General features: G+C 42.7%; 53 protein-coding genes and 1 other RNA gene (2 of these 54 cut by a window edge). 21 read left to right on the forward strand and 33 right to left on the reverse strand.

What is annotated here, in order from left to right:
• Positions 1–456, forward strand: the end of a protein-coding gene (locus tag L2748_RS05480; RefSeq protein WP_246616051.1) for a hypothetical protein. The gene continues 543 nt to the left of window position 1, outside the view; 456 of the gene's 999 nt are visible here — the last part of the coding sequence; the start codon falls outside the window, past its left edge; it ends in the stop codon at positions 454–456.
• A gap of 270 nt (positions 457–726) precedes the next feature.
• Here L2748_RS05480 and L2748_RS05485 read toward each other — a convergent pair whose 3' ends face one another.
• Both L2748_RS05485 and L2748_RS05490 read right to left on the reverse strand, forming a co-directional pair.
• Positions 727–1,764 carry a hypothetical protein gene (locus L2748_RS05485; RefSeq protein WP_220778416.1) on the reverse strand — a complete coding sequence of 346 codons (1,038 nt, stop codon included), beginning with the start codon at positions 1,762–1,764 and terminating at the stop codon, positions 727–729.
• A gap of 2 nt (positions 1,765–1,766) precedes the next feature.
• Positions 1,767–2,264 (reverse strand): hypothetical protein, encoded by a 498-nt coding sequence (locus tag L2748_RS05490; RefSeq protein WP_220778418.1) that lies wholly within the window; start codon positions 2,262–2,264, stop codon positions 1,767–1,769.
• A gap of 102 nt (positions 2,265–2,366) precedes the next feature.
• Between L2748_RS05490 and L2748_RS05495 the strand changes: the two genes are divergently transcribed.
• From L2748_RS05495 to L2748_RS05505, 3 genes are all read left to right on the forward strand, one after another.
• A complete protein-coding gene (locus L2748_RS05495) occupies positions 2,367–5,027 on the forward strand; it encodes a hybrid sensor histidine kinase/response regulator (protein ID WP_220778419.1) in 2,661 nt (886 codons plus the stop codon).
• A gap of 172 nt (positions 5,028–5,199) precedes the next feature.
• Positions 5,200–6,102, forward strand: coding sequence for a hypothetical protein (locus L2748_RS05500; RefSeq protein ID WP_220778421.1), 903 nt, complete (start codon positions 5,200–5,202; stop codon positions 6,100–6,102).
• A 113-nt stretch (positions 6,103–6,215) separates the two neighbouring features.
• Positions 6,216–6,782 (forward strand): lipid-binding SYLF domain-containing protein, encoded by a 567-nt coding sequence (locus L2748_RS05505; RefSeq protein WP_220778423.1) that lies wholly within the window; start codon positions 6,216–6,218, stop codon positions 6,780–6,782.
• A gap of 114 nt (positions 6,783–6,896) precedes the next feature.
• Here the strand turns inward: L2748_RS05505 and L2748_RS05510 are convergent, their stop codons facing one another.
• On the reverse strand, positions 6,897–7,478 hold the full coding sequence (locus L2748_RS05510) for a hypothetical protein (protein WP_220778425.1): 582 nt from the start codon (positions 7,476–7,478) through the stop codon (positions 6,897–6,899).
• Positions 7,479–7,667: 189 nt separating this feature from the next.
• On the opposite strand from L2748_RS05510, the gene lpxL reads away from it, so the two are divergent.
• Positions 7,668–8,597 (forward strand): LpxL/LpxP family Kdo(2)-lipid IV(A) lauroyl/palmitoleoyl acyltransferase, encoded by a 930-nt coding sequence (lpxL, locus tag L2748_RS05515; protein ID WP_220778427.1) that lies wholly within the window; start codon positions 7,668–7,670, stop codon positions 8,595–8,597.
• A 15-nt stretch (positions 8,598–8,612) separates the two neighbouring features.
• On the opposite strand, the gene L2748_RS05520 is transcribed toward lpxL, so the two are convergent.
• The 3 genes from L2748_RS05520 to L2748_RS05530 form a co-directional block, all read right to left on the reverse strand.
• Positions 8,613–8,954, reverse strand: coding sequence for a YkvA family protein (locus L2748_RS05520; RefSeq protein WP_220778428.1), 342 nt, complete (start codon positions 8,952–8,954; stop codon positions 8,613–8,615).
• A gap of 137 nt (positions 8,955–9,091) precedes the next feature.
• Positions 9,092–11,470: a YgiQ family radical SAM protein gene (locus L2748_RS05525; RefSeq protein ID WP_220778431.1), complete on the reverse strand. Its 2,379-nt coding sequence runs from the start codon at positions 11,468–11,470 to the stop codon at positions 9,092–9,094.
• A gap of 259 nt (positions 11,471–11,729) precedes the next feature.
• Positions 11,730–12,128, reverse strand: coding sequence for an MAPEG family protein (locus L2748_RS05530; RefSeq protein WP_220778433.1), 399 nt, complete (start codon positions 12,126–12,128; stop codon positions 11,730–11,732).
• A 206-nt stretch (positions 12,129–12,334) separates the two neighbouring features.
• On the opposite strand from L2748_RS05530, the gene L2748_RS05535 reads away from it, so the two are divergent.
• Positions 12,335–13,555, forward strand: a complete 1,221-nt coding sequence (locus L2748_RS05535) for a threonine/serine exporter family protein (protein WP_220778435.1) — start codon at positions 12,335–12,337, stop codon at positions 13,553–13,555.
• Positions 13,556–13,733: 178 nt separating this feature from the next.
• A complete protein-coding gene (locus L2748_RS05540; RefSeq protein ID WP_248957669.1) occupies positions 13,734–15,374 on the forward strand; it encodes a ShlB/FhaC/HecB family hemolysin secretion/activation protein in 1,641 nt (546 codons plus the stop codon).
• Positions 15,375–15,383: 9 nt separating this feature from the next.
• Here the strand turns inward: L2748_RS05540 and L2748_RS05545 are convergent, their stop codons facing one another.
• Entirely contained in the window at positions 15,384–15,803 is a 420-nt protein-coding gene (locus tag L2748_RS05545; RefSeq protein WP_220778437.1) for a DUF6491 family protein, read from the reverse strand.
• A 224-nt stretch (positions 15,804–16,027) separates the two neighbouring features.
• Between L2748_RS05545 and L2748_RS05550 the strand changes: the two genes are divergently transcribed.
• The 3 genes from L2748_RS05550 (at position 16,028) to L2748_RS05560 (ending at position 18,023) form a co-directional block, all read left to right on the forward strand.
• Positions 16,028–16,486: a hypothetical protein gene (locus L2748_RS05550; RefSeq protein WP_220778438.1), complete on the forward strand. Its 459-nt coding sequence runs from the start codon at positions 16,028–16,030 to the stop codon at positions 16,484–16,486.
• A 137-nt stretch (positions 16,487–16,623) separates the two neighbouring features.
• The gene (locus L2748_RS05555) at positions 16,624–17,319 is read left to right on the forward strand and encodes a HupE/UreJ family protein (RefSeq protein WP_220778439.1); all 696 of its coding nucleotides are present in this window, start codon (positions 16,624–16,626) and stop codon (positions 17,317–17,319) included.
• A gap of 59 nt (positions 17,320–17,378) precedes the next feature.
• Positions 17,379–18,023: a hypothetical protein gene (locus L2748_RS05560; protein ID WP_220778441.1), complete on the forward strand. Its 645-nt coding sequence runs from the start codon at positions 17,379–17,381 to the stop codon at positions 18,021–18,023.
• 158 nt (positions 18,024–18,181) lie between these two features.
• Here the strand turns inward: L2748_RS05560 and L2748_RS05565 are convergent, their stop codons facing one another.
• From L2748_RS05565 to gfa, 5 genes are all read right to left on the reverse strand, one after another.
• Complete coding sequence (locus L2748_RS05565) at positions 18,182–18,508, reverse strand: DMT family transporter (RefSeq protein ID WP_220778443.1); 327 nt, start codon at positions 18,506–18,508, stop codon at positions 18,182–18,184.
• A 361-nt stretch (positions 18,509–18,869) separates the two neighbouring features.
• Positions 18,870–19,709: an S-formylglutathione hydrolase gene (gene fghA, locus L2748_RS05570; RefSeq protein ID WP_220778444.1), complete on the reverse strand. Its 840-nt coding sequence runs from the start codon at positions 19,707–19,709 to the stop codon at positions 18,870–18,872.
• A 94-nt stretch (positions 19,710–19,803) separates the two neighbouring features.
• Positions 19,804–20,934: an S-(hydroxymethyl)glutathione dehydrogenase/class III alcohol dehydrogenase gene (locus L2748_RS05575; protein ID WP_246616052.1), complete on the reverse strand. Its 1,131-nt coding sequence runs from the start codon at positions 20,932–20,934 to the stop codon at positions 19,804–19,806.
• A gap of 234 nt (positions 20,935–21,168) precedes the next feature.
• Positions 21,169–21,435: a DksA/TraR family C4-type zinc finger protein gene (locus tag L2748_RS05580; RefSeq protein ID WP_220778445.1), complete on the reverse strand. Its 267-nt coding sequence runs from the start codon at positions 21,433–21,435 to the stop codon at positions 21,169–21,171.
• Positions 21,436–21,813: 378 nt separating this feature from the next.
• The gene (gfa, locus tag L2748_RS05585) at positions 21,814–22,371 is read right to left on the reverse strand and encodes an S-(hydroxymethyl)glutathione synthase (protein ID WP_220778447.1); all 558 of its coding nucleotides are present in this window, start codon (positions 22,369–22,371) and stop codon (positions 21,814–21,816) included.
• 257 nt (positions 22,372–22,628) lie between these two features.
• Between gfa and L2748_RS05590 the strand changes: the two genes are divergently transcribed.
• A complete protein-coding gene (locus L2748_RS05590) occupies positions 22,629–23,498 on the forward strand; it encodes a LysR family transcriptional regulator (RefSeq protein WP_220778448.1) in 870 nt (289 codons plus the stop codon).
• Positions 23,499–23,658: 160 nt separating this feature from the next.
• On the opposite strand, the gene L2748_RS05595 is transcribed toward L2748_RS05590, so the two are convergent.
• Positions 23,659–26,154, reverse strand: a complete 2,496-nt coding sequence (locus L2748_RS05595) for an Ig-like domain-containing protein (protein WP_220778459.1) — start codon at positions 26,152–26,154, stop codon at positions 23,659–23,661.
• Positions 26,155–26,594: 440 nt separating this feature from the next.
• On the opposite strand from L2748_RS05595, the gene L2748_RS05600 reads away from it, so the two are divergent.
• Both L2748_RS05600 and L2748_RS05605 read left to right on the forward strand, forming a co-directional pair.
• Entirely contained in the window at positions 26,595–27,803 is a 1,209-nt protein-coding gene (locus L2748_RS05600; RefSeq protein WP_220778460.1) for an NAD(P)/FAD-dependent oxidoreductase, read from the forward strand.
• Positions 27,804–28,571: 768 nt separating this feature from the next.
• The gene (locus L2748_RS05605) at positions 28,572–29,828 is read left to right on the forward strand and encodes a cell envelope integrity TolA family protein (RefSeq protein WP_220778464.1); all 1,257 of its coding nucleotides are present in this window, start codon (positions 28,572–28,574) and stop codon (positions 29,826–29,828) included.
• Positions 29,829–29,949: 121 nt separating this feature from the next.
• Here the strand turns inward: L2748_RS05605 and rnpB are convergent.
• Both rnpB and rsmI read right to left on the reverse strand, forming a co-directional pair.
• An RNA gene (gene rnpB, locus L2748_RS05610) (RNase P RNA component class A) lies at positions 29,950–30,295 on the reverse strand.
• 165 nt (positions 30,296–30,460) lie between these two features.
• Positions 30,461–31,303: a 16S rRNA (cytidine(1402)-2'-O)-methyltransferase gene (gene rsmI, locus L2748_RS05615; protein ID WP_220778465.1), complete on the reverse strand. Its 843-nt coding sequence runs from the start codon at positions 31,301–31,303 to the stop codon at positions 30,461–30,463.
• A 102-nt stretch (positions 31,304–31,405) separates the two neighbouring features.
• Between rsmI and L2748_RS05620 the strand changes: the two genes are divergently transcribed.
• From L2748_RS05620 to L2748_RS05635, 4 genes are all read left to right on the forward strand, one after another.
• A complete protein-coding gene (locus tag L2748_RS05620) occupies positions 31,406–33,280 on the forward strand; it encodes a penicillin-binding protein activator (RefSeq protein ID WP_220778466.1) in 1,875 nt (624 codons plus the stop codon).
• A gap of 112 nt (positions 33,281–33,392) precedes the next feature.
• Positions 33,393–33,731 (forward strand): YraN family protein, encoded by a 339-nt coding sequence (locus L2748_RS05625; RefSeq protein WP_220778467.1) that lies wholly within the window; start codon positions 33,393–33,395, stop codon positions 33,729–33,731.
• 64 nt (positions 33,732–33,795) lie between these two features.
• On the forward strand, positions 33,796–34,389 hold the full coding sequence (locus L2748_RS05630) for a phosphoheptose isomerase (protein WP_202723307.1): 594 nt from the start codon (positions 33,796–33,798) through the stop codon (positions 34,387–34,389).
• Complete coding sequence (locus L2748_RS05635) at positions 34,386–34,955, forward strand: BON domain-containing protein (RefSeq protein ID WP_220778468.1); 570 nt, start codon at positions 34,386–34,388, stop codon at positions 34,953–34,955. Before L2748_RS05630 ends, L2748_RS05635 begins: the two co-directional genes overlap by 4 nt.
• Positions 34,956–34,981: 26 nt before the next feature.
• Here L2748_RS05635 and L2748_RS05640 read toward each other — a convergent pair whose 3' ends face one another.
• Complete coding sequence (locus tag L2748_RS05640) at positions 34,982–35,866, reverse strand: DMT family transporter (protein WP_220778469.1); 885 nt, start codon at positions 35,864–35,866, stop codon at positions 34,982–34,984.
• Positions 35,867–36,009: 143 nt separating this feature from the next.
• Between L2748_RS05640 and L2748_RS05645 the strand changes: the two genes are divergently transcribed.
• A complete protein-coding gene (locus L2748_RS05645) occupies positions 36,010–36,879 on the forward strand; it encodes a LysR substrate-binding domain-containing protein (RefSeq protein ID WP_220778470.1) in 870 nt (289 codons plus the stop codon).
• 53 nt (positions 36,880–36,932) lie between these two features.
• Here the strand turns inward: L2748_RS05645 and trpS are convergent, their stop codons facing one another.
• Genes trpS through rpe form a run of 3 tightly spaced genes read right to left on the reverse strand, consistent with a single transcriptional unit; the run spans position 36,933 to position 39,325 of the window.
• A complete protein-coding gene (trpS, locus tag L2748_RS05650; protein WP_220778471.1) occupies positions 36,933–37,943 on the reverse strand; it encodes a tryptophan--tRNA ligase in 1,011 nt (336 codons plus the stop codon).
• A gap of 5 nt (positions 37,944–37,948) precedes the next feature.
• On the reverse strand, positions 37,949–38,647 hold the full coding sequence (locus tag L2748_RS05655) for a phosphoglycolate phosphatase (RefSeq protein WP_220778472.1): 699 nt from the start codon (positions 38,645–38,647) through the stop codon (positions 37,949–37,951).
• Positions 38,648–38,650: 3 nt separating this feature from the next.
• On the reverse strand, positions 38,651–39,325 hold the full coding sequence (gene rpe / locus L2748_RS05660) for a ribulose-phosphate 3-epimerase (RefSeq protein ID WP_220778473.1): 675 nt from the start codon (positions 39,323–39,325) through the stop codon (positions 38,651–38,653).
• Positions 39,326–39,527: 202 nt separating this feature from the next.
• On the opposite strand from rpe, the gene L2748_RS05665 reads away from it, so the two are divergent.
• Positions 39,528–39,860: a hypothetical protein gene (locus tag L2748_RS05665; RefSeq protein ID WP_246616053.1), complete on the forward strand. Its 333-nt coding sequence runs from the start codon at positions 39,528–39,530 to the stop codon at positions 39,858–39,860.
• Positions 39,861–39,872: 12 nt separating this feature from the next.
• On the forward strand, positions 39,873–40,058 hold the full coding sequence (locus L2748_RS05670; protein ID WP_220778477.1) for a DUF2970 domain-containing protein: 186 nt from the start codon (positions 39,873–39,875) through the stop codon (positions 40,056–40,058).
• 48 nt (positions 40,059–40,106) lie between these two features.
• Here the strand turns inward: L2748_RS05670 and L2748_RS05675 are convergent, their stop codons facing one another.
• From L2748_RS05675 to L2748_RS05715, 9 genes are all read right to left on the reverse strand, one after another.
• Positions 40,107–40,946: a Dam family site-specific DNA-(adenine-N6)-methyltransferase gene (locus L2748_RS05675; protein ID WP_220778479.1), complete on the reverse strand. Its 840-nt coding sequence runs from the start codon at positions 40,944–40,946 to the stop codon at positions 40,107–40,109.
• Positions 40,947–40,999: 53 nt separating this feature from the next.
• The gene (locus L2748_RS05680; RefSeq protein WP_220778482.1) at positions 41,000–42,385 is read right to left on the reverse strand and encodes an ATP-binding protein; all 1,386 of its coding nucleotides are present in this window, start codon (positions 42,383–42,385) and stop codon (positions 41,000–41,002) included.
• Between the two features lie 148 nt (positions 42,386–42,533).
• Entirely contained in the window at positions 42,534–43,613 is a 1,080-nt protein-coding gene (gene aroB / locus L2748_RS05685; RefSeq protein WP_220778483.1) for a 3-dehydroquinate synthase, read from the reverse strand.
• A gap of 3 nt (positions 43,614–43,616) precedes the next feature.
• A complete protein-coding gene (gene aroK, locus L2748_RS05690) occupies positions 43,617–44,132 on the reverse strand; it encodes a shikimate kinase AroK (RefSeq protein ID WP_012279139.1) in 516 nt (171 codons plus the stop codon).
• Positions 44,133–44,346: 214 nt separating this feature from the next.
• Positions 44,347–46,398, reverse strand: a complete 2,052-nt coding sequence (locus L2748_RS05695; protein ID WP_220778484.1) for a type IV pilus secretin PilQ — start codon at positions 46,396–46,398, stop codon at positions 44,347–44,349.
• A 21-nt stretch (positions 46,399–46,419) separates the two neighbouring features.
• Positions 46,420–46,935 carry a pilus assembly protein PilP gene (locus tag L2748_RS05700; RefSeq protein WP_220778520.1) on the reverse strand — a complete coding sequence of 172 codons (516 nt, stop codon included), beginning with the start codon at positions 46,933–46,935 and terminating at the stop codon, positions 46,420–46,422.
• On the reverse strand, positions 46,935–47,555 hold the full coding sequence (locus tag L2748_RS05705) for a type IV pilus inner membrane component PilO (protein ID WP_220778487.1): 621 nt from the start codon (positions 47,553–47,555) through the stop codon (positions 46,935–46,937). Before L2748_RS05705 ends, L2748_RS05700 begins: the two co-directional genes overlap by 1 nt.
• Positions 47,552–48,133, reverse strand: a complete 582-nt coding sequence (locus L2748_RS05710; protein WP_220778488.1) for a PilN domain-containing protein — start codon at positions 48,131–48,133, stop codon at positions 47,552–47,554. Before L2748_RS05710 ends, L2748_RS05705 begins: the two co-directional genes overlap by 4 nt.
• Positions 48,121–49,200, reverse strand: a complete 1,080-nt coding sequence (locus L2748_RS05715; RefSeq protein ID WP_220778490.1) for a pilus assembly protein PilM — start codon at positions 49,198–49,200, stop codon at positions 48,121–48,123. Before L2748_RS05715 ends, L2748_RS05710 begins: the two co-directional genes overlap by 13 nt.
• A 434-nt stretch (positions 49,201–49,634) precedes the next feature.
• Between L2748_RS05715 and L2748_RS05720 the strand changes: the two genes are divergently transcribed.
• Complete coding sequence (locus L2748_RS05720; protein ID WP_220778492.1) at positions 49,635–52,184, forward strand: penicillin-binding protein 1A; 2,550 nt, start codon at positions 49,635–49,637, stop codon at positions 52,182–52,184.
• 92 nt (positions 52,185–52,276) lie between these two features.
• On the opposite strand, the gene argH is transcribed toward L2748_RS05720, so the two are convergent.
• The 5 genes from argH to argC all read right to left on the reverse strand — a co-directional run.
• Positions 52,277–53,644, reverse strand: coding sequence for an argininosuccinate lyase (argH, locus tag L2748_RS05725; protein WP_220778493.1), 1,368 nt, complete (start codon positions 53,642–53,644; stop codon positions 52,277–52,279).
• 110 nt (positions 53,645–53,754) lie between these two features.
• On the reverse strand, positions 53,755–54,993 hold the full coding sequence (locus L2748_RS05730; protein ID WP_220778497.1) for an argininosuccinate synthase: 1,239 nt from the start codon (positions 54,991–54,993) through the stop codon (positions 53,755–53,757).
• Between the two features lie 68 nt (positions 54,994–55,061).
• Positions 55,062–55,967 carry an ornithine carbamoyltransferase gene (locus L2748_RS05735; protein WP_220778500.1) on the reverse strand — a complete coding sequence of 302 codons (906 nt, stop codon included), beginning with the start codon at positions 55,965–55,967 and terminating at the stop codon, positions 55,062–55,064.
• Positions 55,968–55,982: 15 nt separating this feature from the next.
• Complete coding sequence (gene argB / locus L2748_RS05740) at positions 55,983–56,795, reverse strand: acetylglutamate kinase (RefSeq protein ID WP_220778501.1); 813 nt, start codon at positions 56,793–56,795, stop codon at positions 55,983–55,985.
• A 13-nt stretch (positions 56,796–56,808) separates the two neighbouring features.
• Positions 56,809–57,671, reverse strand: partial view of an N-acetyl-gamma-glutamyl-phosphate reductase gene (argC, locus tag L2748_RS05745; protein WP_220778502.1) — the 3' portion only. It continues 130 nt past the right edge of the window; 863 of the gene's 993 nt are visible here — the last part of the coding sequence; the start codon falls outside the window, past its right edge; its stop codon occupies positions 56,809–56,811.

Consider the following 57,671-nt stretch of genomic DNA (forward strand, 5'->3'; position numbering starts at 1 on the left):
CCAGAAGCTGGAGTTAAACATACTGAATTTTCCCAAGGTACTTGGTCTTTAGGCTGGAAGTTTCCTGTCACTAAACCCGTTATCGACTGGCTATCTTTTACCGATAAGGGGGCTATAGGCTGCCAAATTGATTATAACTACACGCCTGAGTATTTTGATTTAGAAAGTGTTGAATATAAAACGCAACATCAAACCGTTAGTTTAGGTTGTAAGTATTCCATTGTCGGTAATTGGTATGTCAACGCGACTGCATTTTATTATTTAGATAGTGCGCAGAAACAACCTTGGAACCCTGACTTTACTTATGGCTTTGGCTACTTTGACTGGCGACCAGGCACGATTACTGTGCAATACAATAATTACTCAGGTAATCGCTGGAATAGTGCAGATAGAGGACCGGATACCGGTAGGTTTAAAGACGGTTCAATAAGCTTAAGTTATTCGTTCAAATTTTAAAGCAATTCACTCGCCGTTATTCAAGTCGATGCAACACCTTTTGCTGGCACTGAGGACAAAGATAAGAATGCCGATGGATCTTAGCGTGACACTCCGGACAAGGAAGCATCCTCCTATCTTTACTCAATAACAATAATAATACGCCAATTGGACCTAATACATAGCCCAATAACGCTCCAGCCACTATGTTGCCTTTACTATGCCCAATAATGATAGCGAGCACCAACATCAATAAGTAAAAGCTAAGCCAAAAGGTAATATTACCCATGTTCAAAATACAAAGTTAACGCTAAGGGTAACGAGGTCGACATCAGAGCTTTCACCATAAACCAATGGCGACGTGACAAATTGACCGCGGTTGCCCTCCTCAGTAGAAAAAATCATTTGGTATTCTAAGTTCAATGAAATAGTAGATGTCGCATCGTATCTTAGGCCTAAAGCCCCCGCCTTACTTTTACGAGACTGGTGGCTTTCGGCGTAAGTGAAATAAGGAGAGAAAGCATCGAAAGCATAGATAATAGAGGCGTACCAATTAGTTTGAATTCGATCAATTTCAATTTCAGCCATCCATTGCCAAGAATCGTAACTATATTCCCCCCCCAGAGTATATACATCCAGTTTTTCTACTATCGGGCTTGGGCGTTGTTGATATTTCGCCTGCATAAAACCGCTATGAATACGGTAGTTGAATCCAACCAAGTCAACATAGATACCCGCCATATAATCAGTATCAAACTCCAATGCGACAACACCTAAATCGACTTTATTGACTCGTTCAAAGCCATAGTAAGGCGATACGGTTAGTTGTAATCCGTCGGACAATTCATAGTTCCATGCAAGCGAAACTCCGTCGTAAGAAGTAAAGCCCAAAATGCTGTCGTACACCTCTTGCGGCGGGCGCGCCCAAGGGTAAGCCTGACCCACATAATAATACTCAGACACTAAAAAGAGCGGTAAGCGTAAACGCCCAGCTCTAACCTCAAAGTCATCATATTCATAGGATAAATAGGCCCATTCTAATTCAGGATCGCTCCAGTGATCTTGCGTCCGCTTAACCACCTGACCTGAAGCGCCAAAATTATCGGCGATATCAATATCCAGCTGTAAGCCAAAAATGGTATCGCAGTCATAGCAAGCCTCATCAACAATTTCACGGCTAATAAACAGTGGTGTTCTGTTATCCGTTTTACTGATCGCCGTAGAGCCAAAGCCACTTAATTGAATATTTTCGGTTAACTCAATCCCAGCTTCAGCAGGGGCCAGTATTAACAATGATAAGGTGACTAAAAGTAATCGATTCAATAACATGTCTACTCTCCCTGTGGCACAGTTATTAATATATTCACTTCATCCGGTACAGACTCGATTGGAGCGTAGGCAATGCCATTAGGGTTATCGTTTAACCATTTTAAAATTTGTTTAATATCGTCACTATCAAGCTCTTCAGGTGGGGAACCTTTGCCAGAAAAAGCCAGTCCAGCCCAATAGCCATTCATTTGAGAAACAGACTTGCCCAACAGCATTTTATAAAAATCTTCACGATGAATAGATGCCTCTGGCAGGTCGACTAAAACGATCTTCAAGCTGCCAGAAATCTTTTTAGACTTTCCACGATACAGCATCCGAGCTTTATTCTTACTCAGCGGCGGTAATTCATTATTAAGACTAAAAATAGCGAACTCAACATCACCATCTTCAACAACTACCGCGGAGGCATAAGGAGACGCACTACAACATAAAAGTAAGAAAAGTAAGAAAAGTAATCGACCATTCAAAAGCCGAGTAAGCTCGTTTAATCCCTTAAACATTAAAAACCTCAATCCTAGATAGTTTTTGTACTATGCTGAATATAGTCAAGCATAGTTTAAACTACAAGATTGCTGCTAACTTGTTCAATTCATGGAGTAGAAATGAACTTATTGAATCACTTCTCAATAAAAACACGGATGTTGGCTTTAGTACTCTTGCCACTCATCTTTGCGTCATTTTTATCTGGATTAGAAATAAACAAACAGCGAAATAATGTGCAGGCGCTAAACGCACTGAATAGCAAAATTGACTTCTTACACTCTTTCTCTTTACTTAATAACAGCATCAATCAAGCACGTGAAATCTTGTTTCGTGGTGGGGCTTATACAGATCCCCCCCAATACTCTAGCTCTCTAGCGTCACTCGAAACCTTGCTGCCAAAAACGTTCTCCACAAAACATAATTTGGAGATGCAATCATGGCTCGATAGTACTCGTAGCGCATTAGATGAATTACCAGAAGTTGGTACCGATGGCTTGGCAGATTGGTCAACTTGGTTTAGTGAGTTGCAAATACAAGCATTAACAATATTGGAAAAGGATCGCTCTAACGTTAATGAAGAAATAAACCGCGAGCTGGCAATTCTGTACCAATTAAAGTGGCTATCGATTTGGTCCACAGAAGAAAAGTGGTTAATAAATCAATTACTGCTAAACCGCAGCAACACAGAGCTACTCAGCCAACTCAATACCATTACCGAGCGCCAACAGCTTTATGTTGAGCGCTTTATTGATATCAATGCTAAACCTGAGCAAGTTACCCTGCTACTCAATACATTCTCAGATAAAGCCTTTGAGCAAAGCTATAAATTAAGAAGCGATATTTTAAATGGTACAACTTTAGCGGGTGATCCCCAGCTAAGTTTAGCCGCTTTCAGTCAACGATTGAGCAAAATTCAATATGTGGTCAATACATTTTCCGAGCAACTCACCAATAATATTCATCATGAAATAGCGCAATCCAAACAGTTAATCACGCTGTTTTGTGGGGCGTTATTTGTCTCGTTAATGATTATTGGACTGATTGGAGCCAACTTATATAAACGTATTATTAATTACTTACGCCATGTCATCAAAACCATGTCACAGATTGAAGAAACTCATGACTATTCGCTAAAGATTAATGAAACCGGTCAAGATGAACTGAGCTTTTTCTCCGCTAAGCTAAACAACCTTATTTTAGAACGGCACCAGAATGAACAAAAAATACTACGCGCTAAATCTGAAGCGGAGAAGGCTAACCAAGCTAAAAGCTCATTTCTGGCTAATATGTCGCATGAGATTAGAACGCCTTTAAACGGCATTATCGGCATGTCAGATATTATGGCGGGCACAAAGCTTACAGCTATTCAAAATGAATACCTGCAGACCATTGAAACCTCATCACAAACCCTTTTGTTACTCATTAACGACATACTCGATCTTTCTAAAATAGAATCTGGCAACTTATCTATTACCAATACAGATGCCAATATCACCGAAATTGTCTATGACACCTTAACCATGGTTTTGGCTAAAGTAACAGAAAAAAAGCTCGCCCTAGACGTAGAGATAGACGACAGCGCTCCTTACCTTGTTTCACTTGATGAACATCGCATGAGGCAAGTACTCATGAACTTACTGTCTAACGCAGTGAAATTTACCAATGAAGGCGGAATAAAAGTTGTTGTCGTTTGCGAAAATGACTCTGCAGGTTATACCGACATGACAATCAGCATTCATGACTCAGGTATCGGTATTGCCGAAGACAAACAGCAACATATCTTCTCTCCATTCACTCAAGAAGATGACACTATTACCCGTCAGTTTGGTGGCACAGGCCTGGGCCTAGCAATATGTAAACAGTTAGTTGAGCTTATGGGCGGCGATATCGGTATAACCTCAGTCAAAGGCGAAGGCTGTTGCTTTTCTATCAGTTTAAAATCGCAAATTATTACTATGAATAAGCCGGTGTCTAATGAGTTCGACAACTTAACTAGCGCTCTAATCTCTAGCGATCGCGAGCTCGTTAAACAGCTACAGCAAGAGTGTCAAAATAATCATTTCACAATCAACTATTTTTACCAATCTTGCTTCGACCTTATGCAGGATAAACAGAACTTTGACTTGCTCTTTATTGACAACTTTTCATCAGGTAGGGATGTCATCTCAAAAGTTCCAGAGTTAATTGAGCAAAAAGACATCTTTACCGTGGCTATCAATACTGCTGCAGAGAAGCGAACGTTAGATAATATAGATGCCACGATTACCCTACCACTGTTAGGGAATCGTTTTAAAAATGCGATTCATAACGGGTTTGAAAGTCGGGAAATTAGGCGAAAAACACATTCAACAAAACCTAATAATAGTGAGCATCAAGGTGATAATAAAGCGTCTATCAACATCGTAATACTGATAGTTGAAGACAACTTAGTGAATCAAAAGGTGGCATCGTTATTAATTAAACAAGCAGGCTTTGACTTTGTCATCGCAAATAACGGACAAGAAGCCCTTGAGTTTATTAGCTCCGGTGAAGCTTTCCACGCCATTCTAATGGACTGCATGATGCCCGTGATGGATGGCTTTACCGCAACAGAGAAAATTCGTGAATGGGAAAGTCACCATTCACAGCAGCGATTACCTATTATTGCACTGACGGCTAGTGTGTTAGATCAAGACATTCAAAAATGTTATCAGTCAGGTATGGACGATTACTTAGCAAAACCATTCAAAAAGGAGGCCTTGTTACATAAACTCCAAGCAATCCCAAAACTTGCAAGTTGATCATACGCATACCTTTAATTCACTAAAGGTATGTTGTACCGAAAACACTAAACAGATAAGTGGTCTACAATCAGAAATGAGGAACAAATAGAGCATAACTAACACCCCAATTAACATGATGATTAATTGAGCACTTGCATATAATAAAGTAATCAGTTGAAATAAAAGTCACATGAATGAATTTAGCGAAATTTTCTCTCAAGGCTATTGGTGGCTATCATTGCTTGGCGGCTTACACTGCTTAGGCTTAGGTTTATACATCCGTTATATTTATAATGAGCGCAGTGGCAATCATAAACTTCTCGGTAGTATTTTTAGCTTAATGGCGTTGTACTTTTTCACCGGACTACTGACCAACGACAACGCTCCTGCCCCCATTCATCTACTATTTATCTTAATCATTCCCGTGTATTTTTTGATGATGCCATTGCTGTACTTATACTGTAAACGTAGCCTCAATGAAATAAATCATCCTATCGGATTTTCCCGCCATTTTTATCCAGCAATTATCGTTGCCGTACTAGTTTTAGCCACCTCAGGACTCAGGCTTATATTTGGTCATCATTGGCCAAAATTTGAATTAGAGCAGTTGTCGAAGCTAACTGACTTACACCTATTGAGCATGCTATTACCCGCATTACTGTTTATTCAAACTGGCTGGTATTTTTTCTATATTATAAAAATGCTTAGCCGTTATCCTGGCAGAGCCGCAAGGGTCCACCAAAATACACTAAAAGACATTAAATTTAGATGGTTACTAGTACTAACCTTAGCCTTAATGAGTAATTGGCTTATTAGAACAGTGCTGATTATCATCCCTTTTTATTTTGGTGAAACCATGCTGGTTATCAATCAAGCCGCAACAACATTAACACTCTTATTGACTGTTTATCTGCTCGCTATTTATGGCTTAAAACAAATCACTCGAGCAGCATTTTTACGCGGTAAACTTGCGCAAATCTCGCCACAAAAAACGCCAATGCAAGCCAGTCAGCAATTACTCAGTTCAGAAGAACTGGCATATCTACACCAACTAATGAAAGAAGATGAACAGAGCAAAGAAAGTAAACAGTAAGCGCGTTGCTATGCTTTTATTTTATGTTGCAATAAGTCTGACTAAAGCCATTCACTTTCCGTTCAGTAAGCGTATGCTAAGGTCTAGCCTGTTTGTACGATTAGGAGAATGGAATGACTCACTTTATCAAGAAAGTTGCCACTAGCTTATGTCTGCTTGCCGGCATTCTATTAGCCCCGCAAGCTTTAGCAGAAGATAGCTATGCCCAAGCTAAAAGCACTTTTCAACAAGCTAATGAAACTCAGAAATTCTTTAATAACGCCTACGGTTATGCGCTATTTCCTACTGTAGGAAAAGGCGGCATTGGTATAGGGGCCGCTTACGGTAAAGGTCAAGTTTATCGCACTGGCACTTACACAGGCGATACCAGCCTGACTCAAGTGTCATTCGGTTTTCAGCTGGGCGGCCAAGCCTATAGTGAGATTATCTTCTTTAAAGATGAAAAGGCCTATAACGAATTCACTAGCGGCAGTTTTGAATTTGGTGCACAAGCCTCTGCAGTCGCCATTAATATTGGCGCCAATGCACAAGCAGGAACAACGGGTAATTCCGCTGGCGCAGGTAAGAGCGCAGCTAAAGCCGCCTACATTAACGGTATGGCGGTGTTTACAGTCGCCAAAGGCGGTTTGATGTTTGAAGCTGCACTTGCCGGACAATCATTCACTTTTGAAGAAAAGTAACTCTTAATTTTAAAAGCAAAAGCCCGCAAATTAGCGGGCTTTTTAGTAACTACATCTAGAGCATTAGAAGCTCGAAATCTGTTTTGGCGATTCAATACTTACCAGCAGCACTGATTACTTATGCCCCCAAGGTACTGGTGGTAAAGCAACCGGTTTAGTTAGATCGAAATCGACTCTAAAGTCGCGGTTGTCTCGGGTTAAGCGGTAGGTAAACTCTTGTGGCTTAACATACATATGCCAAACGTTAGTCACCGAAACATCTAAACCATTTTCTCTAAAGTTGTTAATCGAGTAGGCATCAACTGGGAATGATTGCTCAGTGTCACTGCCCATATCAGCAGTCATTCCGCCGTACATAGTCACCTTATCCTCAGAGCCATCTTTATGACGATGGTCATGGGCAAGGTGCAACCCATATGGGGTTTTAGTGATCACCCAAGTACGGGAGTGGTCATCGCCTACGTGGAATGGCACTTTCAGCACAGTGTCACTGCATTCACGCACATGCATAATGAGCTTTTTACCGCTAAATGCCGAATCTGCGGTATTACCCGCTGTCACAGTACCTGCAAACGCTTTACCACAGTGCGCTGCGAGGTTATCGAAAAAAGCATTCTGTTCAACTGTAGTGGCCATTGCTGGTACTGCAAAGCTAGCAGCTACTAACGCGAGGCCAGAGTATTTTATTGTTTTCATTATTATCTCCGATGATTTGTGACTAACACTATCATAAGCAGATAAATTTTAGCTGAAAGATTAAATGCTTTATAAATCAGTTGCCCGCTAACGATCAGAATAATTAACTCATTTTAGATAGCTATAAAGTGAAAGATATCACGTATAATCGCGCGACATTTTTCAGTATCACTAAAAGCTCTACCCCTCATGAGTAAGTACACAGTACCAACCTTCTCGCTCGCAATGTTACATCCCAAATATTGGTGTGTGTTATTAATCATTAGCGTTAGCTACCTTTGCAGCCTATTGCCCTACGCAATTCAAATTCGTTTCGGCAAACTACTCGGCCGCGTCGTACTTAGCTTTATGAAACGTCGCACACGCACTATCAAGCGAAATCTTGAGCTGTGTTTTCCAGACATGACTGACGCCGAGCGTGAAAAGCTAACCAAACAGAATATTGAAAATACCGGTTTGGCCCTACTTGAAACGGGCATGGCTTGGTTTTGGTCTAATGAACGCATTGCTAAACACACCACAGTCGTTGGCATGGACCATATCGACAAACTAAAAGCTGAAGGCCGCGGCGCACTACTGATTGCCGTACATTCACTTAACCTTGAGCTTAGTGGCCGGGCATTTGGCCAATATGCACAGGGCATGGCAGTATACCGCCCAAACAATAATCCGTGTTTTGACTACTTTCAGTTAAAAGGTCGCTCTCAAGGTGGTCATACGCTTATCCACCGAAAAAACGTTAAGTTTATGCTTGAGGCGCTTAATGATGGTGCCTTTATGTGGTACGCACCGGATCATGATTATGGTCGTCGTCGCTCGACTTTCGCGCCGCTATTTGCGGTAGAAAATGCTTGTACAACAACAGGAACTAGCCTGTTAGCGGACAATACAAATTGTGCCATCGTGCCTGTGGTTTTTGTACGTGACAACGATAGTGGTCACTACACCTTAACCATTAAAGAGCCAATGATAGACAAGTTTCCTAAGGGGGATGAACACGCTGGCGCCTGCTTTATCAATAAGATTGTTGAAGAGTCGATTATGGCTAAGCCAAGCCAATATATGTGGCTACATAGACGCTTTAAGAACCGCCCAGATGGCGAAGCATCTCTTTATTAAGGCTAAGGTTTTAAGCTAATCAAACCAAGCTGCAGTTTTCTCAGCGGCTTGGTTTTTTACACCATCATCAACATACATAGACACCATAGCCAAAGCAGCAGCTAGCGCGCCTAAGTCATCAGAAAACCCCATAATTGGCGTTAAATCGGGGATCGCATCAATCGGTGAAATAAAATAGGCCAGTGCGCCAAATATCACAGTTTTAGCCCATTTAGGCGTGTCTGGACGTTTGGCCGCATAATACAAACACAGCGCGTTATCGATCACTTCACGACCGGCTTTTTTAGCAAATAGTTTTACCTTCAGCCAAAAGCTTTCATCGCTATATTCAATATTATCGTTTGTTTGTTGCGTCATTTTCGCACCCATAAAAAAGGGAATATTTATACCTGTCAGTATAAGATATTCCCTCATTTTAGCTGATATAGCTAGCTTACAAATGCGTAAACGCTCTACCTTTGGTGTTTAGGGCACTTGTTTGAGTCCCCCAAGCTTTACCTTTGGTGTTTAGGCGTTGTGCCCCAAGCATTCTTTTTAGGAGGACGTTTGCCTGCTTGGCCCGGCTTGCCCTGCCCAGAATTAGCTTGCCCTGACTTAGCTTGTCCAGATTGGCCATTCAGACCTGACTTATTGCCACCAGCTTTACCGCCAGGCTTATTTGCGCCAGCTTTGTTAGCACCGGACTTGTTTTGCCCTGACTTATTTTGCTCAGACTTAGCGCCCTCTTTACGATCATCAAATTGATCGCCAGAGAAGCGGGTGAAGGCTTTTTTGCCTTTGCCGTTATCTTGGGTGTTTAGCTTCTTCTTATTACGAATTGCTTCACGCTCTTGGCGAGATTCTGCCGGTACCAAACAGTTAGGTCCATTACCAATCAGCTTCTCTTTACCCATAGCAATAAGTGCTTCGCGGATAAGTGGCCAACCTTCTGCGTCGTGGTAACGCAGCAAGGCTTTATGCAGCTTACGCTGACGGCCCTTCTTAGGCACTGAGACTTCTTCACTAGTATGCTTAACGTTTTTCAGCGAGTTCAGCTCAGTGTGATAAATCGTAGTCGCATTAGCCATTGGCGATGGATAGAAGTTTTGCACTTGATCCAGCTTAAACTTCTCGCCTTTTAGCCATAATGCCAAGTTCACCATATCTTCATTAGTCGTACCCGGGTGCGCCGAAATAAAGTACGGGATCAAATACTGCTTCTTACCCGCCTCTTGCGAGTACTTATCGAAAAGCTCTTTAAACTTGTCGTAAGTGCCCATACCCGGCTTCATCATCTTGTTAAGCGGGCCTTCTTCGGTATGCTCTGGCGCAATCTTCAAGTAGCCGCCAACATGGTGGGTTGCCAATTCTTTAACGTAGCGAGGATCTTCTGTGGCTAAGTCATAACGCACACCAGAGGCAATCAATACCTTTTTAATACCCGGTACGTCACGCGCTGCGCGGTACAGGTCAATAGTTGCTTGATGATCGGTATCTAAATGGCCACAAATCGATGGGAACACGCAAGATAAACGACGACAGGTACTCTCGGCTTTTACGCTAGTACAGCCTAAACGATACATGTTGGCTGTTGGGCCACCCAAGTCAGAAATCACCCCGGTAAAGCCCGGCACTTTTTCTTGAATATCTTTAATTTCTTTCACGATCGAGTCTTGCGAGCGACTCTGAATGATACGTCCTTCATGCTCGGTAATAGAGCAGAACGAGCAGCCGCCAAAACAGCCTCGCATGATGTTTATCGAAGTCTTAATCATGTCGTAGGCTGGGATTTTCTCTTTGCCGTATGATGGGTGCGGTACGCGCTGATAAGCGAGATCAAACACACCATCCATTTCATCGGTATTTAACGGCCACGCAGGCGGGTTAACCCAAATCGCACGCTCAGCATGCTTTTGAAACAGTGCACGAGCACAGCCTGGGTTTTGTTCTTGGTGCAAAATACGTGATGCGTGGGCATAGAGATATTTATCTTCAGACACCTTTTCATAGCTTGGCAACAAGACATAGGTTTTCTCCCATGGCTTAGGTCTAGCTGGCTGAACGCTAATCGCCTTTGGCGCATCATTATCAAAAATCTTTTCATCCGTCGGCCCTGACAGGTTTTTACAACCTACGTCATCGGCGCCATACGGGTTAGGGATAGGATCGATCTTATGCAGCTGATCAATCTTACGCGAGTCCATGCCCTTCCATTCAGGCAACGGTTCTTTACGAATAACTGTAGTGCCGCGGATATTGTGTAATTCAGCTATCGGCTCACCTGCCGCTAAACGATGCGACAGTTCTACCAAAGGACGCTCGGCATTACCGTAAACTAAGATGTCGGCTTTAGCGTCTAAAATCACACTGCGGCGCACTTTGTCTGACCAGTAATCGTAGTGGGCAATGCGGCGTAAACTGGCTTCAATACCACCAATTACCACAGGTACCTGCTTAAAGGCTTCTTTGCAGCGCTGGGTATAAACCGTTACCGCGCGATCGGGGCGTTTGCCACCGATATTACCCGCAGTGTAAGCATCGTCATGACGCATACGACGCTCGGCCGTATAACGGTTGATCATCGAGTCCATATTACCGGCAGTCACACCAAAGTAGAGGTTAGGCTTACCTAACTTCATAAAGTCTTCTTTGTTTGACCAATCAGGCTGAGAAATAATCCCCACTCTGAAACCTTGAGCTTCGAGCATGCGACCAATCACCGCCATACCAAAACTTGGGTGATCCACGTATGCATCGCCAGTGACGATAATGATGTCACAACTATTCCAGCCTAACTTAGCCATCTCTTTACGAGACATAGGCAAGAAAGGCGCTGGGCGCGTGAGCTCAGGGCGATACTTTGGAAAGGTAAATAACGTGGATTCTACTTGCATGGATTAGGCAGCCTAACTGAAATACAAAAATTACGCAGATATTGCGCCCCGACTTGCTCGCGCAACGGGGACGCGGAGTATAACAGGCTACGCCTGCAAGGTGTGACTAAAAAAGCATCAAATTGATGCTTTTTTTAGTATAGCTGCTTATCCCATAATTTGACTACGGGTATTACTCTAGCGGGTTTTAACGTTATTCTTAACATGCTATATCACTGAAATAAGCTCATTTGCTCTGGGCTATTTCGGACTAACAATTCTAAAGGCTCATCACGTAAGCAAACAAGTTAACCAGCGCTAAACCCACAATCACGCTCCAAGTTAATATCATCCCCCAAAAGCGACCTATGTGGTAACCCCCTTTACCTTGGGTTAAACCAATGGCATGCAGCACACGTGCAATAATCCACACACAACCAAAAACATGCAGCATTAAACTACTACTGCCATTTAGCTCGGCGACCACTAATAACAGCAAAGCGATTGGTGCATTCTCAAGTAAATTGCCATGTACTCGCTGCGACAAAGTCAGTGATTCGTTGCCCGCGGTGCCAATACCTATTTTATGAGTTCGTCTTAATTTTATTACCCGATACGTGAGTAAAACGGTCAGTAACGCTGTGAGGCTGATATACAAGCCTGAGATAGCAAGCGGCATCTTCACTCCAATTATTTAATCGCAAAACCCCAGCATTACAATTAACGAACATCATGTAAATAAATGGCAACTTTTTTATCTCAAATAAGGTAAGATGCGCTCGTAAAATGATGACCGTAAAACAGTGAGATAAAACAATAACTAAAAAAGCTTTAAGGCACTGTTTTTAAATACAAACCCTAAGTCACCAATAGCGAATTGAGATTGTGGATAATCAAGAGTTTTTAGAAAAGCGCCGTTTTATTATTAAACTCGGTAAAGCGCTACATAAATTTGGTACACCTGCCTACCGCTTAGAAACCCACTTACAAGGTGTTTCTAATGTACTGGGGATAGAAGGTTATTTTTTAATTTCGCCAACGGCGATGACTTTTGTGCTGCAGCACGATGAAGATCAAGAGTACAACCACGTTGCCCGCGTTAAGCCTGGCGATCTCGATTTAGGCGCATTGGCTCGCACCGACGAGTTGGTTGAAGAGCTCATGTCTGGTCAGCGTACCCTGCAAGAAGCGCTTGAGCGTTTAGAAGAGATTGCCAACAAACCTAACCCATACGGCACCAAACTCACTCTGCTCGCTTTTGGCACTTCAGCCGGCGCATTTGCCATGCTAATGGGCACCAGTTGGAACGATGTATTTTGGTCTGGGATGCTAGGCTTAATGGTCTACGGTTTAGTTTACCGTGCCGAACGCTCAAAACGAATGGCAGAAATGCTCGAACCCCTTGCCGCCATTCTATGTGCCATCCTTGCCTATGGCATTGCCAAAATCGATCCGTCTGTCAATATTCCTGTCATTATCCTATCGGGGATTATTATCTTTATCCCCGGCCTAGCCTTAACCTTGGGCCTCGCCGAACTGGCCGCTCGAGACTTGATATCGGGTACAGCAAGGGTGATGGACGCCTTTATGTTGCTATTTAAGCTGTACTTTGGGGTGATTCTGGGGATGGCAATAGGTAAAGCAATTTTTGCTGAGACCACTTATGTACCGCCAGAAACCTTACCGACTTGGGCCATTTGGGCAGCCGTGCCAATCCTTTCTACTGCACTGGTCATCATCTTTAAAGCGCGCTTAAAAGACTCGCCTTGGGGAATTTTGGCGGGAATCGTTGCCTTTTTCTCAGCCATGTTAGGCGCAATTTACTTCGGTGAGTCTATTGGTATTTTCTTTGGCGCTTTGGCGGTAGGTATTTATTCCAATTTATATGCCCGCTGGATGAAGGCCCCAGCATCTATTGCACTACTGCAAGGTATTGTCATCTTGGTTCCCGGTAGTAAAACCTATATTGGGCTGAACACCCTTATTTTGGGCGAAACCATTTTTAACCAGTCGCACCTTGGCATTCAAATATTCTTAATCTTTATGTCGATTGTCGCTGGACTTATCTTTGCCAACGTCGCGGTACCACCTAGACGTACCTTATAAATACTATTACTTATCTCTAGATAGGAAGAGCGCTTTAAGCGCTCTTTTTTATTGCCTCACATCACTTTCAGCTTAGTAAATCAGCACGTTATTGCTTGAGTCATCTACACTTAATCAATATGACAGCTTTATTACTTTCTGTTATTAATGGATCTTGCCAAGGAGGATAACCGATAGGATGAAACGGCTTTTCAGCGTGACATTAGCATGTCTTGTAAGCATCCATGCGGGTGCCACTTCTGCTGAAAATAAAACCGCTATCGCTAACCCCAATACTGATGCTCAACAAAAAAAGCCCACCAAAAATATTGTCATCAAGAGTAACGATATCTTTGATCTCTCAGATCCTGAAACCTTCTTTATCCATCGTTGGGCTAATTACCTACACATCAATACCCGTGATAACGTGATCCGCAATAAGCTTAGCTTTAAAGAAGGCCAAAGTGTCAGTCAAAAAGATCTCGATGAAATGCAACGTATTTTGCGGGCTGAACCCTATATCCGCGATGCAAAAATCACTTACTCAGAGCCCGCACCCGATGCAGACCTTGCCGACGAAGGGCAAAATGTTTTAGTCGAGACTTGGGATAACTGGTCGTTACTACCGACATTTAACGCTAGCCGCAGCGGTGGCGAAAGTAAGTTCTCTGTCGGTATAAAAGAAGATAATTTATTTGGATATGGCGTTAGAACCCGCTTTAAATACCAATCTAATGCCGACAGAACCGGCTATAAATTTGCTATTGAGGCCCCGGTAAATTTTATCAAACACGCAACCATTGCAGCCGATTTTTACGATAATAGTGACGGTCATGCGCAACATCTCTATTTTGAGAAACCTTTCTATACCCTCGATGGTAATCACATGTATTCGGCTGAATATTTGAATGATTTACGTATCGACACCTTAAAGCAAAATGGTCAAGACACTAATGAATTTGAACACGCGGTTAGCTACAACAATGCTCGGCTAGGCTGGTTAATAGATAAAGATGAGCAACAGCTGTCGCGGATCATTACCGGTATAACTCAAGATCGCCATGAATTTAGCCATGTAGACAATTACCCGACTTCAGAGCTGCCCCAAGATAGAGATTTTCTTTATCCATGGCTGGCATATCAATACATTGAAGATGACTTTAAAGTCCTACAAAATATTCACCTGATCAATTACAACGAAGACTTTAATTTAGGTTGGCAGCATTTTATTAAGCTAGGCATTGAAACCCGCGATCTCAACGACGATTCACCGATTGGCTACCATTTCAATTGGCAATCGAGTCGCGGCTATCAAGCAGATAAGCAACTGCTGTTGCTCGCAATGGATGGCGGAGGGGTATTTGCCACCAGCCAAAAGGACTTCTACCAACTGAACCTGGCAGCGGAATACTTTTACCAACTCGCGCCCAAATGGACCGCATATTCAAAGCTAAGGTTAAGCACTTCAAAAAATAATTACTTAGACAGACCGTTTGCACTTGGCGATGAAACCGGCATTCGCGGCTATCCTAATGATTACCAATATGGCGATAATCAATGGACATTGACTGCAGAGCTACGTAACTACCCAAATATTGATCTTTACCAACTCGCAGAGTTAGGCTGGGCGGTATTTACTGATATTGGCCAAGCGTTTGGCGGCAACGATAGTAACAACGCTATATCCTCGCCAATTGGCAGCTTTGGTATTGGAGCAAGGATTTACTCTTCAAAATCCAGCTATGGCAATGTCGCCCATATTGATTTAAGCGTGCCTTTTACCTCTGGCCCTGAAGTAAATAGTTGGGAATGGCGTTTTCAGGTGAAAAATCATTTTTGATGATAATTGCTATTTTTTATCTGCAAAAGCCTCTATTTGGGCTTTAATCTGATTCTTTTGCTGCTTATCTTCTAATTTATAAATCCGCTTAATTTGCGACTTCATCATAGGATCTTGCACCGTAGACACCGAGTCAAAGCCTGCTTCAACTTTGCCCATGGTTGAGCTAACAGCTAAGCCTTGAGCAAAGTTTAAATCATTCAAGCCACTATTAAGGATCAACAAATAATTTTGGTTTGGACGAACGCCCACTATGATCGAGTAGCGATCGACACTTTCCCAGCCATCCATACGGAAATTATCAATCGAGTTAACTTGCTCAAGAGCCGGGAAGGTATACATTGCACCACGCTCTTTATTGGCTTCAGTTGCTGCGCAGCCGCCCAATGCAATGCTCAATATCAATAATAGTTTTGGTAATGTACGCATAAGATATCTCCTGCTTGAATAAAATTAACTGTAGTCGCACGCGGTTAATAAGCAACAAACGGCTATTTAAACTTACGCCACAAGGTGCAATGCCGTAAATTAAACTTGCTTAATAATGACGCTATCTAGGCTAGCGCTTTTAAAGCCGATCTGATTTAATGCTCAAGTAACAATGCCAATTATAAGGCAAATAAGAGGTTATTATTTTTCAAAGACTGCAAAATATGTTTAGGCTTAACGTTCAGCCTAAGCAACATTCAAAATCAACATTGGCAATCATGCTAATGCTTTTTGTTTGTCAGTTTTTTTCCGTAAGTTCAGCCTATTCTGTACAATATCCCGATGGTGAACACCCATTAGGACAATCGATATATCACCATCATAGCCATGCAGTAGTTGAATCATTCAGTCAGCACTCACATGCCCCTAGCGCATTTAATGCTACTGAATCGGTCACCGCTTACCTTGCAAGCGACTCTGTAATCAACGGCGATAACACATTCAATACAGACTCGAATCCAATAACCGAACATGACCATGCCAATCATGGCCATACGCCGTCGGATATACCTGTAGAGAGGGTATTTTCCAGCCAGTTTATTCACTCGGCGACCATTAGCGATAACGATATGCGCTACGAGGGTCACCGCTATGCCCCACCGCTTCCGCCTCCACACTGCTAATTATTTTTTAGCGATTATCAAATAACTGACAACCAGTATTTAAATCGCTTTTATAAATATGAGCATAAGCGACTGATATATATATCAGCCTATTTCGCTGTGCTTAATCATATCTAAAATAATTTGGAGAAACAGCAATGAGCCAACCTTTGGCCACAACCATTAAGTTAATGGTGCTGCTATGCGGGCTATTCGCCTCTTTTTCACTGCTTGCTCACGGTGTCGATGAAGGTACCAAGCAATTTTTAACCCTTAACCAAGGGGTATCAATTGTGCCCTTTATCTATATTGGCGCTAAACACATGGTCACGGGATATGACCATTTATTGTTTTTAGTCGGTGTGGTTTTCTTCCTCTACCGCACTAAAGACGTACTCTTATATGTGAGTCTATTCACCATTGGCCACAGCATTACCCTGCTCGCTGGTGTGTACTATGACATACAAGTAAATGCCTATCTCATCGACGCTATTATTGGCTTTTCTATTATTTATAAAGGGTTTGATAATTTAGGTGGCTTTCAAAGAGTCTTTGGCTTTCAACCCAATACAAAAGTCGCAGTGATGATATTTGGGCTGTTTCATGGATTTGGCTTGGCAACTAAAATTCAGGAGTTTCAATTACCGCAAGATGGGCTCGTTCCTAACATCTTAGCATTCAACATTGGGGTCGAAATCGGCCAGTTTTTAGCACTTGGGTTAGTGCTCATTTTAATGAGTCTCTGGCGTCGGCACAAAAGTTACCTGCAGTTTTCAACAGTGACAAATACCTTGTTGATGAGCGCTGGCGTAATGCTTGTGGGCTTCCAACTCACAGGCTATTTCATTAACTAGAAGCATCCAAGTTAGACACTCAAACCAATATTGAAATAAGATAAAGACAAGGAAAAACAATGAAAAATATCAATAACCAAAGCAATCATCATGAGCAAAACACCATTCCAGTCCACTCGAATGCAACGCTGCTTAAAGCCAGTCTTTGTGCAGGAATAATCGGCGCAATTGTATTGGTTACCGCAATTTTACCCGCTGAATACAACATAGACCCGACAGGAATAGGTAAAGCCATGGGACTGACCAAGATTGCCGAAGCGGCACAAGCAGACCCAAGCCCGATCTCTTTAGTATCAGCTGAAAACCCTACCCCTAGCGCTAATACATTAGCGATTGATCTTGCACCGACGGTAAGTGAAATAAAGCAAGCGAGAGCGCAAGAGCCTGGCATGCGCCAAGATAAAGTCGATATTGTTATCCCTGCCGGTAAAGGCTTGGAATACAAGTTTTTACTCAATCAAGGCAAGCATTTGGAGTACGACTGGCGTACCGATGGCGGCGAGCTATTTTTTGATTTTCATGGAGAACCACAAGGTGATAGCACCGGCTTTTACGAAAGCTTTGCGATTACGACAGCCAGTAAAATGCGGGGCACGCTGACCACACCGTTTTCTGGCTCACACGGTTGGTATTGGAAAAACAAAACGAACCAACCTATTACGGTAACCTTATCCACCAAAGGCGCTTATTTAATTAAGGGGTAACCCATTTAGTTAAGGGGTGCAAAGTTGTAAGTATCTGGGGTGAATGCTGTTCGAGATATTGGCATTACTTGCTAGATTACCCTTAAAGCAATCAGCAAAAAGCCCGAAAACACTAGGTTTTGCGGGCTTTCATTCATTTTACAGTATTAAGCTTATCGCTAATGAGCATGACCTTGTGAAAAGTTAATCATCATGACACCCGCTGCCACCAGCACCATGCCAACCCAGGCCGTCATATCCAAATGTTCGCGATAAAATAGTGCTGAGATTAATGTCACTGACACAATAGCTAAACCTGCCCATAAAGCATGTACCACACCAACTGGCATGCCCTTCATTGCTTGGCCTAAAAAAATAAACGCTGTGAGGTGACCCAAGATAACCAGTGCCGCAGGTAATGGCTTGCTAAAACCATCGGTGGCTTTTAATGCCACATGAGATAACACTTCCGCGACTACGCCCAATAAAAGAAAAATCCAGCTCATGCTATTACCTTGTTATTTGCTCTGCAAAGCTATGTTTGCAATGAGGTTTAAATCAATAAAGCTATTATATTCATCTGGGTAATATTGATAATCACCATAAAATACAAATGACTTTTACCCTTGGGTAATAATCTTTTAAGGCCTGAATATCAGTAACAAAAAAGCTGCCTTAGTAGGCAGCTTTTAGTGTCGGTATGTCAGTGAATAGCAGTGATTCACTAATTGAAATTTAGTTTATTTTGCTAAATGCTCAGCATGGAAATCTAGGTAATTTTCGATGAAGTTAATGAATAGAGGGAAGTAATAGCTATTTGCTATTCCTCCCAAAAAAGTCAAAGCACTTCACTAAGCGAAAATTAGCTTATTTTGCCAAATGCTCAGCATGGAAACGTAGGTGGTTTTCGATAAAGCTAGCGATAAAGTAATAGCTATGATCGAAACCTTCTTGCAGGTTTAACGTTAGCGGATAACCACTCTGCTTAGCCGCAGCTTCAAGTACTTCAGGCTTTAGCTGCTCAATTAAGAAATCGTCAGCTTCACCTTGATCCACCAGCGCAGGGACAAACTCCGTTGCTTGGCGCATCAACAAGCTGGCATCGTATTCAGCCCAAGTAGTGGTATCTCGACCTAAATAAGCAGTGAACGCCTTTTTACCCCAAGGGCAATTAACTGGGTTAGCAATCGGGCTAAATGCCGATACTGATTGATATGCTTCTGGGTTACGCATCGCAATAACGAGTGCACCGTGACCGCCCATCGAGTGACCCGCAATTGAGCGTTTATCGCTAACCGGGAACATAGATTCAATCAACTGTGGCAATTCATTTACCACATAGTCATACATACGGTAATGACGGTTCCATGGTGCTTGAATCGCGTTAACGTAGAAACCAGCGCCCTTACCTAAATCGTAACCGGCATCGTCGGCAACATCGTCACCACGCGGGCTAGTATCTGGCGCAACAATCGCAATACCAAGCTCTGCAGCCATACGCTGAGCGCCGGCTTTTTGCATAAAGTTTTCATCGGTACAGGTTAGGCCTGACAACCAATAAAGCACTGGCACTTTTTTACCGTTTGAGGCTTGAGGCGGCAGATAAACCGCAAATCGCATGGCGCAATTAAGGGTTGTAGACTGGTGGCTGTATTGCTTATGCCAGCCGCCAAAGCTCTTATTTACGCTGATATTTTCTACAGTCATTTAATACCGACTCCTAAAAATTTGTGACATCGAGAGTCATTAACTCTCTTAAAAAACAAGCGCCCGAAAGCGCTTGTTGTTTTGTACGACTGAATTACTTATCGAAGTGGATAACAGTACGAATACTCTTACCTTCGTGCATTAGGTCGAATGCTTCGTTAACTTGCTCAAGACCCATAGTGTGAGTAATGAAGTCGTTTAACTTGAACTCGCCAGCCATGTAACGCTCAACGTACTCAGGTAACTCAGAGCGGCCTTTAACACCACCAAATGCGCTACCTTTCCATACTCGACCAGTGACTAACTGGAATGGACGAGTTGAGATCTCTTGGCCTGCACCCGCAACACCAATAACAACTGACTCACCCCAACCTTTATGGCAGCACTCTAATGCGCTACGCATAACGTGTACGTTACCGATACACTCGAAAGAGTAATCAACGCCACCATCTGTTAGCTCTACAATCACATCTTGGATTGGCTTGTCGTAGTCTTTAGGGTTAATGCAATCAGTTGCACCCAATTTACGAGCAAGGTCAAACTTGCTTTCGTTAATGTCGATAGCAATGATGCGTGAGGCTTTTGCCATTGCTGCGCCAATTACCGCTGACAGACCAATACCACCCATACCAAAGATAGCAACTGTAGCGCCTTCTTCAACTTTAGCGGTGTTCATTACCGCGCCCATACCCGTTGTTACACCACAACCTAGTAGACAAACTTCTTCTAGTGGCGCTTCTGGGTTAACTTTAGCTAATGAAATTTCAGGTAATACAGTGTACTCAGAGAATGTTGATGTACCCATGTAGTGGTAAATCTCAACGCCATCTTTAGAGAAACGCGTAGTGCCATCAGGCATCAAACCTTTACCTTGAGTTTCACGAATCTTCTGACAAAGGTTAGTTTTGCCAGACTTACAGAATTTACATTCGCCACATTCTGGCGTGTAAAGTGGAATAACGTGGTCGCCAACTTGAACGCTAGTTACGCCTTCACCGATTGACTCAACAATACCGCCGCCTTCGTGGCCAAGAATACAAGGGAAAATACCTTCTGGATCATCGCCTGATAATGTAAATGCATCAGTGTGACATACGCCAGTGGCAATCATCTTAACGCGCACTTCACCTTTTTGTGGTGGCATTACATCAACGATTTCCATTGATAGTGGTTGACCAACTGCCCAAGCTACTGCGGCTTTTGATTTGATTGTTTGTGCTGTCATTTTGTATTCCTACTTTAATAATCTTTAAATTACGGCGTGTGCCGTAGTGGGTATGGAAAGATTATAACTACCTGTTGGATATTGATAATCCCATCAATAGGTAATTTACCTTTACCATACGGTAATAATCTTTTAAAAATTGCTTCATTCATTGCAAAAGCAGTTTTTAAAACATATGTCTTAAACTTGGTGCTAAGCGTGTTACTGCTTAGCACCACTTGAATAGCGGTTAATTTAACGTAACTGGCTATCTTTACTGCCGCGGCGATTGAATAGATGCAGCTTCGCCTGACTGTTATCGATTTCATTTTGACAATGAATACAAAGTCGAACACCTGGAACTGCATTGCGTCTCGCCTCAGGTATCGGCTCACCGCACTCTTCACAATGCAACAAACTCTCACCATGTCGTAGTCGACTTCTTGCGACTGCAACTGCGTCTTCGACACTACTATCTATTTGATCTTGTACTGCACCATCTCTAGACCATCCACCTGCCATGTTAGTACCTCTATATGACAATTAGCGGTTACCGAGCATGAATTATTTAACTGCCTACTCATCTATAGCTAAAGGTTGGGACTGCCTCTAACAATCTACACCTTCTACTATATGTAATAACTTATATAAGCAAAGTACTCCATGTCCCTCGGCGCCCAGTTAACGAAGAAGGAGTTAAAGCTCATCTGCCTGCCTCATTTCAATATAAACATTATAGTTGTTCCAGTAGATATTATAATCCACAAAAAACTTAAAACACTTTTACGTATAGGTAATAATCAGTCATATTGCTAGACTATAGATGTAAAAAAAGCGCCGAAGCGCTTTTTATTACTGGTGTTAATATTGTTTAAGCTGGTACAAGCTCACTATTCAGCGTTATTTGTTTGCCGCAACATGAGTTGCAATTGCATCCATTAATGCAGGTGATAAGCAATCATAAGGCGGTAAACCTAAATCTTTAAGCGTTTGGCGAACATCCGCCATTGCCTCAGGTGCCGTACCCGACTCTATGATCGATGACACAAACGCCGCAAACTCTGGTGCAGACCAACCTTGTTGGCTAGACAGTTCAGTGTGAACAAAGTCTAAGCCATAAAAAGGATGACCCGTGTTTTCGATACGTCCATACATATGAGTGCCACACTCTTTACATGCGTGGCGCTGAATTGCTGCAGCCTCATCAACAATCTCTAATTTGTCAGCATTAGCCGTTACGCTAACTTTATCTTTAGATACCACGGCAATTTGTGCAAATAATGCGCCTTGTGGTTTCCAGCACTTGCTGCAACCACAAACGTGATTGTGAGCAGTTTGCGATGCAATGGTGACTTCGACAGGATTATTAACACATTTGCATTGTAATGAACCACCTGCAAAATTCGCTGCTGTTGCTGGAATACCGTTGTCGACTTGTGGATGAATTAATGTTTTCAAACTAATGACTCCTAGATGGATAAGTGATTCAAGCTCACTAAGTGCTGCGCATTATATTCCTCATCCTTAATTTGATAATTGGCACTTATTACAAATAACTTTTACTATGACGTAATAATTAAAGCTCGATATAACACTATTTTCGGCGTAAGCTTCGCGTATATAGTTATGTATAACCAACCAAATCAAAATTGCTTTTAATTTAAACTTGTTAATAATTAAGCCAGTTTTGTAGAAATACTACCTAGAGAATAATCATGTTTAATTGGGAAGGTGTCAGTGAATTTGTAGCCGTAGCTGAAGCTGAGAGCTTTACTAAGGCCTCGCAACGATTAGGCATATCAACTGCGCAAGTAAGTCGCCAAATAAGTGCGCTAGAAACAAGACTAGCCTCTAAGCTATTTCACCGTACGACTCGCAAAGTGTCGTTAACAGAGGTTGGTCGCATCTATTACCAACATTGTCGCCAAGTATTAGATGGGTTAGAAGAGGCCGAACGCGCGATTACCAATTTGCAGACCAGCCCACGTGGGCTACTGAAGATCACCGCGCCGGTGACCTATGGTGAAAAAACCATTGCGCCATTAATCAATGATTTTGCCGCCCTGTATCCCGAATTAGAAGTTAGGCTCAACTTGAGTAATCAAAAAGTCGATTTAATTGATGAAGGTTATGATCTGGCTATTCGACTTGGGCATCTAGAAGATTCCAGCATGATGGCCAAAAAACTTAGCAGCCGTACTCAATATGTTTGTGCATCACCTAGCTATATATCTACTTATGGCATTCCACATTCATTATCAGAGCTTGATCAACACAACTGCTTAATTGGCACCATGGATTACTGGCGCTTTCAAGAAAATGGTAAAACCCGCAATGTACGGGTTAAAGGTAGCTTAAGTTGCAACAGTGGCCACGCCTTAGTTGATGCCGCCATTAAAGGTATTGGTATAGTGCAGCTGCCGGACTATTACGTGCTACCGTTTATTGAAGCCGGCGAGCTCACCCCATTGCTGGAACAAAACCGCCAACCTGAAGAAGGCATTTGGGCGCTATACCCACAAAACCGTCATCTTTCACCTAAGGTGCGAATGCTGCTCGAACATTTAAGTACCGGTTTAAAGTAATCTAGATAAATAACAGCCAGACTCATATCTCCGTACTCTCAAAAACAAAAACGAGTCACAACTAAGAGTTCTGACTCGTTTTGTAAATTATAGCTTTATAGCAATTTTATTGAGAGTAAATGCGCTCGAGATATTAAGCAATAAAACAAGCTATGAGCATTTACTTTAAAACAACCACACCTCTATTACTTTGTGACTTGAATGATAATGCAGGTTCTTTTTGCACTTTCATAGTAGGAGCATTTACAGAGAGTAACCCAAGATCAATAGTATTTTGCCACTCCGCTTGCCAATCGCTCAAGTCCGTGGTTTTAATGACGTTGATACGCGGGAAAATAAGTTGTCCGTACTCATTATCCTCAATAATACCATTATTATTAATATCCCAGCCCCTAGTTGAGTACTCCAAAACTAAAGCTCGACCTTGGTCATCTACAGAAATAACTTCCCAAGTGCGGTGCCTTTCGGACCAATCTAGTGATTGCATTAAGTTGACATTCCGTCCAGCTTGACTCCATGTCCAACTATCATCACCTAAATAAAAATACCCAATACCGTTACCTATACCTTCCCAGTCACCTTCAGCAGTAACCCCATAAATTCCTCGACTTAATGTGCCATCCTGATTGAACTGATAACCCCAAAGGTTTTCTAACTTTAACTTGTCACCATCCCATTGCTGTTGAATACTGCCATTAATGTATGCCATTTGCGCATTTGGTAGGCTAGTGACTAAATTATTCGTTAACCGCCCATAACTATTATCAAATTTAGCAATCTGTCTCGCTAAAACCAGCTCGAGCTTATTATCCACCCACTTTTCAACTTGGGCCAAATGGCCTTTACCTTCGGTTTTTACTGGAGTGAATTTATAGACAATATTACCATTAGCTAACGATAAAACCCCATCAGTGAGTGAAGCCGTAAATTGCTGACTAGCATTTCTTGTCGTAGCTAACGATCCAGAAATCGTAACAAAATCAGCCGTTAAAGCGGTAAACTCAGCCTGACTGTAGGCGCTGACCACTGTATTTTCAAGATCCAGCACCCAGCTACCTTCTATATCTTCAAGCGTTTTGCCATCAAAGGCACTTTCAGGACTATGTATCAAAGTCTGATTATAATAATGCTCATTGGTAACTCTTGGAGTCGGGTTGGTCCATGTTGTTACTGAGTCAGGAAGGTTTAGTTGAGTGTACTCTACCTCGGTAACAACTACTTGATAACTAGTTGAGTTACTGGTTATTAAACGAGTACTTGAGCTTGCCACACCAGACTCCATATTAAACGTAGGCTCAGTAATTAGCCCTGCATCAGTAGCCTCAATTAGCTCATCAACGACTATTTGAGAGAAACCATAATCAATGACCAAAGCTTCATAGGGATAAGGAATGTAATGATAGCTTTTATAAGAATGATTTTGATATTCCACATTCAAATTACCGTCTACTACAGACCAAGTAAGATCGACCGGAGCAGAGTCATCATGACTACCAACGTTTTTATATAACTCACCGGAACCATCAGCATTGAAGTTCATTCCCATTCCAGAGTGCTGATTCCAACCTTGCTTTGCACCGTATAAAGAAAGCATGGTTTTATTGGCAATTTGCTCACCGCTAAATTGCTCAATCACATTCTCATCAGTGACAGTCTCTTCAATCGCTTCCTCTAATGCAGCAACATAAGCCTGAGTGAGCTCTCCATGCGCATCAACATGATTATTTGCCACTAAATAAGCTTGAATAGCTTCACTGGTATCTATTCCACCTTCTGCTGCTTCAGCATCTAGATCTAATATAGATAAAACAGTTTCGCCTTCTGGGATCTCGAAATTGGCATTATCAACCAATAACTTAATGAAAGCCGATGTTTGAACTAATTCCTCGGGGGATACTTCGCTCGCTAACTGGTTAAACTGCAACTCAGTTGTGATTTCACCACTTTCTGAACGGTCCTCAGCTAACAAATAATTAGCAGTAGATACGTGCGTAACATTAGTTAAGTTTTTTTCTTCATTGGTTAAATGGCGCTCTTCACCCGCTTTGGTTAGCAAAGTACTTGTTTGCCCTACGATCGCTACTAATTCAACGCTTTCTTGCTCCTGCTCGGCACTGCCTTTGGCATTGATAAGCACAAGCGCAGACATGTCATTAATAGTGATTGGCAACGAATAATTACCGTTGCTATCGGCCTCAACTTCAAACAAGTCATCGCCAATAGCAATTGAAACCAATGCATTAGCAATAGGTGAATCAGTTACAAGTCCCGATATCGTTAAGGTATGATTAACTGTCACAGCAACTTCTGCGGTAGCCGTCAGTTCACCATCACTAATTTCATAAGTAAATGAATCTGTAGTTGCAACATTGTTCTCAGGAGTATAAAGCAATTGATTATTAACAATTTCAACGGTACCACTCTCTGGCTGGTTAACCACTGACGTAATAGTTAACGTATCACCATCACTATCTGAGTCATTTGCCAGTACATCGAACGTAATCGCTGCATTATTCTGAACCAACAAGTTATCTGCAGCAGCTACGGGAGCAGTATTAACAACCGGTTGTGGTGATGTTTCAGAAGATGAGTCACTGCCACCACAACCAGCAAGAATAGCAGCTGCAAGTAACGTTAATGAAAAGTTTTTTTTCATTTTAAGTCCTTTTATATATTTTGAATTCCTTTCCTACACCCCCGACGAAACATAGGATTGCGGCATCATTCTATTTACACAAAAGAAACATTTCAACATGCAAGTCGCATTTAATTCACTGGAGAATCAAAAAACCTTTTAATCAATAAATCTCTAATATTCATAAACTTGTGCAACTACAAAGGTTTTGCAAAACAAGAAATATCCAAATCTAAGCTCAAAACCTTCTGCATTTCCCTAAGGTAACTGCAACACTTATTATTACTGATTCGTAAAAGTAATTTGCATTTTTAGCTAATTGTTCCAAATACGACGATAACTATAATGACCCCATCTAGTAGCCCTGCACTCGGTCATACCTTTCGTATCCCCATTCAGTTCCAAGGCTCATTTCAATTTTCAAATTATGTCTGCATCTGTCGATGCACAGAGGAATTATTATGTCTCGTATTGTTATTGTTGGCGGTGGCGCTGCAGGTCTTGAAATCGCCAGCATGCTAGGTCGTAGTGTGAATAGCCAAGATGAAGTTATTCTGGTTGAGGGTGAAACTCATCACTACTGGAAGCCACGCTTTCATGAAATAGCCGCAGGGACTTTTGACAGCGATCTCGACACTATCTGCTATTTCAGCCACGGCGCGAACAATGGCTATATGCACTACCAAGCTTGGATGACCGATGTTAATCGAGCAGCTAAGCAGCTAGTCGTACGCAAACCCAATGGCGAAACCGATACGCTAGCTTACGATTACCTAATTATTGCCATTGGCGCGATCAGTAATGACTTCGCCACCCAAGGCGCAAAAGAGCATTGTTTGTTCTTAGATACACCCGAGCAGGCACGCAATAGCTGGCACCAAATCAGTTCATTACTGCGCTCAGGTAAAGATTGCACTGTTAATATCGTCGGTGCGGGTGCAACTGGTTTAGAGCTTGCTGCAGAACTTGCTAAGGTCAGCGCTGAGCTAAGCGAAAACCCTTATGCAGCATGGCTTAACATTAACTTGATTGAAGCAGCCGATAGAGTGCTACCCAACGGCCCGGTGAAAATGTCTGAGCAAGCATTGCTAAGACTTGAGAAGTATCAAATCAATGTGATGCTTAATACCCGTATTGCCAGTGTTGAAGCGGATCGTATGACCACCAGCGACGGTCAAGTGCTTAATGCTGAAGTACAGTTTTGGGCTGCTGGGATTAAAGCACCTGATTGGCTCAAAGAAATTGGTGGCCTGCAGAGCAATTCGCTTAACCAATTAGTGGTTGAGCAAACGCTAATGACCACATTTGACTCATCGATTTTTGCACTGGGTGATTGCGCCGCCATTCCACAAGTAGATGGCAGCCAAGTACCACCAAAAGCGCAGGCTGCTAACCGCGCAGCAGTACATTTGGCAAAAAATTTAGTCGCTCATTTAAAGGGCAAGTCACTCAAGCCATTCGTCTACAACGATGGTGGCATGGTGGTCGCTATCGGCCATAATTTTGCAATTAGCACCATGATGAACGATAGATTGATCTTAAAGGGCCGCTTAGTGCGTCGCCTATACGACACGATTTTCCGTTTACATCAAAAAACCGTTAGTGGTTACTTAGCCATGTCACGTTTGATTATTTTCAAACGCCTAAAATGTTTGTTTAAGCCGGCATAATAAGCAAAATACCGATAAAGCCCATTTACTTAGCTGTAGATGGGCTTTTTTATTTATACCCCTTACCTCAGGTTCATGCCGCAATAATACCAATCAGTATAAGAAGTTGATCTACTCAGAGCGTTTTTTGGCAACTAATTCAAGGCGAATAGATGAAAGAATGGTTATTCCCTTGTGAGGCTGTTCAACGTAGAAGTAGGCAGCCAAAAACGCTCCAGAATGGCGAGTTTTAGCGGTTCTGATGCTCCGTTAACGAGCTTAACCGTAGAACAACTATGCTCTTCACTCGCTGCCTTGCCTCAGAAGCGCTAAATTCTCGCTGAGCGACCAAATCTTTATACTGATTGGTATAAGGCCTATATTAGCCAGCACCAAGTCTACACGCATTTATTCGTTAAACAGCAAAACTGTTATATTAGCAACAAATATGCTAAGTTAATTCACTGAAAAACAACCCCACCTCAACATAAAAAACCAATATCTATGGCTTATGGGGTTGTCAGTCAAAGTAATTAAAGCACTACCTTCAACTTATACTCTAGCAGCAGCTAGGTAATCAAAAGGCTCGTGCACTCAAGGTATCTAACCTCTGCATGGAGTCTCTTATGATGTGTTTACTCTTCAATGTAAGCCTATCCCTTTCGTTCAACTCGATCTAGACCTCAAAAAGCACTAGCTAAACGTTTGCTTTCATAACGCATATCTTGGTTATGCTTTTACAAAAGATCCGCAATCAATACTAATAAACTCAATCCATAAGGATAAATGATGATTCGCCAAACACTTGCAGCCTCATGTATCACCCTTGCACTTTCTGCTAATGCAAACGCCACCCCAATAGATGAGGAACTTGCAGCGCTAAAGGCTCGTATTGAGCAACTTGAATCTCAACAGCAACAAGCGAAAGAGAAAGAAGAACAAACCCAGCAAGCGGCTACTGAAGAGCAAAAGTCAGCTGAAAGTTCGTTAAAGTTTGGCGGTGCTGTACGTGTAAATTATTCTTATGAAGACTTTGATGACGATAATGCAGATCGCGGTGGTGACTTTGATTTTGACCTGTTTCGTATCGATGTATCAGGTAATTACCAAGATTTGATTTTTTCAGCTCAATACCGCTGGTTTGAGTATATGAATGTCATTCAGCATGCATGGATTGGCTACAATTTTGATGAGCAACAACAAGCAAAAATCGGTGTCACTCAAGTGCCTTTTGGTATCTTAACTTACGCATCAAATAACTATTTTTTCAGCTCTAACTTCTATCTCGGGCTTGAAGATGATCATGATATGGGTCTGAACTACACCTACAAAGGTGACAATAACCAACTTGATTTCGCCTTCTACAAAAATGATGAACAAGGCGGTCTAGACGGTTTTGTTTCTGACCGTACCGACCGTTACGCCTATGACGTAGTCGGAATTCGCTTAGATGGAGAAGATGCTTATGACGCTCCAAGTGCTGGCTACGCGGCAGGAGAGGTCAATACCTTCAATGCTCGCTATGCGCATAACTTTGTATTTAACGACATAAACCTTGAGCTAGGCGCATCAATCCAAGCGGGTCAATTAGAAATAGAAAATGGCACTGATGGCGATAATGTCGCGGCAGCTGTCCATGGCGTTGTTAACTATGACCGTTGGAATGTGAAGCTACAGATGACAGATTACAAATATGACGTCGATGGTATGGATGTAGATCGCATCGTTGTAGCCGCCTACCATTTCTATGACTCTATCCCAGCAGAAGCAACCACATACATTGCCAATGTTGCGTATAGTCTACCAGTTGATATTGGCCCAATATCCAGCCTGACCTTTTATAACGATTACTCCCTAGTCACGGATAAGCCCGCCGCAATGGAAGACACTTTTATGAATGTCACCGGCATGGCGGTTTCTGCTGGCGGTCTTTACACCTACTTTGATTTTGTCGTGGCAGAAAACCAGCCCTTTATTGGTGGCACCATGGTCGGCGATGGTGATACCAACAAGCGCTTTAATATTAACTTTGGTTATTATTTCTAACATTTAGCCGCTATGCCATTGCTCATTGAGCAATGGCATTTCAAGCTGAAGATAGGCAAATCTTAATCTGACAGATAACAAAAAGCCGCATCTCTTTCGAGATACGGCTTTTTGTTTGGATAGGTTGAGTTGGCCGATAAGCCGGGTCCTGTCGTGGACAGTTATTCATCTAGGCCTGCAATCGCTCACAGGCTCAAGCGACCTACCCGGTCCCAACGCGAGCAGCGCCATACGGGACCCTATTTGGTCTTGCTTCGGGTAGAGTTTACCTTGCTACGAACTATTACTAGCCGCACGGTGCGCTCTTACCGCACCCTTTCACCCTTACCAATCCGAAGATTGGCGGTCTCCTCTCTGCTGCACTTGTCGTCGGTTCACACCGCCCAGGCGTTACCTGGTACCCTGCTCTTTGAAGCCCGGACTTTCCTCCCCGCTCTATTGAGCGCGGCAACTGTCTAGCCAACTCGGCGCGGATTATAGCCTAAGCACAAGCAACAAACCAAGGACTTTCATACATAGTATCGATTAGAAGCCAATCTATTAGAGATAGCGCAGCTAATTCCCCCTTACACAGCTAACTTGAAGGCTATGCATTAGCTGACAACATACAAGTTTTATCTAAGGGCAAGGTATTACAGTCCGATTGTTAAACCATGCTTATACAAGGCATTCTTTTTAATATCGTAAATCTGCCCCGCTATCGCAGCCGCTTTCTTCAACGGTAACTCTTCACACAGTAATTTAAGGGTATTAATCACGGTTGGTGAAAACTCTGACTCTTCATCACTACGGTGACCATGACACATCAACACGATTTCGCCGCGCTGCTGGTTAGGATCATCTTTAACAGTCTGCAGTACTTCAGCCACTGGGCCCGAAAGAAACGTTTCAAAGGTCTTAGTGACTTCACGCGCCATAACGATTTCGCGGTCTTCACCTAATGCTGCCACAATTGACTCTAGGCTATGCACTATCCGATGTGGTGACTCATAAAAGATTAATGTACGAGGGTCGTCTTTTAATGCGCTAAGCTTATCGAGTCTGGCCTTTTCTTTTGATGGCAAAAAGCCTTCAAATGAAAAACGATCAGAAGGTAAACCTGACGCACTTAATGCGGTAATTGCTGCACATGGGCCCGGCAATGGAATAACATTGAACCCCGCTTCGCGCACTTGCTTAACTAAGTGGTAGCCAGGATCTGAAATCAATGGTGTGCCGGCATCAGAGATAAGCGCGACAGCTTCACCATTACCGAGTTTTTGAATAATCCACTGCGCTCTATCACGCTCATTATGATCGTGCAGCGCCGTTTTACGGGTTTCAATACCAAAATGGCTAAGCAATTTACCACTATGGCGGGTGTCTTCGCAGGCGATAAGTGATACTTGATTAAGTACCTCTATTGCACGGCTACTGATGTCCCCTAAATTCCCAATTGGTGTGGGAACAATGTAAAGCGCGACCGACAGGTCCATATCTACCTCTGTATTGAGTATTGGCAAGAGTTTCTAACAAGACTTTCGCCAAGCGGAAGAGCAGGTTAAACTAATAGCAGCATCTTACCAGAGTGAAGACCCGTGTTAAAAAGACTGAATACAACAAAATTTATTTCTATCGCAATTTTATCTGCGGTTTTGTTCGGTTGCGGCACGACTTCTGCGCCGGTAAAGACTGAAAAGACTGAAGTTTCTTTGTCATCAGTGACAAAGACCTCCGCACAATATTTAACGCTTGCTGGCCAAGAAAAAAATAAACAAAGTCGCGATAAATATGTCTTACTCGCCGCACATGCCTTTATTAATGAAGGTAACGCCAGCGCAGCAGACAAAGCTTTGAAGTCAATAGCCCAAGATATTAGCCAAGAGCCAGAGTTATTAGCTGAGCATATTTACCTTTCTGCTCGCGTTTTGGAGATGACTTCAACCTATGATCATGCTCTAAAAACACTTAACTACCCGAGTAACTGGACACTACCGAATTGGCAGTGGGTAAGTTACTACCAGTTTAAGGCGCACCTCTACCAGTTAGTTAATCAGCCAATTGATCAAGTGAGACAACTGAGCCTGCTTAGCAAGTATTTGCCGGCATCTCAGGCACAAGAAGTTAATGATACGATTTGGCGCTCATTACAGCCGATTAACCAACAAACCTTACTGAGCTTTAAGGATGATACTCGCAACCCTATTTTTGCGGGTTGGGTACAATTAGCATATATCGCCAAACACTATGCCGTTGACCCTAATGATTTAGTGCGCCACCTCGGCAGCTGGCAGCAATTAAACCCAAATCATCCTGCTGCGGCAAAATTACCCACTGATTTAGAAAAAGCACTGAATACTCAACCGTATCAACCAAAAAATATTGCAGTACTACTGCCGCTAACAGGCCCGAGAGCCAACATCGCTGATACCGTAAAACAAGGTATTATTGCCAACTATATGGCAACTGCTGATGACAGTGTAGCGCTTAACTTTTTTGATACAGCCACAGGTGCGCAAGCCGCTTACCAACAAGCCGTTGCAGCAGGTGCAGAGTTTGTCATTGGTCCGCTACTACAGTCTGAAGTTGAGCAATTGCAAAACATTACTCCAGCAGCAGAACCAGTATCTCCTACTAGCCCAACTGCGCCCATCGCTCCTGTTACCAGTAAAACGATTCCGCAGCTGTACTTAAACCATATTGATACTTTCGTTGCTGAGCCAGATAAGTTTTTCTTTGCGTTGTCGCCAACTGACGAAGCCATTGATGCAGCGCAGCGCTTATACAACGATGGAATCGAGCAACCATTACTGCTAGTGAGTAACGACACTGTTGGACGCCGTATGGCAGAGAGCTTTAATCAAGCTTGGCAAACTTTGACGAATGACCCCGCTGAGATTCATTATTATGACGGCGGTGACAAAATGAAAGTCACTGTGCAAAAAGCCTTAGGCGTTATCGATAGTAAAGAGCGCATTGCCCGCATTAAAGCGATTTTAACGCCTAAGATTGAAGCCGATTTTCGTTCTCGCCGCGATGTTGATGCTATTTATATGATCTCTGCCAGCAAAGATTTAGCACTATTAAAGCCTTTTATTGACGTTAATTTTAGCGTGTTTGCAGAACCGGTACCGCTTTACACCACCAGCCGTAGTCGTGTCGAAAACAATGATCGTGAAACAGCTAATGAGCTGAATAACCTAACGATTAGCGATATCCCATGGTTAATCACGCCCAATACTGAAACCCGTATGGTTAACGAATTATGGCCAAACTGGAGTAACGGTCGTAAACGACTATTTATCATGGGTTATGACGCGCTTGATTTAGTAGGTAAGTTAGCCCAAATGCGCGCTTTACCGGGTTATCAATTTAGTGGCCGTAGCGGACTATTGTCAGTACAACCTGATGGTACCTTAAACCGCCAGCTGAGCTGGGGACGTTACCAAAGAGGCAACTTACGTCCACTGTAAAGTCGATATATAATGCTGCTAACGATATTTACAGTTAAATTAACTGAGGTAAATAGTCGCAGCTAATACTTTAAGATATAGTCAAATTAAGCTACAAGGATGAGCGAGTTTGATGGCAAATACCGATAACCAAGGCCAAATTGCCGAATATAAAGCACGCCAATATTTGGAACAACAGGGCCTAAGCTTTGTCGAACAAAACGTAAGATACCGTTTTGGTGAAATCGACATAGTGATGAAAGATGGTAAGGATTGGGTCTTTGTTGAGGTAAAATACCGCTCTCCATCGCGTTATGGTGGTGCAGTGAATGCGTTAAGCAGTGCACAAACCCAGCGAATAAGAAAAGCGGCTAGCCATTACATACAAATAAATCGAATTGACGCGATATGTCGATTCGATGTCATTGCGGCCGATCCCAATGGGATCCAATGGATCCGCGATGCCTTTTAAACAGTTTAATTTTCATATGTTCACACCTTTTAATAATGAACATAAATAAACATAGGGTTTATCCATGTTAGAACGCATTAAAGACAGCTTTACAGAGTCAATTCAAACTAAGATTGATGCTTCTGAAGCACTACCAGAGTCAATTGCTAAAGCGGCAGAAATGATGGTGCATTGCTTATTAAGCGGTAACAAAATTTTGGCTTGTGGTAATGGTGGTAGCGCAGGTGATGCTCAGCATTTTTCTGCTGAACTATTAAACCGCTATGAAATTGAGCGTCCACCATTGCCAGCAATTGCCTTGAGTTGTGACACTTCAACGATCACTGCAATTGCCAACGATTATAGCTATGACGAAATCTTCTCAAAGCAAATTATGGCATTGGGTCAACCAGGTGACATCTTATTAGCAATCTCGACCAGCGGTAACTCTGGCAACGTGATTAAAGCTATGGAAGCAGCATTAAGCCGTGATATGACCATTGTGTCGCTAACCGGTAAAGACGGCGGCGCTATGGCTGGCCTGCTAAGTGTGAATGACGTTGAAATCCGTGTACCTTCAAATGTGACTGCACGTATTCAAGAAGTACACTTACTAGCGATTCACTGCCTATGTGACAACATCGACCGCACGCTATTCCCGCAGGACGAACAGGCATGAGATCACTGCTCCCATTAATCGCTATTGTGTTAATGCTGCAAGGCTGCGCAGGGGCCGTTATGGTCGGCGCAGTTGGCGGGGCAATGATGGTTAATGACGAGCGCAGCTTTAAGACTCAAATTGACGATACCAACGCTGACTTTAATATTTCAAGTGCGTTAGCATCTCATGATGACTTAAAGAATCAGGCGAATATTAGCGGCATAGTCATGAATACCAATGTATTGATGATAGGACAAGCGCCTAACTCTATGCTGCGTGATAAAGCGATTCGCACGGTTAAAGAACTCAAGATTGGCGGTAAGATCCACAATCAAATTCGCATTGGTAACCCAACCTCGTTTACCACTCGTAGCAACGACACTTGGATCACCACCAAGGTGAAAGGTCGTATGTTGAATGAGAGTGGCTTAGACGTCACTAACATTAAAGTGGTAACAGAAAACGGCGAGGTATTTTTAATCGGTTACGTTGAGCGCGAGCAAGCCGACTTAGCGGTCGAGGTCGCGCGCAATACCGCAGGAGTGCGTAAAGTTATTAAGGTGTTTGAATACGTCGACGCTTAATCAGCATTCTCTGCCTAACTAAAGAATCATCCAGCTTTTGGCTCGATGATTTTTTTTGGCCTGAAATTCACCATCTTTGCTGATACCCAAGGAATGATTAATGATGGCAGCACAATAAACCCTGCACCTACCCAGCTTAAGCCATCTAACCACTCATCAAATAGCAACCAACCAAACAATACGCAAAACAGCAACCCAGTGTATTCAGCTATCGCAACTTTGCTCGCTTCAGCCTTACGGTAAGCCAATACGCATGCCCAATGATAAGCAAGCAAAAAGCTATTACTTAACGCAGCCATTCCGACCAACTCCCAGCTCACGCCCTCTAAGCCTTGTACTAACACCATAACCAATGTCAGTGGAATACTTAACAGGTTATAAAGCATGAGTGTCACACTTGGATTTTCGGTATCAGGCAGCTTACGCAGTGCTAACTGATTCAGTGCGAAGGTAAAGGCTGAAAGTAATACTGCAATACCAAACCAATTAATTTCACTTGGGCGCAGTAAGATTAGAATGCCAATGAATCCCAAAATAGTCGCTAACCACTGAGTCAACGTGACCTTTTCTTTAAGAAACACTGCGCCCATTAGCACTATCATCAAAGGTGCAGAAAAGAACAACGAACTCACTGTTGCCATGGGTAATGCCATTAATCCCATAATCAAACAGACCGCACCTAAAGCCCCAGTGTTAGAGCGAAAAAAGTGGATTTTAAGGTGACGAGTTGTCGGTTTTTGAGCATAAAACCATAAAGGTAATAGCATCAGTACCGATACAAGTTGGCGGATAAACAAAAACGTCGCCGCATTACTACCTTCTGGAAGCCATTTAATCGAAACATCATACAGCGCGCTAAAAAGGTTACCGAATACGAGTATCGCCATGGCAATCATGACATTAGATTTCATCTGTCTTCCACCGTACAACTGAATATGCGCGCATGATATGCCTGCATTAATACAAACTAAAATGATGTTTTTTTTCCATGCATGAATTAAATTAATACTATGATGTAAATCACTGACTGAATTCATAGGTAGAGCGAAACCAAATGCGTAAACTCCCACCACTCAGAGCCTTACAAGTATTTGAAGCCGCAGCGAGGCAATCCCACTTTTCACGAGCCGCGGCAGAATTATGTATCACTCAAAGTGCGGTTTCCCATCAAGTTAAACAACTTGAAGAGCACTATGGCGAGCGACTATTTAAGCGTGAGGGACGCCACCTACGACTGACTAGCAAAGGCGAGTTGCTATATAAAGAGCTAGAACGGATCTTTAACGAACTGAGCGACTTAAGCATGCACATAAGTGGTGACAGCAATGATCAGCTGCGCCTTGCGGTATACAGTTCATTTGCGATTAAATGGTTGATCCCCAGACTCAGTGATTTTAGGCGTCAGCATCCACAAATTAAAATTAGACTGGATATGATCGCTGCGGACCCAGAACTCAGTGACAATGTCGCAGATATGTTTATCACAGGGCAAAGTGGTCAACTTGGCTACCATCATCATCTACTGCATAAAGAACGCCTCATTGCCGTTATCAGCCCTAGCCTGCTATCTTTTGAGCTCAGTGCACAGCAAATCTTAGCCTCACAACCACTATTAACGGTCGATGAAGGGCCTTTAGGTTTAGATTGGAATAGATGGTTTGTAGCCAATAATCAGCAATTACCCGCCACGCAGCAACAGCATATTTTTAGCCATGTATTAATGGCAATTGAAGCGGCTATCGCAGGTCAAGGGGTCGCGCTGGCATCAGACTTTATGGTGCTGGCTGATATTGAAAAAGGCTTATTAGTTGAGCTAGATTTACCGGATATGTTAACTGGGTTTGAGTTCTTTTTCAGTTGCAAACAACGTCGCTTAAAAGAACCCGCTATTGGAGCGTTTGTCTCTTGGTTAGCAACACAATAAGCCAATAAAAAAAGCCAGCGGTAACTGCTGGCTTTGTTATCAAATCTTTAGGCTTAAACGATAAGGCCAATCTTCTCGTAAACGCTCTTAATGGTAACTTCGGCACGAGCCTGTGCTTTTTCAGCACCTTCTTTCATCACTTGGTTCAAGAAAGCGTGGTCAGCACGGTATTCTTTAAAGCGCTGTTGCAGTGGCTCAAGCATACCCACAACGGCATCGCCAGTTGCCACTTTTAAGTGACCATACATCTTGCCTTCGAATTCAGCTTCAAGGCTAGCAATCGATTGACCGGTACAGCCAGACATTAGGCTTAGTAGGTTAGATACACCAGGTTTTTCAGCCACATCAAAACGTACGACTGGTGGCTCTTGGCCATCTGTCATCGCCTTCTTGATTTTCTTCATGATCGCTTTAGGATCTTCAAGCAAACCAATAACGTTATTACGGTTATCGTCAGACTTAGACATCTTCTTCAGCGGATCTTGTAGCGACATCACCTTAGCGCCGTGCTCAGGGATGAATGGCTCTGGGATCACAAAGGTGTCACCGTAAGCATTGTTAAAGCGTGTCGCGATGTCGCGAGTCAACTCTAAGTGTTGCTTTTGATCTTGTCCTACTGGGATCTCGTTTGCTTGATAAAGCAAAATATCTGCAGCCATTAACACTGGGTAGCCAAATAGACCCACGTTAATGTTATTGGCATGCTTCTGCGATTTATCTTTAAACTGTGTCATGCGGTTAAGCTCACCCATCTGGGTGTAACAGTTTAGCGCCCAACCTAGCTGTGTATGCTGCGGTACTTGAGACTGAATAAATACAGTGCTCTTTTTAGGGTCAACACCACAAGCTAAATACAGTGCTAGCGTATCAAGACACGCTTCACGTAATTTAACCGGATCTTGTCTGACAGTAATCGCATGCAGGTCAACGACGCAATAAAGGCAATCATGACTATCTTGCATTGCAACCCACTGACGTAACGCGCCCATATAGTTGCCGATGGTAAGCTCGCCTGATGGCTGTGCTCCGCTTAGAACTACTGGTTTCGTTAGGGGGGTCGTCATCTTGTTTATTGCTCCGTTGCGTTGTCGCGCAGTTTAAGTAGCGCGGTTATTTCACTAAATTGTTCACATACGGCATCAGGGCCGCTTAGCCCAATATCTTCACCGTAGTTATAACCATAGGTCAAGCCCACTGACGCTACCTTAGCCGCTTTTGCAGCTAAAATGTCATTCTTTGAGTCACCTACCATCAATAATTGCTCAACTTGCAGCTGCCACTCATGCAAAATGTGTTGTAGCGGCAAAGGATCAGGCTTCATCTTAGCTAATGAGTCACCGCCAAGCACTATGCCAAAGTAACCGTCAATATTGAATGCTTTCAATAAAGGAATGGTAAATTCATATGGCTTATTGGTGACAATAGCCATTTGATATCCCGCTTGCTGCAACTGAGCTAACACAGCTTCAACATGAGGATAAAGCACACTATGTTGCTGCAGATTTTGTTTATAAAAATGCATAAATCGCGGCATGGTGTTTTGCAATTGCTCTTCGCTTACCTCTGTATCCAGTGCGAAAGTAAGCGCTCTGCGCATCAGCATCTCAGCGCCATTACCTACCCAGCTGCGAACCAAATCGTCGCTACACTGTGGTAGGTTCAACTCAGCAAGTGTTGCACGGGTAGCTGCTGCTAGATCAGGAACGCTATCAATCAGCGTTCCATCTAAGTCAAATGCTACGGCTTTAATTTGACTAAACGTGCTCATTGGCTAGGCCTCTACAGTCGCTAATTCACTGCGCATTTCATCAATAACCGCTTTGTAATCGGGTTTATTGAAAATGGCTGAACCAGCAACAAACATGTCTGCACCCGCAGCCGCAATTTCCGCGATATTGTCGACTTTTACGCCGCCATCCACTTGTAGGCGAATGTCATAACCACTGTCGTCAATTAACTTACGTACTTGGCGCAGTTTATCAAGTGTTGACGGAATAAATGACTGGCCGCCAAACCCTGGGTTTACCGACATCAATAAAATGACGTCAAGCTTATCCATCACGTGGTCTAGGTAATGTAATGGCGTAGCAGGGTTAAACACTAGGCCTGCCTTACAGCCGGACTCTTTAATCAGTTGTAATGTACGGTCAACATGCTCTGAAGCTTCTGGGTGGAAGGTAATAATTGAAGCACCTGCAGCAGCAAAATCAGGAATGATACGGTCGACTGGCTTCACCATTAAATGTACGTCAATATCAGCAGTAACACCGTAGTTACGCAATGCCTGACATACCATAGGACCAATAGTTAGGTTAGGCACGTAATGGTTATCCATCACATCAAAATGAACTACATCAGCCCCCGCATTTAATACGGCATCGACATCTTCACCTAGACGCGCAAAATCGGCAGATAAAATAGAAGGAGCAATCAAAAATGGACGCATAACGAACTCACCTGAATGTTTAAGAAGTACGCCATTCTACCTGCTGAGACGTTAGCCCTCCACTCTTGAGTCCCCATTTCAGTTAATTTACATCGATAAAATATTTCACAGAAACAGTGAAATAGAATTTACGGTTAAAAAATGTTTAAAATGTAGCCACCTTTGCTATAATACGCCGACTAGCTAAAGCAATGGAGGCATGATGAAAGGATTATTTCTTAATACGGCAATGATAAAGTCAGCCGTTATTCTTGCTTTCGCCTGTACCGTGATCACAAGCTTGGGCTCATCATCTAAGTCAAATGAATCAGCATCGATTGCATGTGACTGCGATAGTGCAGAGAGTCAATACAACCCCAGTCTACCTGCAAGCCACCCAAGTAACCGCTGCGTCACTCAAACTGATGATTTAAGTTGGAAAAGCTGGTTGGCAGGAAAAAGCCAAACGAATCAATTACATTTCATCGATTTATTTGAACTGCTCTATGGTCATGAAAGCGCACCTATCAATAAAAGCTCCCCACTAAACAAGTAAATAATTACTGTTATGCTGCATCGATTTTGGCAAATATTTTCAAGCACTATCGCGGCATTTTTTGGCGTGCAAACAGAAAAGAACCGTCAGCGAGACTTTCAAACGACATCTCCAATTCCTTTCATTGTCATGGGGCTAATTCTGGCGTTTATATTTGTGGCTGGCTTACTGTTTATTGTTAAGCAAGTGCTCGCTTAGTTCAGCTTCAAGCAAATCGGCACCTACTTAATAATCAACAAATTAAGATTAGTCATTCTCGCTATGATAAGAGTCATCATATAACGCCATCAGCTCATCAACCTTCTTACGGCCACTGCCTTTCTGGCTAATGTTGCGCTGCACCTGAATCGTGTCAAATCTTGCTCCATGATAAAGCTCCCGAGTTAGCGGAATATCATGGTTGCTGATAAGTACTGGGATGCCTCTTTCAATTGCTGTATGGCGAGCATGCCTAGCAAGCAAGGCTTGATCATCTAACGAAAAGCCGCTACCGACGTAAGTCGTAAAACTCGCTGTTGATGACAAAGGGGCATAAGGCGGGTCACAGTAAACCACATCGCCCGCTTTTGTCATATCAATCGCTTGCTCATAGCCAATGCAATGAAACTCAGCATTTTGAGCTTTTTCTGAAAAAGCACGGATCTCTTTTTCTGGGAAGTAAGGCTTTTTATAGGAACCAAACGGCACATTAAAGCCGCCCTTTCGGTTATAACGGCATAAACCATTAAAACCATGGCGATTCATATAAAGAAAATAAACAGAACGCTTAAATGGATCTTTAGTGGCATTAAACTCTATGCGGATTTTGTAATAGGCTTCTTTATCATTCATTTCCGGAACGAAAAGTGCCTTCGCCGCTTTGATGTATTTCTCTGGCTCTTTTTGCACAATCTTATACAGATTAATCAAGTCATGATTAATATCGCAGAGTAAGTAGCGATCATAATGAGTATTGAGAAATACTGAGCCCGCACCAACAAAAGGCTCGACCAAGCGATCACCTTGAGGTAAATGTGCTGATAAGGCTTCAATCAGTTTAAATTTTCCGCCAGCCCACTTTAAAAAGGCTCTTTGTTTTTTAATCATTTAAATTGATCGAGTGCTTATAAAAAAGAGAGCTGTCGATTGTACTCTGTTTATTATTGAATTTCACGAGTTGGAGGCACTTCTTGTAATTCATATTCACCAAGGCTTTTCCAAGATCTTACCCAAGGTTCAGAAATACCCATACTTGTCATTAACCAAGTTGATTGCTGCAGTGCTTGTTGCCGGCTTTTAAAATGACCTTGCAACACTACCCAGCGCTGATTATAGCGTGCAACTTTAACATCGGGCGTTTCTTTGAGGCTTAGTAACATATTATTCAATGACTTTAGCTGTTTTACACTTGCCAGTTGCAGCGTATAGCCGAAATCAGGCAGTGCAAATTTGGCTGGATTTACTGTTGCGGCTGTATTGTGCAACATCCTACTTTGTGTAGTCACTTCAGCTTTAGCAGTCGTATGCTGAGTCGCTTGAACTTGCGGTTCTTTGCCCTTTACATCAAATGTCGCTGCCTGAGTTATTTTATAAGTCGTGATTAGGCTTTTACTGTTTACTTCAGACAAAAGTTGTATCTGTTGCTGACTATGAGGGGGGAAATACTGATGATTTTTTAGCGTACGCTTGCCATAATCAAACAGGAACGAACTATCCTCTGCAAAACGCTCACTGACATCAACGGCAAACTTAACTTCTTGAGGTTTTGTATCTTGGGAATTATTACCTAGCAACAACCAGCCAAACACCAAAAGAAGAACGCAAAAAATAGATATAAACGTAATCTTGGTTAATTTCGTTGTTTTTAACGCTGCTACGGGCTCACCATTAAGAGCAAGCTCAAGTAAACTGACCACCTCTTGCGGCGTGCCCTTTTGCATCTCTAGTTGATTCTTTACAATATCCCTTGGAGTGAAAGGCTGCTGCTCACTGCGGCTTAATAGTGTGTAGTAAAGACCTTCGCGCTCAGCCTGATCTAATGGCTCTATATCAATAGCAAGCACTTGCTCTAATAGAGTCTCTGGAAGTTGTTGAATAATTTCGCTAAAGAAATGTTGCGGCGCAGTCATCAACACCTTTATAGACTTACCAGGAAAAGAAATTTGGCTCAGAATGATACATTCAGCCCAGATCTCAAGCGGCAACAAATGCGCATCATCAAGCACAATATAACTTTCATTCGGTAATGATTCGGCGACACTCAATAAGCACTCTGGTAGTGGGATCTCATCGTCAAATACGGGCTCAGTTAATAGTTGAACTAAAACTTTGCGTCGTATCTCAGCACTATCACAGTGCTTAGGACAAATAACCAATGCAGAACTTTGATGATCGAACTCATTCAGCAGCCCTGTTACTAAAGTTGTTTTACCTGCACCATCCTCTCCGGTTAGCACCATTAATTGGTCGCTATAAACACTGAGGTGCAATAAACGCTGCAGTAGCGAATCTTGGCTAGGAAGTAAGGTCGATTCTGAAAATGACATTTAGATGCCCCAGCAACAGATTTTAAGTCTGCGTGCTTTAAACCATTTATGGGGTAACATAAAAATCGGCCTATGAAGCAAGTTCATAACCTGAGCGAAGTGCACTTTAACTTTTGATTTTGCGTTCACTGATCACCTGCGACATAGTTTATGCGCAGTTGATAACCTCTTCCAGTAGCTCATCGGTCACGTCACTGTAGATCCCTGCTTGGCCAATGCCTTCAGGTAAAATAAGTCGTAGCTGACCTTTAAGCACCTTCTTGTCGCGGCGCATATGCTTAATGAATTGTTCAAAATCCATCGATTCTGGGGCTGAGGTAGGTAGATCGAATGCGGCTAACAGTGCAGTTATCCGACAAACAATTGACTCATCAACTAACCCAAGCTTGTTAGAGGTGATTGCAGCAAGGACTGTGCCAGCAGATACAGCCTCACCATGTAACCACACCCCGTAGCCCATTTCGGCTTCGATGGCATGGCCAAAGGTATGCCCGAGATTGAGTAATGCTCGAACGGCTTGTTCTGTTTCGTCTTTTTGAACCACTTCAGCTTTGATTTCACAGCAGCGGCCAATGGCATATTCAAGCGCATTTTTATCTAATGACTGTAATGCCTCAACATTATTTTCAAGCCATTGAAAAAAATCAGCGTCCCAAATAACACCGTACTTAATTACCTCAGCCATGCCGGCAGCAAACTCACGCTTAGGTAAGGTACTTAAGCAATCAGTGTCAATTAATACACATTTAGGCTGATAGAAAGCACCTATCATATTTTTGCCTAATGGGTGATTAACTGCCGTTTTACCACCAACAGACGAATCGACTTGAGATAACAGTGTTGTTGGGATTTGAATAAAATCCACACCACGCTGATAACTTGCAGCCGCAAAACCTGTCATATCGCCAATCACACCACCACCTAGTGCAATTAAAACCGTATCACGGCCTAAATTTTGCTCTAACAATGATGTGAAGATCGAGTTCATCTGCTCAAGGGTTTTGTATTGCTCACCATCGGGTAGAATCACGGGCGTAACGCAGGCGAAAGCCGACAGCATAGCTTGTACCTTTTCAAGGTATAGAGGCGCTATCGTTTCGTTAGTGACGATTAGGATGTTCTTATGTTGCAGATAGCGAGCCAAAGGCTCGCTACTACAAAACAAATTCTGGCCAATTTCAATTGGGTAACTACGCTCTCCGAGTTCAACCAGAACTTGTTTCGTCATATCTTAAAAACCTAACTGTTCAATAATTTGGTTTGCTACAACTTTGGCACTTTGCTCATCAGTCTTAACGATGACGTCTGCAATCTCTTCATATAGAGGATTACGTACCTCAGCTAGGTTTTCTAGCACTTCTCTTGGGTCGTCAACTTGAAGCAATGGACGACGCTTATCTCTTTGCGTACGTGCAACTTGCTTATCAATCGTTGTTTCTAAGTAAACAACGATGCCGCGAGCAGAAAGATTATTACGGATCTCTTTGCTTTGGATTGAACCACCGCCAGTTGCTAAAACAATACCCTGCTTTTCGGTTAGATCAGCAACAACCTGTGTTTCACGGTTGCGGAAACCCTCTTCACCTTCAACATCAAAAACCCAAGCAATGTCAGCACCGGTGCGGCTTTCAATTTCTTGATCTGAATCGTGGAACTCTAAGTGCAGCATCTGTGCCAGATGACGGCCTATAGTGCTTTTACCAGCCCCCATAGGGCCTACTAGGAAAATATTACGTTTCTCGGCCATTTGATTTATACGTCTGAATCTTATTTAAGTTTGCCTATGTCAACTCAAATAAACGGAGTTGACCTTTAATCTTACCTTGCTCTATTGAGACTTGACCGCTGATTATCTCAGCTAAATGCCATCTATGGCAAGCGGGGAATGCATTTCTATCAAAAATGTATCATGCAAAACGATAAAGCTAGCGTTAAACACTAGCTTTATCTGCTCGATTATTTTATAGCGCTTCTGAAACTATTTTTGGCGTCACAAAAATCAGCAACTCTTGGCGCTCATTCTGATCAGAGGTGTTTCTAAACATAAAGCCTAAATAAGGGATATCTCCTAACAAGGGTACCTTGCTAACACGGCTAATCATTTGCTGCTGGTAGATACCACCCAGTACAATTGTCTCACCGTGATCCACCAGCACTTGAGTGCCAATTCTCTGAGTGTCGATCGAAACTGCTTGCCCTGTTGGGGTATCAACTGTTTTACCCTGAGAATCTTGAGTAATCTCTAAGTCTAAAATCACGCGATTATCAGGTGTAATTTGGGGCGTAACACGTAATGACAGTACAGCCTTTTTGAAAGTAACTGTCGTTGCACCACTTGAACTCGCTTCTACATAAGGGATTTCAACCCCCTGCTCAATAAAGGCCGCCTTTTGGTTAGAGGTGGTAATACGTGGGCTTGCGATAATCTCACCCTTATTTTCTTGCTCTAACGCACTAAGCTCTAGATCCAACACTGTACCATCAGCCAATTTAGCAACATGAAACGCGATACTTGTAGGATTAGCCACTGCGGCAGGAAGATTAACGTTCAAACGATCACCAATACTCGGAATGATACCATTGGCAATATCGTTAGCGCCCTCTAGGCTGCCCGAGGTACCTTTATCGCCTTGTTGATCTGTTACGCCCCAACGAACACCTAGGTCTTCAGAAATATCATCTTTGACCGTTACCATTCTGGCTTCAATCAGCACCTGCTTAATTGGAATATCCAGTACTTCAATTAACCGATGAACATTTTCTAAAATTTCTTCGGTGTCTTTCACCAACAAGGTATTGGTACGCTCATCTACCGCAACGCTACCACGAGCACTTAATAGGCTTGAATCTTCACCTTTCAACAATGCCGCAATATCCTTTGCCTTAGCATAATTTATTTGCAGGTATTCAGAATACAAAGGAGCCAGCTCCTTAACTTCTTGCTTATTTTTCAGTTCTTGGCTTTCACGAATAGCTATCTCTTCGCTCGGCGCAATCATCAAGATATTACCTTCAATACGCTTATCTAAGCCCTTAGCTTGTAAAATAAGGTCAAGAGCTTGATCCCAAGGCACATCATCAAGACGTAAAGTAATGTCTCCTTCAACCGTATCGCTGGTCACCAAGTTGAAATTATTATAGTCAGCAATAATCTGCAGTACCGTTCTTACTGAGATATTTTGAAAGTTTAAAGAAAGAGAACGACCATCGTATTTTTTCTCTTCCTTAACAAGGTTCATTCGCTCAACCTTTTTCATTATCAACTTAAACAAACTTCCTTCTTGCTGGTAGTTATATTCATAATTGCCATCAATATCGATAAGAAAACGAGCAGTTAAATCTTCCTTAAAAGTTTCAAAACTTTTTACTGGCGTAGCAAAGTCATAAACATCCATCACATAGAGAAAATCACTATTTATGTCTGTGTTATAAAGCTTTAACTCAAGTTTCGCGCCCACCTGCTCAACGTTTGCAGCAACTGAATCATTATTTAAATTAATTAATAATTCTCCACCGCCATCTGGGGTCCGACGAAAATCAATCTTTTCAATACTGTTAACGAATGGATTATCAAGGTCTTCATTTTGGCTCGAAACCTCATCATTAATGGTTAAACGATACGTGTTACCAATAACTTTACCTTGGTATGGCTTAACGTTTTCCAGACCAACAAATATTTGTAATGCACTGCCATTAGGGACTGTACTAACAGTTTCTACTCCAGCGGTCTTTATCGGTAAGGTTTGCTTTTCTAAAGCAGAAATACTATCGCTAAAACCTAAAATAATTTGGGCGGGATCAGCATTAAGATCTATCACTGGAGCTTCAATATCATTTTCAAAAATCAGTTGTAGCTCGAGTTGCTGATCTACTACAGCATGATACTTTATATCCACAAGTCTGTTTGACGCATATGAATACGGAATCATGCCGAGGATCAAGGCAAAACCAATCATTATCTTAAATAATGACACATCCCTATAATTGGTTTTTAGCGTGGTTAAAGATCTCATTATTCCCTCAGTCATCTCTTATTATTCCCCGGTCAATTCCATACTGCTAAACCGTTCTGTCCAGCATCCAGACCCATCTGGGATCAACTCTATTATTTCTACCGTGCTTTGCGTAACTTCGGCAATTTTGCCATGATAAAGTCCCAAATACTGCCCCACACCTAGACGATAAACACTACCGTCATTGGTCTCAAGTAACGCCCAAATATTCTGCTTTTCACTCAAGGTACCGCGCATTTTTAAATTATCTAAAGCATATGTTTCCAATCTACCTTTTCGCCGCTTAAGATCTGGCTGCAGGCAATCTTTAGTCGTGTCAATCACTTCCTCGGTTAACTCTCTTGATGGCGGCACATATGGGCTACGCATTAAATCAGCTTGATAAGTAAAATGTTCAAATTTAGGCGTTTCTTTTAACGGCGGAATATGGGCAACATGCTGAGCTTTCGTTGTCGTGACAAATAGTTCTAGATCGCTCTTATCACCAAGGCAACCAGTAAGTATTAAACTGATAATTATAAGTAAACCTATCCTAATCACTTTGATACTCCCTGCTGCCCGGATACAGGTATCTCTGCGCCTTCTTTAAAGCGGTAAGTTTTAGCGAAAATATCCATGCCTAATTCGCCTGATTCGTTTCTCTTGATAACGAAATCATGCAAACTGACTATGCGTGGTAACTTAGCAACACCCTCCACTAAATGACCTAGCTCATGGTAGTTACCACTTACGACCATTTTGATCGGAAACTCTAAATAAAAGTCTCGAGTTATCTCAGAGTCCCAGTCCAGACTCTTAATACTCAAACCCGAATCTGTTGCAACAAACGTAATATCATCCAGTAAACCTGGCATTTCGTTTTTTGAGGGCAGCATTTTTAAAAGTTCAGCAAATTGAACTTCCATAATGGCTAACTGCTCGCGATAAAGCTTTAGATTAGCCGCCAACTGGTATTTTGATTTAAAGTCTGACTTTAACTGTAATTCTTTCTGTTCCTCAGCATTTAAAACATCTAAGGATTCCGAGATAAATAAAAAATAGCTCGCAATGAAAACACAAACAGACAGCATCACTGCGAATACGGTTTTAACTAACTGTGGCCAAGCACCGATGTTTTCAAAGTCAATATCATTAAACTGACTCAAATCGAGGTTCATCTGCTCGCCCCTTTTACTTTGTCATCTGTATTTTCAGAATGATTCAATATAGTCACCCTCAAGGTAAACCGTTGAAGCTGTCTCAGCTCTTCATTTTGAGCGACAATTGATTGCATATTAGGATCGTGTAACCAAGAAGAAGCTGCAACTTTTCTCATCATATTCGCAACGTTATTATTAGACTCACTACGTCCTTCAATCCACAATAAGCTGCCTTTCTTTTCAATACTTGATAAGTAAATCCCCGGCGGAACAACACGTACAAGTTCATCTAAAACATGAGTGGGTAAGTTTCTAGACTGTTGCAAATCAAGAATAATCTCTGTACGTCTTTCAATATCTTTCTTACGAGTTCGAATCTGGGTTATCTCTGAAATTTGAGACTCTAAAAGCTGAATTTCTGACTGCAAATATCCATTTCGACTTCTTTGATCGTCAATAAACATATCGACAGCCAATAAAAAGAGGTATACAGCAAGACCTGAAACAAGAAAAACTAAAGCTAAAACCCCTGTATAGTCCCGTTTCTGCTTCTCTCTTGCTTCTTCACGCCAAGGTAATAAGTTTATGTTCGCCATTCAGAGTAACTCCTTAATGCTAAGCCACATGCCAACATATACTTGTTAATCTGAGGTTGTAGATAATTTTTTATTTCTTCATCAGCGTACAAACACCCTTTAAACGGGTCAGCAATAATCGTTGGAACACCCAATTCATTAATCATTAGATTGACCATACCTTCAAGTGTAGATGTGCCGCCACAAAGTACAATATGGTCAACTTTATCGCGACCACTTGATGTACAGTAGATCTGCAATGTCCTTTTAATTTGTTGTAACAATTGAGTTTGGAAAGGTGAAAGAACTTCAAATACATAATTACGTGGCAAATCGCCTTCTAATTTAGCTTTTTCTGCTTGTTCATAAGTCATGCCGTAAAATGACAAAATGGATTGAGTAAACTGCTCGCCGCCAAATGCTTGTTCGCGGACAAAAGTAGTTTCCCCATTTTCCACAACGGAAAAAGTAGTAATGTTGGCGCCGATATCAACCATTGCAACAACTTTGTCGTCAAGGTTTTCAGGAAGTTGTTTTGCTATAACATCGAAAGATCGCCCGAGTGCATAGCCTTCAACGTCAACAACTTTGGCTTCCAAATTTACGGCTTCAAGTGAATCGATCAAACTATCAATATTTTCGGATCTACAAGCACTGAGTAATACATTAACTTTACTTGGGTCTGTACTATTTTGACTTAACTTTTCAAAGTCGATATTGACCTCATCAAGTGAATAAGGGATAAGATTATCAGCTTCAATTTCAATTTGAGCTTCCATCTCTTCTTCACTTAAAGCTGAATCCATGTAGATAACTTTAGTCATAACCGCTGACCCAGACACCGCAACAGCGGCAAAATTAGTCGACTTAGGTAGAATCCGCTTAATTTGTTTCAACGCATCAACAACAGCATCACTATCACGAATTTCATGATCATTAACTGCTCCTTTCTTTAAAGGAGTCGCGGCATGGCTTATTATTTTAAATCCATCAGCAGTCTTGCTCAGCAATATAGCTTTTACTTCGTGGGATCCTATATCAATCCCAACCATCTGCGGCGCTTGACGCTTCCAAAAATTAGAAAGCATAGTCCAAAGTCACTTTTATCATTATTTTATCCACAGTAGATTAGCACAGAATCAACTCGTTACAGTTATTTGTACAAAATGTTTCGACATTTTACAAACACCTTTTTTTAAACGCCAATATTAATTACTTAGTTATAACTATTATTCCTAGTCCTTTCGACGACTTGTAATTTTAAAATAATTAGATTGCTTACAAGGAAATAGCATAAATAGCTTTGATATAAAGACTTTATGGTTTAAAGCACCGGAACCCGTGCCAGTGAAAAATCAAGAATTTAAAAGTAACGATTGCCGAAAGCAAAAAAGCAACCAAAGAAAACTTACCCGTTGTTATTTTTCAGTCAAAAGCATGACCAAAATAAAGCGACAAGACTTCACCATTTCCGCCATGGCTTATATACTATTGCTCTTAGTTTAATTCTTGGAATAATGTGGTGAAGTGGTTAAAACGACTTTTTATAGCTTTCTTTAGCCTAGGCTTACTTGGTATTGCTGCAATTATTGCGGCTTACTTTTATGTGCTTCCGGATCTACCTGATGTCACAACGCTAAAGACTGTAAAGCTACAAACGCCGCTTCGCATCTATAGCAGTGACGGAAAACTCATTTCGCAGTTCGGTGAAAAGCGCCGTATTCCACTAAAGCTTGAAGAGGTACCCAAGCCTCTATTACAAGCATTTATCGCTACCGAAGATGCACGTTTTTATGAGCATAAAGGTATTGATCCTATCGGTATTATTCGTGCTGCATCAGTGATGCTTGCAACAGGCGAAAAAAAGCAAGGTGCAAGTACCATTACCATGCAGGTCGCGCGTAACTTCTTTTTAACTCGCGATAAAACCATCATTCGTAAAGTAAAAGAGATTTTTATCTCAATTCATATCGAACAGCTACTCACCAAAGATGAAATTCTTGAACTATATGTTAATCGTATCTATTTAGGTCAACGTGCCTATGGTGTCGGTGCTGCAGCACAAGTTTATTACGGCAAAGAAGTCAGCGAACTCACCCTACCTGAGATGGCTGTAATAGCTGGTTTACCTAAAGCGCCATCAACACTAAACCCTATTACGTCAAAAGCTCGCGCTAAAGCCCGTCGCAATGTCGTTTTAATGCGTATGAATGAAGTGGGTTATATTAATAGCTCTGAATATCAAGCTGCACTGGAAAGCCCTATTACCGCTAAATACCATGGCGCAGTAATCGATCTTTATGCTCCTTATATTTCAGAAATGGCTCGTGACTATTTAGTTGCGAAACTTGGCGAAGAAGAAGCTTACACTGGCGGTTATGACATCTACACTACCGTTGATTCTAAGCTGCAACTCGATGCTCAAAAAGCGCTGCGCAATAACGTTTATTCATACGATGAACGGCATGGCTACCGTGGCCGAGTTAAAGAATTGTGGAACACAACGGCACTAGAACCAGAAGAGATTACCGCCAAGCTTAAACAAACAGGTGCATTCCAAGGTATGTTCCCGGCTGCAGTCCTTGCAGTTAACGAGCAAACTGCCAGTGTAATGAATGCCAAAGGCGAAACCATTGAGCTACCATGGGATGGTATTAAGTGGGCACGCAAGTTTATTACTAATAAACGCCAAGGTAAGGCACCGAAGCTGGCTGCAGATATATTAAAGCCAGGTGAGCAGATTTGGATCCGTAACAATGGCGACTTCTGGCAGCTAAGCCAAGTACCATTGGTTGCCAGTGCACTCGTATCACTTGAACCTCACGATGGTGCCATCCGCACCTTAGTGGGTGGATTTAGCTTCTACACTAGCCAGTATAACCGTGTGACCCAAGCTAAACGTCAGTTAGGCTCTAACATTAAACCGTTTATTTACAGTGCGGCTATGGAGAAAGGCTATACCCTTGCGACCTTGATCAATAATGCACCTATCAACGAGCCAGATACACGACAAGGCACTGCGTGGCGCCCTAAAAACTCGCCCGATGTTTATGGTGGCCCTACTCGTCTTCGTGTTGGTTTAGCGCAATCAATTAACGTCATGTCTGTTAGAGCCATGCGTTATGCAGGGCTTGATGCAACAATCGCTGAATTAGTTAAATTTGGTTTTGATCCAGCAGATCTACCCCGTAATGAGTCAATTGCATTGGGATCACCATCGGTAACACCACTGCAGGTTGTTACTGCATTTTCAGTGTTTGCTAATGGTGGCTTCCTTGTTGAGCCATACTTTATTCAACGAGTAGAAACTGCCAACGGAGATATCGTAGAAGAAGCCAACCCGACACTCGCTTGTAAACCGCCAGTTGCAGAGCCTGTTATTAGCGACGATCCATTTGCCGCAATGGCTCATGAGCTTCAAGCTAGCACTACGCCCTTAGAGCAATTACCCGAAATAGACGACACATTGCAATGTGGTGACGAAGATGCACGTTATGCGCCACAGATTATCTCAGAGCAAACAGCATTTTTAATTACTGAAGCACTAAAGAGTGTAATTTGGGGGGGCGGAGACTGGAGTAAAGGTGCCGGCTGGAACGGTACCGCATGGCGCGCTGCACGAGTGGTGAAGCGTCGTGATATTGCAGGTAAAACAGGTACCACCAATGAATCCCGTGATACCTGGTTCAGTGGCTTTAACCCAAAACTTGCCACTACAGTTTGGGTTGGATTTGATGACCATAGTCAGGAACTTGGCCGTACAAGCTGGAATGCTAATGGCGCTAAAGATCAAATATCACTCGCTGAAGCGGGTGCTAAAACAGCAGGCCCTGGTTGGAACGAGTTTATGAAAGATGCGCTATCTGGAACACCTGAGGTACCAACATCGCCGCCTGAAGGTATTGTGTCTGCCCGAATCGATTTAGCGACCGGTAAACTTACCCGCAAAACGGATTACACCAGTAAGTTTGAGTACTTTATTTCTGGTACTGAGCCAACCGAGTATGTGACAGATCAAGAAGACAATAGCGACATCTTCATTGATAAAACTGAAGAAGACTTATTCCAATAAGGGTTAAGTCCTCAAAGCGTACCTATAAAAATGCGGTTATAGCTTTAGCTACAACCGCATTTTTTGCTCTAATTCAAGAGTAATACTTCGAGTTAACTCGCTTGTTTAGTTGCTAATGCACTCTTTACTTGAGGTAATGAAGTCCCACCTAAAGCTTCACGCTTAGCTAAACAAGACTCGATCGTTAGACAATCATATACATCTGCTTCAATCACAGGACTAAATGCTTGTAACTCTTCTAGGGTTAAATCTTCTAGCGGTGTTTGCTTGGCAATCGCGCTTACAACCGCTTCACCTACAACATGATGCGCTTCTCTAAACGGCATACCTTTAGCCACTAAGTAATCCGCTAATTCGGTTGAATTGGCATAACCTTGCTTTGCTGCGCTAAGAGTCTTTTCGCGATTCACTTTTAAGCCACTCAATACTAACGCTGCCATCTCTAAGCAAATTGACCAGCTGTCCATTACATCAAACAAGCCTTCTTTGTCTTCTTGCATATCTTTATTGTAAGCAAGTGGCAACGCCTTCATGGTGGTTAAGATCCCCATTAAGCTGCCATATACACGGCCTGTTTTACCTCTAATCAACTCTAATGCATCTGGGTTTTTCTTTTGTGGCATCAGTGAAGAGCCTGAAGTCACTTCATCATCAAGATCGATAAAGCCTGCTTCACCACTGTTAAAGAAGATCAGATCTTCAGCCATACGGCTTAAATGCATCATACTGATAGAAGCATCACTACAGATCTCAATCACATGATCTCTATCAGACACTGTATCTAAACTGTTTAAGGTTGGTGATGCAAAACCTAGCGATTGTGCCAGCTTCACTCTATCCATTGGATACGCAGTGCCAGCTAATGCCCCGGTACCCAGTGGACAAGTATCAGCGCGCTTTAAGGCATCCTGTAAACGGCTTATGTCTCGCTCAAACATCTCAACATACGCTAAGCACCAATGACCAAATACGACGGGCTGCGCTCTTTGCAAATGTGTATAGCCCGGCATAACCGCATCTAACTCACGCTCAGCTAAGTCAATTAATGCCGTCCTTAACTTTGTGAGCAACCCAAGTAACTGACCACCTTCTTTTTTACACCAAAGCTTAAGATCCGTAGCAACCTGATCGTTACGCGAACGCCCGGTATGCAGCTTCTTGCCTAAGTCACCGACTTTAGCGATAAGCGACTGCTCTACAAAGCTATGAATATCTTCTGCACCCGAGGCAATAATCAACTGCGGATTATCTATGGTTTCACCCAGCAACTCATTAAGTGCTTTATGTAATTCACTGCACTCTTGTTCGGTAAGAATACCCACCTGAGTAATAGCACTCGCCCAAGCGATTGAGCCAATAATATCTTGCTCAATAAGGCGGAAGTCTACCGGTAATGAGTCGTTAAAAAGTTTAAACAGTGCGCTGCTTTCTTGGCTAAATCTGCCGCCCCATAATGCCATTTTGACTTCCTCTACAATCTAATAAGGCGGTATTAACCGCCTTTAACGCTATGCTTTTAAAGCGCTAACTGCTTAGTATTAGCGCTCACTAACTTTTATTGGATTTCTACTTACTTTTGCTGGTGCAATGCTCTGATCCGGCTTGAAAGCGAATACAGACGAATAAAGCCTTCGGCATCTTTTTGGTTATACACATCATCGGCACCGAAAGTGGCAAACTCTTCTGAGTACAAGCTATTTGGTGAACGTTTTTTCACTACGCTAGCATGGCCCTTATATAGCTTAACCACCACTTCGCCATTAACTAAATCTGCTAGTGGCTTTGATGCGCCTAATAGTGATTCACATAGCGGCGTAAACCAACGACCGTCATAAACTAGATGCGCCATCTGCGCGCCCACTTGCTCACGCCATTCACGGCTAGTCTTATCAAGTACTAACTCTTCTATCGCCCGCAATGCTGCAAACATTACCGTGCCACCAGGGGTCTCGTAACAACCACGTGACTTCATGCCAACGAGTCTGTTTTCTGTAATATCGATTCTGCCCACACCGTGAGCACCGGCTACTTCGTTCAATACCATCAGCGCTTTATAAGGGCTAAATGCTTCGCCATTAACTTTGGTGACTTTGCCTTGCTCTAACTCAAGTGATACATACTCTGGTTGATTAGGCGCATCTTCTGGTGCAACAGTCATGGTCCAAACACCTTTTGAAGGCTCGTTCCATGGATCTTCTAACTCGCCGCCTTCATGAGAAATATGCCATGCGTTAGCGTCGCGGCTATAGATCTTAGTCGCCGAAGCCGAAGTAGCAATATTACGCTCAGCTAGGTAATCAAGTAGATCTTCACGACTCACCATTTCCCACTCACGCCATGGTGCAATCACTTTTAGATCCGGCGCTAGCGCGGCAAAGCAGCCCTCGAAACGCACTTGATCATTACCTTTACCAGTACAACCATGACAAACTGCATCTGCACCCACTTTACGTGCGACCTCTACCTGAGCTTTAGCAATAATTGGACGCGCCATTGAAGTACCCAGTAAGTAAGTACCTTCGTAAATAGCACCTGTCGCTATGGTTGGGTAAATATAATCGGCCACCAGCTCTTCTTTTAGGTCAACGATATAGCATTCAGATGCACCCGATGCGATGGCTTTTTCATATAGCCCTTCTAACTCGGCTTCACCCTGACCCACGTCGGCACAAAATGCCACGATCTCGCAGTTGTTATAAGTTTCTTTTAACCAAGGAATAATCGCTGAGGTATCTAAACCACCTGAATACGCCAATACGACTTTTTTGATATCTGCCTGAGCATTTAATACTGCATTTTGATTAGACATTTTATTTTCCTACTACTGATTTGTACTCAATTCGCTAGCGCCAATTGACGGTTGTTTTTATAAAATTATTAACTTAACAGCGTTACCAATACCGCATTTTGTGCATGCATACGGTTTTCAGCCTGATGCAAAATAAGTGAGCCTTCACCGTCAACAATCTCTGCTGTCACTTCCACTTCACGATAAGCGGGTAAACAGTGCATAAAGTGTTTAGCACCCGCTTTTTGCATCAACTCAGCATTGACTTGATAAGGTTTAAATTTAGCTTCAACTTCTTCCATCGATGCGCTATCGCCCATAGAAATCCAGGTATCGGTATAAATCGCATCGTGATCTTCAATCGCTGCAATATCAGAACTTAAAATCAGCTTACCGCCATGCTTTGCCGCCAGCTCTTGCGCTTCACACACTACCTTGCCATCAGGAAAGTGACCCGGAGGACAAATAACCGTAAGTTGAGCCCCTAAAATTGCTGCGCCAAACATCAATGAATGAGTGACATTGTTGCCATCGCCTACATAGGCAAGCTTTACCTTGCTAACGTCGCCGTATTGTTCGGTTAACGTCAGAAAATCAGCCAAGCCTTGGCACGGGTGATAAAGATCCGATAGTGCATTAATCACAGGCACTGTGCCGTGTTCAGCAAGCTCTTCAATGGTTGAATGCAAAAAAGTTCGCGCCACAATCGCATCGGCCCAACATGAGATATTGGCCGCAAAATCAGATACAGGTTCACGTTTACCGAGTGCGCCATTTTGCTGATCTAGATATAAGCAGTGGCCACCTAGCTTGTTAATACCAATATCAAAGCTCACTCGGGTTCTTAGCGATGGCTTTTCAAATAGCATCACCACGCTCTTACCGTCTAATGCATTTCTATACTCGGCAGGGTTAGCTTTAATCGTTTGTGCCAGTGCCAATAGGTCAAGTAACGCTTGCTGGCTAAGATCTTTAATCGATAGTAAATGTTGCATAAAATAGCTCCGCTATTACTGATTTTGTGGTTGGATCTGGGTGCCAACGGTTTCACCTTGGCATAATGCGATTAATTGTTGTGCCTGCCGCCAAGAGGCAATCTGTACGGCTTGTCCCATGGATTCAGCAACGTCTAACGCAGCTTCTACTTTGACTTTCATGCCTTTCTCAATGACACCAATTTTGGTTAACTCATTAACTTGTGACCGGTTTAAGCTACTAATTAACTGCCCTTTACCATCAAGTACACCTGATACATCCGATAACAACACCAGAGAGCCAGATACCAATTGCGTCAATGCGGTAGCTGCTTGATCAGCATTAACGTTAAGCAATTCACCTTGGTCGCTAATAGCAATTGAGCTGATGATAGGCATCCAGCCTTTTGATAAAACAAAATTAAGGTAGCTAGCATCATTTGGGGTAACTTCGCCCACCAGCCCTAACTGCGGGTCTTTAACCCTTGCAGTCATCATGTCCGCGTCACCAAGGCTCATACCCAAGCAAGTAATACCGGCTTTTATTGCAGCGGCTTGCAGTACTTTGTTTGAAGTGCCGGCCAGCGCACCAACAACAATAGGTATATGCTGCTCAGGCGTGACCCTTAAACCATCGAGCTTTTCCGACTCCATACCATTCGCTTTTAGCTGTTCATCAACCAAACAACCGCCACCATGAACCATAATCAGTGGTTGGCCTTGGCTAATAATGGTTGCAGCAGCCTCCATTAAACGTGCCATGCCCATTTCGCATTGTAATAATGCGCCACCAACCTTAAGGATCATCACAGGCTTAACTTGAGCGCTTACTCCGTGAGTTTCAGTCATATGCTTTTCCACCTTACTGCTCAGCTAGCACATCAAAATGAATCTTTATGCATTGCATTGCTTGACTTGCAGCCCCTTTCATTAAGTTATCTATCGCGCTCGCAACAACGAGATACCCTGTTGCTTCATCAAACTTCCAGCCTAAATGGCAATTCGCGGTTTGTACCACATCGTCTACCTTAGGAAATTGATTGTGTTTTACAGTGACCAGCTCGGCAGAGTCGTAATATTGGAAGGCTTTAGCCACATCATCAGTGCTTGTTCCAGACTTGAGCTTGGCAGTAATAGTGGCAAGAATACCGCGTTTAAAATTACCTAAATGAGGGGTAAAAATCACCTCTTGGCCTAACTGAGTCGCTATTTCAGGTTGGTGTCTATGCCCAAGCACACCGTAAGGTGTCAAACTCACTTCGCAAAAACTGGTATGAAGCTGCGCTTTTCTACCTGCTCCAGTGACACCACTCACCGCATTTATCACCGGGAAAACATCAGTTAGCAGATGTGCAATAGGCTTTAGTGCAGTCAATGAAGCTGTTGGATAGCAACCTGGTACCGCAATCAGTTTACTCTTGCCAATTTGCTCACAATTCCACTCAGCTAAACCATAAACAGCATCAGCCAGCACTTCAGGGTATTCATGAGTAAAACCATACCACTTAGGGTATTGCGCCACATCGCTAAACCGGTACGCACCACTCAAATCAAACACCGCGACGCCCTGCTGATAAAACCAAGCAGCCAGATGTAAACTCACGGCATGATCGGTCGCGAGAACAACCGCATCAGCCGTAGCAACTATAGTGTGCTTTGCATCTTCAGTAAGAGGATTTAGACATAACGAAATATGGCTATATGTAGGGTAAAGCTCAGATAGAG

The organism is Shewanella sairae (assembly GCF_023283535.1).
Classification (GTDB): Bacteria; Pseudomonadota; Gammaproteobacteria; order Enterobacterales; family Shewanellaceae; genus Shewanella; species Shewanella sairae.

Excerpts from the sequence above, each read along its gene's own strand:
- aroK (WP_012279139.1), bottom strand. The coding sequence starts at position 44,132 with ATGGCCGAGAAACGTAATATTTTCCTAGTAGGCCCTATGGGGGCTGGT.
- argH (WP_220778493.1), bottom strand. The coding sequence starts at position 53,644 with ATGGCATTATGGGGCGGCAGATTTAGCCAAGAAAGCAGCGCACTGTTT.
- L2748_RS05530 (WP_220778433.1), bottom strand. The coding sequence starts at position 12,128 with ATGCCGCTTGCTATCTCAGGCTTGTATATCAGCCTCACAGCGTTACTG.
- L2748_RS05670 (WP_220778477.1), top strand. The coding sequence starts at position 39,873 with ATGCTGCATCGATTTTGGCAAATATTTTCAAGCACTATCGCGGCATTT.
- L2748_RS05525 (WP_220778431.1), bottom strand. The coding sequence starts at position 11,470 with ATGCAAGTAGAATCCACGTTATTTACCTTTCCAAAGTATCGCCCTGAG.
- L2748_RS05675 (WP_220778479.1), bottom strand. The coding sequence starts at position 40,946 with ATGATTAAAAAACAAAGAGCCTTTTTAAAGTGGGCTGGCGGAAAATTT.
- fghA (WP_220778444.1), bottom strand. The coding sequence starts at position 19,709 with ATGACTGTAGAAAATATCAGCGTAAATAAGAGCTTTGGCGGCTGGCAT.
- L2748_RS05540 (WP_248957669.1), top strand. The coding sequence starts at position 13,734 with ATGAAACGGCTTTTCAGCGTGACATTAGCATGTCTTGTAAGCATCCAT.
- L2748_RS05645 (WP_220778470.1), top strand. The coding sequence starts at position 36,010 with ATGCGTAAACTCCCACCACTCAGAGCCTTACAAGTATTTGAAGCCGCA.
- L2748_RS05510 (WP_220778425.1), bottom strand. The coding sequence starts at position 7,478 with ATGAAAACAATAAAATACTCTGGCCTCGCGTTAGTAGCTGCTAGCTTT.
- L2748_RS05490 (WP_220778418.1), bottom strand. The coding sequence starts at position 2,264 with ATGTTTAAGGGATTAAACGAGCTTACTCGGCTTTTGAATGGTCGATTA.
- rpe (WP_220778473.1), bottom strand. The coding sequence starts at position 39,325 with ATGCGTCCATTTTTGATTGCTCCTTCTATTTTATCTGCCGATTTTGCG.
- lpxL (WP_220778427.1), top strand. The coding sequence starts at position 7,668 with ATGAGTAAGTACACAGTACCAACCTTCTCGCTCGCAATGTTACATCCC.
- L2748_RS05735 (WP_220778500.1), bottom strand. The coding sequence starts at position 55,967 with ATGCAACATTTACTATCGATTAAAGATCTTAGCCAGCAAGCGTTACTT.
- L2748_RS05500 (WP_220778421.1), top strand. The coding sequence starts at position 5,200 with ATGAATGAATTTAGCGAAATTTTCTCTCAAGGCTATTGGTGGCTATCA.
- rsmI (WP_220778465.1), bottom strand. The coding sequence starts at position 31,303 with ATGGACCTGTCGGTCGCGCTTTACATTGTTCCCACACCAATTGGGAAT.
- L2748_RS05550 (WP_220778438.1), top strand. The coding sequence starts at position 16,028 with ATGTTTAGGCTTAACGTTCAGCCTAAGCAACATTCAAAATCAACATTG.
- trpS (WP_220778471.1), bottom strand. The coding sequence starts at position 37,943 with ATGACGACCCCCCTAACGAAACCAGTAGTTCTAAGCGGAGCACAGCCA.
- L2748_RS05560 (WP_220778441.1), top strand. The coding sequence starts at position 17,379 with ATGAAAAATATCAATAACCAAAGCAATCATCATGAGCAAAACACCATT.
- L2748_RS05695 (WP_220778484.1), bottom strand. The coding sequence starts at position 46,398 with ATGAGATCTTTAACCACGCTAAAAACCAATTATAGGGATGTGTCATTA.
- L2748_RS05485 (WP_220778416.1), bottom strand. The coding sequence starts at position 1,764 with ATGTTATTGAATCGATTACTTTTAGTCACCTTATCATTGTTAATACTG.
- L2748_RS05590 (WP_220778448.1), top strand. The coding sequence starts at position 22,629 with ATGTTTAATTGGGAAGGTGTCAGTGAATTTGTAGCCGTAGCTGAAGCT.
- L2748_RS05625 (WP_220778467.1), top strand. The coding sequence starts at position 33,393 with ATGGCAAATACCGATAACCAAGGCCAAATTGCCGAATATAAAGCACGC.
- L2748_RS05730 (WP_220778497.1), bottom strand. The coding sequence starts at position 54,993 with ATGTCTAATCAAAATGCAGTATTAAATGCTCAGGCAGATATCAAAAAA.
- L2748_RS05635 (WP_220778468.1), top strand. The coding sequence starts at position 34,386 with ATGAGATCACTGCTCCCATTAATCGCTATTGTGTTAATGCTGCAAGGC.
- L2748_RS05710 (WP_220778488.1), bottom strand. The coding sequence starts at position 48,133 with ATGGCGAACATAAACTTATTACCTTGGCGTGAAGAAGCAAGAGAGAAG.
- L2748_RS05665 (WP_246616053.1), top strand. The coding sequence starts at position 39,528 with ATGAAAGGATTATTTCTTAATACGGCAATGATAAAGTCAGCCGTTATT.
- L2748_RS05680 (WP_220778482.1), bottom strand. The coding sequence starts at position 42,385 with ATGTCATTTTCAGAATCGACCTTACTTCCTAGCCAAGATTCGCTACTG.
- L2748_RS05605 (WP_220778464.1), top strand. The coding sequence starts at position 28,572 with ATGATTCGCCAAACACTTGCAGCCTCATGTATCACCCTTGCACTTTCT.
- L2748_RS05705 (WP_220778487.1), bottom strand. The coding sequence starts at position 47,555 with ATGAACCTCGATTTGAGTCAGTTTAATGATATTGACTTTGAAAACATC.
- aroB (WP_220778483.1), bottom strand. The coding sequence starts at position 43,613 with ATGACGAAACAAGTTCTGGTTGAACTCGGAGAGCGTAGTTACCCAATT.
- L2748_RS05520 (WP_220778428.1), bottom strand. The coding sequence starts at position 8,954 with ATGACGCAACAAACAAACGATAATATTGAATATAGCGATGAAAGCTTT.
- L2748_RS05575 (WP_246616052.1), bottom strand. The coding sequence starts at position 20,934 with ATGACAGCACAAACAATCAAATCAAAAGCCGCAGTAGCTTGGGCAGTT.
- L2748_RS05640 (WP_220778469.1), bottom strand. The coding sequence starts at position 35,866 with ATGAAATCTAATGTCATGATTGCCATGGCGATACTCGTATTCGGTAAC.
- L2748_RS05600 (WP_220778460.1), top strand. The coding sequence starts at position 26,595 with ATGTCTCGTATTGTTATTGTTGGCGGTGGCGCTGCAGGTCTTGAAATC.
- L2748_RS05505 (WP_220778423.1), top strand. The coding sequence starts at position 6,216 with ATGACTCACTTTATCAAGAAAGTTGCCACTAGCTTATGTCTGCTTGCC.
- L2748_RS05545 (WP_220778437.1), bottom strand. The coding sequence starts at position 15,803 with ATGCGTACATTACCAAAACTATTATTGATATTGAGCATTGCATTGGGC.
- argB (WP_220778501.1), bottom strand. The coding sequence starts at position 56,795 with ATGACTGAAACTCACGGAGTAAGCGCTCAAGTTAAGCCTGTGATGATC.
- L2748_RS05655 (WP_220778472.1), bottom strand. The coding sequence starts at position 38,647 with ATGAGCACGTTTAGTCAAATTAAAGCCGTAGCATTTGACTTAGATGGA.
- L2748_RS05495 (WP_220778419.1), top strand. The coding sequence starts at position 2,367 with ATGAACTTATTGAATCACTTCTCAATAAAAACACGGATGTTGGCTTTA.
- L2748_RS05580 (WP_220778445.1), bottom strand. The coding sequence starts at position 21,435 with ATGGCAGGTGGATGGTCTAGAGATGGTGCAGTACAAGATCAAATAGAT.
- L2748_RS05630 (WP_202723307.1), top strand. The coding sequence starts at position 33,796 with ATGTTAGAACGCATTAAAGACAGCTTTACAGAGTCAATTCAAACTAAG.
- L2748_RS05565 (WP_220778443.1), bottom strand. The coding sequence starts at position 18,508 with ATGAGCTGGATTTTTCTTTTATTGGGCGTAGTCGCGGAAGTGTTATCT.
- L2748_RS05595 (WP_220778459.1), bottom strand. The coding sequence starts at position 26,154 with ATGAAAAAAAACTTTTCATTAACGTTACTTGCAGCTGCTATTCTTGCT.
- L2748_RS05555 (WP_220778439.1), top strand. The coding sequence starts at position 16,624 with ATGAGCCAACCTTTGGCCACAACCATTAAGTTAATGGTGCTGCTATGC.
- L2748_RS05715 (WP_220778490.1), bottom strand. The coding sequence starts at position 49,200 with ATGCTTTCTAATTTTTGGAAGCGTCAAGCGCCGCAGATGGTTGGGATT.